General features: G+C 56.5%; 35 protein-coding genes and 1 tRNA gene (2 of these 36 running past the window's edge). 13 read left to right on the top strand and 23 right to left on the bottom strand.

Features of this window, described 5'->3' with window-relative positions:
* From Q0778_RS00725 to Q0778_RS00710, 4 genes are all read left to right on the top strand, one after another.
* A protein-coding gene (locus tag Q0778_RS00725) for a LysM peptidoglycan-binding domain-containing protein (RefSeq protein ID WP_298333308.1) crosses the window boundary here: on the top strand, window positions 1-13887 show its 3' portion. It extends 999 nt beyond the left edge of the window; only the last 13887 of its 14886 coding nucleotides appear in the window; the start codon falls outside the window, past its left edge; the stop codon is at window positions 13885-13887.
* Window position 13888: 1 nt separating this feature from the next.
* On the top strand, window positions 13889-14293 hold the full coding sequence (locus tag Q0778_RS00720) for an SMI1/KNR4 family protein (protein WP_298333306.1): 405 nt from the start codon (window positions 13889-13891) through the stop codon (window positions 14291-14293).
* 259 nt (window positions 14294-14552) lie between these two features.
* Window positions 14553-16358 (top strand): hypothetical protein, encoded by a 1806-nt coding sequence (locus Q0778_RS00715; RefSeq protein ID WP_298333304.1) that lies wholly within the window; start codon window positions 14553-14555, stop codon window positions 16356-16358.
* Between the two features lie 5 nt (window positions 16359-16363).
* Complete coding sequence (locus Q0778_RS00710) at window positions 16364-16789, top strand: Imm39 family immunity protein (protein ID WP_298302987.1); 426 nt, start codon at window positions 16364-16366, stop codon at window positions 16787-16789.
* Between the two features lie 304 nt (window positions 16790-17093).
* On the opposite strand, the gene Q0778_RS00705 is transcribed toward Q0778_RS00710, so the two are convergent.
* The 6 genes from Q0778_RS00705 to Q0778_RS00680 form a co-directional block, all read right to left on the bottom strand.
* Window positions 17094-19661 carry an EAL domain-containing protein gene (locus Q0778_RS00705; RefSeq protein WP_298333303.1) on the bottom strand — a complete coding sequence of 856 codons (2568 nt, stop codon included), beginning with the start codon at window positions 19659-19661 and terminating at the stop codon, window positions 17094-17096.
* Window positions 19662-19776: 115 nt separating this feature from the next.
* The gene (locus Q0778_RS00700; protein WP_298333301.1) at window positions 19777-22887 is read right to left on the bottom strand and encodes a S8 family serine peptidase; all 3111 of its coding nucleotides are present in this window, start codon (window positions 22885-22887) and stop codon (window positions 19777-19779) included.
* Between the two features lie 367 nt (window positions 22888-23254).
* Window positions 23255-25741: a zinc-dependent metalloprotease gene (locus Q0778_RS00695; RefSeq protein WP_298333299.1), complete on the bottom strand. Its 2487-nt coding sequence runs from the start codon at window positions 25739-25741 to the stop codon at window positions 23255-23257.
* Window positions 25742-25852: 111 nt separating this feature from the next.
* Window positions 25853-26605, bottom strand: a complete 753-nt coding sequence (locus Q0778_RS00690) for a sulfite exporter TauE/SafE family protein (protein ID WP_366519507.1) — start codon at window positions 26603-26605, stop codon at window positions 25853-25855.
* Between the two features lie 41 nt (window positions 26606-26646).
* Entirely contained in the window at window positions 26647-29418 is a 2772-nt protein-coding gene (gene secA / locus Q0778_RS00685) for a preprotein translocase subunit SecA (protein ID WP_298333297.1), read from the bottom strand.
* A 153-nt stretch (window positions 29419-29571) separates the two neighbouring features.
* Window positions 29572-29847, bottom strand: coding sequence for a hypothetical protein (locus Q0778_RS00680; protein WP_298333295.1), 276 nt, complete (start codon window positions 29845-29847; stop codon window positions 29572-29574).
* A 147-nt stretch (window positions 29848-29994) separates the two neighbouring features.
* Here Q0778_RS00680 and argJ point away from each other — a divergent pair, with 147 nt between their 5' ends.
* Both argJ and Q0778_RS00670 read left to right on the top strand, forming a co-directional pair.
* The gene (gene argJ, locus Q0778_RS00675) at window positions 29995-31221 is read left to right on the top strand and encodes a bifunctional glutamate N-acetyltransferase/amino-acid acetyltransferase ArgJ (RefSeq protein ID WP_298333293.1); all 1227 of its coding nucleotides are present in this window, start codon (window positions 29995-29997) and stop codon (window positions 31219-31221) included.
* Complete coding sequence (locus tag Q0778_RS00670; RefSeq protein WP_298302964.1) at window positions 31218-32030, top strand: inositol monophosphatase family protein; 813 nt, start codon at window positions 31218-31220, stop codon at window positions 32028-32030. The genes argJ and Q0778_RS00670 overlap by 4 nt, the downstream gene beginning before the upstream one ends.
* Window positions 32031-32126: 96 nt before the next feature.
* On the opposite strand, the gene trxA is transcribed toward Q0778_RS00670, so the two are convergent.
* From trxA to Q0778_RS00625, 9 genes are all read right to left on the bottom strand, one after another.
* The gene (trxA, locus tag Q0778_RS00665) at window positions 32127-32447 is read right to left on the bottom strand and encodes a thioredoxin (RefSeq protein ID WP_298302960.1); all 321 of its coding nucleotides are present in this window, start codon (window positions 32445-32447) and stop codon (window positions 32127-32129) included.
* A 51-nt stretch (window positions 32448-32498) separates the two neighbouring features.
* Window positions 32499-35981: a double-strand break repair helicase AddA gene (gene addA / locus Q0778_RS00660; RefSeq protein ID WP_298333291.1), complete on the bottom strand. Its 3483-nt coding sequence runs from the start codon at window positions 35979-35981 to the stop codon at window positions 32499-32501.
* The gene (locus Q0778_RS00655) at window positions 35978-39001 is read right to left on the bottom strand and encodes a PD-(D/E)XK nuclease family protein (protein WP_298333289.1); all 3024 of its coding nucleotides are present in this window, start codon (window positions 38999-39001) and stop codon (window positions 35978-35980) included. The genes addA and Q0778_RS00655 overlap by 4 nt, the downstream gene beginning before the upstream one ends.
* 7 nt (window positions 39002-39008) lie before the next feature.
* On the bottom strand, window positions 39009-39725 hold the full coding sequence (locus tag Q0778_RS00650; RefSeq protein WP_298302949.1) for a nucleotidyltransferase family protein: 717 nt from the start codon (window positions 39723-39725) through the stop codon (window positions 39009-39011).
* Window positions 39722-40708, bottom strand: coding sequence for a phosphotransferase (locus Q0778_RS00645; protein WP_298333287.1), 987 nt, complete (start codon window positions 40706-40708; stop codon window positions 39722-39724). The genes Q0778_RS00650 and Q0778_RS00645 overlap by 4 nt, the downstream gene beginning before the upstream one ends.
* Window positions 40705-41148 (bottom strand): tRNA (adenosine(37)-N6)-threonylcarbamoyltransferase complex ATPase subunit type 1 TsaE, encoded by a 444-nt coding sequence (tsaE, locus tag Q0778_RS00640; protein ID WP_298303392.1) that lies wholly within the window; start codon window positions 41146-41148, stop codon window positions 40705-40707. Before tsaE ends, Q0778_RS00645 begins: the two co-directional genes overlap by 4 nt.
* An 8-nt stretch (window positions 41149-41156) precedes the next feature.
* Window positions 41157-43502, bottom strand: a complete 2346-nt coding sequence (locus Q0778_RS00635; RefSeq protein ID WP_298333286.1) for a PAS domain-containing sensor histidine kinase — start codon at window positions 43500-43502, stop codon at window positions 41157-41159.
* A 132-nt stretch (window positions 43503-43634) separates the two neighbouring features.
* Complete coding sequence (ahcY, locus tag Q0778_RS00630) at window positions 43635-45053, bottom strand: adenosylhomocysteinase (RefSeq protein ID WP_298333284.1); 1419 nt, start codon at window positions 45051-45053, stop codon at window positions 43635-43637.
* 162 nt (window positions 45054-45215) lie between these two features.
* The gene (locus tag Q0778_RS00625; protein WP_298302937.1) at window positions 45216-45785 is read right to left on the bottom strand and encodes an S-adenosyl-L-homocysteine hydrolase; all 570 of its coding nucleotides are present in this window, start codon (window positions 45783-45785) and stop codon (window positions 45216-45218) included.
* A gap of 214 nt (window positions 45786-45999) precedes the next feature.
* Here Q0778_RS00625 and Q0778_RS00620 point away from each other — a divergent pair, with 214 nt between their 5' ends.
* Window positions 46000-46479, top strand: a complete 480-nt coding sequence (locus Q0778_RS00620) for a peroxiredoxin (protein WP_298333282.1) — start codon at window positions 46000-46002, stop codon at window positions 46477-46479.
* Window positions 46480-46524: 45 nt separating this feature from the next.
* Here the strand turns inward: Q0778_RS00620 and Q0778_RS00615 are convergent, their stop codons facing one another.
* The 4 genes from Q0778_RS00615 to Q0778_RS00600 all read right to left on the bottom strand — a co-directional run bounded on the left by Q0778_RS00615 (window position 46525) and on the right by Q0778_RS00600 (window position 48492).
* Entirely contained in the window at window positions 46525-46959 is a 435-nt protein-coding gene (locus Q0778_RS00615) for a PaaI family thioesterase (RefSeq protein WP_298302929.1), read from the bottom strand.
* Between the two features lie 33 nt (window positions 46960-46992).
* Entirely contained in the window at window positions 46993-47616 is a 624-nt protein-coding gene (gene folE / locus Q0778_RS00610; protein WP_298333280.1) for a GTP cyclohydrolase I FolE, read from the bottom strand.
* A 305-nt stretch (window positions 47617-47921) separates the two neighbouring features.
* Window positions 47922-47998: transfer RNA gene (locus tag Q0778_RS00605), tRNA-Arg, on the bottom strand.
* Window positions 47999-48066: 68 nt separating this feature from the next.
* Window positions 48067-48492: a (deoxy)nucleoside triphosphate pyrophosphohydrolase gene (locus tag Q0778_RS00600; RefSeq protein ID WP_298333278.1), complete on the bottom strand. Its 426-nt coding sequence runs from the start codon at window positions 48490-48492 to the stop codon at window positions 48067-48069.
* 97 nt (window positions 48493-48589) lie between these two features.
* Here Q0778_RS00600 and Q0778_RS00595 point away from each other — a divergent pair, with 97 nt between their 5' ends.
* The gene (locus Q0778_RS00595; protein WP_298302919.1) at window positions 48590-48778 is read left to right on the top strand and encodes a Flp family type IVb pilin; all 189 of its coding nucleotides are present in this window, start codon (window positions 48590-48592) and stop codon (window positions 48776-48778) included.
* A gap of 121 nt (window positions 48779-48899) precedes the next feature.
* Window positions 48900-49076 carry a Flp family type IVb pilin gene (locus tag Q0778_RS00590; RefSeq protein WP_298302917.1) on the top strand — a complete coding sequence of 59 codons (177 nt, stop codon included), beginning with the start codon at window positions 48900-48902 and terminating at the stop codon, window positions 49074-49076.
* A gap of 109 nt (window positions 49077-49185) precedes the next feature.
* Here the strand turns inward: Q0778_RS00590 and Q0778_RS00585 are convergent, their stop codons facing one another.
* The 4 genes from Q0778_RS00585 to Q0778_RS00570 form a co-directional block, all read right to left on the bottom strand.
* The gene (locus Q0778_RS00585; protein ID WP_298333277.1) at window positions 49186-50661 is read right to left on the bottom strand and encodes a M48 family metalloprotease; all 1476 of its coding nucleotides are present in this window, start codon (window positions 50659-50661) and stop codon (window positions 49186-49188) included.
* Window positions 50662-50753: 92 nt separating this feature from the next.
* Window positions 50754-51698, bottom strand: a complete 945-nt coding sequence (locus tag Q0778_RS00580; protein ID WP_298302911.1) for an acetyl-CoA carboxylase carboxyltransferase subunit alpha — start codon at window positions 51696-51698, stop codon at window positions 50754-50756.
* 10 nt (window positions 51699-51708) lie between these two features.
* Entirely contained in the window at window positions 51709-52596 is an 888-nt protein-coding gene (locus Q0778_RS00575; protein WP_298333275.1) for a tyrosine recombinase, read from the bottom strand.
* An 8-nt stretch (window positions 52597-52604) separates the two neighbouring features.
* Window positions 52605-54491, bottom strand: a complete 1887-nt coding sequence (locus Q0778_RS00570) for a hypothetical protein (RefSeq protein ID WP_298333273.1) — start codon at window positions 54489-54491, stop codon at window positions 52605-52607.
* Between the two features lie 298 nt (window positions 54492-54789).
* Here Q0778_RS00570 and Q0778_RS00565 point away from each other — a divergent pair, with 298 nt between their 5' ends.
* The 4 genes in view from Q0778_RS00565 to Q0778_RS00550 are tightly spaced (at most 8 nt apart) and all read left to right on the top strand, a layout consistent with a single transcriptional unit that may run on beyond the window.
* On the top strand, window positions 54790-55356 hold the full coding sequence (locus Q0778_RS00565) for a shikimate kinase (protein ID WP_298302902.1): 567 nt from the start codon (window positions 54790-54792) through the stop codon (window positions 55354-55356).
* Window positions 55347-56477 (top strand): 3-dehydroquinate synthase, encoded by a 1131-nt coding sequence (aroB, locus tag Q0778_RS00560; RefSeq protein ID WP_298333271.1) that lies wholly within the window; start codon window positions 55347-55349, stop codon window positions 56475-56477. Before Q0778_RS00565 ends, aroB begins: the two co-directional genes overlap by 10 nt.
* Window positions 56474-57244, top strand: coding sequence for a cyclase family protein (locus Q0778_RS00555; RefSeq protein ID WP_298302895.1), 771 nt, complete (start codon window positions 56474-56476; stop codon window positions 57242-57244). Before aroB ends, Q0778_RS00555 begins: the two co-directional genes overlap by 4 nt.
* 8 nt (window positions 57245-57252) lie before the next feature.
* Window positions 57253-57671: the 5' portion of an AAA family ATPase gene (locus tag Q0778_RS00550; RefSeq protein WP_298333269.1), read on the top strand. Its footprint extends 127 nt past the window's final position; the window shows 419 of its 546 coding nt (coding positions 1-419); its start codon is at window positions 57253-57255; its stop codon lies beyond the right edge, outside the window.

Raw genomic sequence — 57671 nt, 5'->3', positions numbered from 1 at the left:
AACCCTCCAGCAGACCGAGTGACCAGCCTCGCCTATCACGTTGGCTACACTGAGGTGACGGGACCTGATGGGACGAAAACCAGGCTCGACTATGATGCGGGTGGTCGCCTGCTCCAAATTACAACAACCGCTCCGCAAACGGGCGCGCTCCCGCAAATCCGCCAGTTTGAATATGACGCGGACGGGAATGTCATAAGGGTTATTGAAGGCGACGGGAATGCGCCTGATCCCACGGCGCTTGGCGGCGGGCTCGATGTGGACGCCATTGATGGCGGCGGTGGGACACCTGTTGCTGCATCACCGCCAACTTTTGCCTCGACGGGTCGCGGTGAGAATGAGGTCAGTGGGGAGCCATGGCCTGAGGACCCTAACGGTGCCGTTCCCGATGATGGAACGCTTCCTGCTGGCTGGACCGGTTGGGGGCGTCACGAGACGACCTGGGAGCAGACGACGGGTCCCTATGCTGCTGCTGACTCCAACAACACAGTCGCGCTCAATCTTAGCAATATCAGTGGGAGTGCCAATGGCGGCAATGCCTACTTGAGCGAGCGTATGACGCTTGATGCCGCAAAGTCATACGAATTCACCGCCTACTTTCAGAAGGATACTGATAACGATTTCAGGATCCGCCTTCAGCCTGGGAATGGGGACAGTCTGGGGTACGCCAGCCATGGGGGCGATAATCCCTACCCCAGGTTTGTTGATATCAACACAAGTTCGAACAATGTCTTCGAAACGGGCAAGTGGTACAAGATGGTGGGCTATGTTCTTTCTGCAGGGACAGAGCCGATCGGTTCGACCAAACTTGGCGGTGTCTATGACATAGAAACTGGTCAGAAGGTGCACAATGCCGCCGCCTTCATCTGGAGCGACAACCGGACTTCCGACCAATTGGATATCCAATTGGTCACATCCCACCATACCGGTATCGGCGAGAGCGTGCGGGCGCTGACATGGAAACCGGAGGTGCGCGAGGTTACATTAGACAGCGCAATCCTCACCGATGACGACACGCTCGATATCGCTGTCGATGCAGAGCTGCTTGGTTTTGAGACCGGCCAGGATCCTCAGCAAGGCGCCTCAGGTTCTAACTCTGATCCCGGACAGAATTCGCCAACTGGCACCATAACCGGCGCTTCAACCATCGCGTACAGCTCGGCGAGCCGGGAGGCACGGTTCACTTACGATGAGAATGGCAATGTTGTTTCGACCACCGATGCCACCGGTCGGACCATCATCAATGAGTATGATGACAACAATAATCTGATCCGTAGTTCGGAGCTATTTTCCGATCTCTTGTCGCATCCGCGCGAGTTTCTGACTCAGTGGCAAAATGGCTCGCCTGAGGATGCATCAGACCTCCTTAGCGACTGGACGCTTCAGGATGGAGTCGCCACTCAGGCAACCAACGGTTATGTTTGGGCTGGCATCAACCCCAAATCAGTGATCCGGGCGCAAGCTGGAAGTTACTACACCGTCTCGGCCGAGGTTAAGATAGAGGGGGCGACCTACGATGAAACGATCGGGTCCCCCTTCGGACTAGGCTTCATTACACTGAATGACAGCTACGGCCAGGTTGCACATTCTGCCAATTGGCCCAGTGCAGATTTCACAACCAGCAAGTTATTAGACACCGGCTGGGTACGGATTGATTATGCCTACAAGGCGACTGATGCTGACAAGTATCTACGCCCAACTTTCTATCGTGGCCCCTCGCTCAGCGGTGATGGCACGATCTCGATCCGCAATTTCAGCGTAAACTCCGGAAGCGTTGAGAGCACGATTGCAAGAGACTGGGATCGCTTTGCCGACATCACGACAAAGCCGCTCGAAACGCTTTCCCATGGCGCTGAAGGTGCACCCGATGAGGTGCCACCAGTGGGAGATTATTGGACCTTCGACAATGGGGTTGCCTCGAAAGCGACCGGAACGAACGTCTGGGGTGGGATAGGCGCGCGTGAACTGATCACAGCTGAAGCAGGCAAATCCTATACCGTCTACGCTGATGTCAAAATCGATGGCGCCGCGTATGACCCTTCCGAGGGCGCGCCCGTCGCAATCGGTTTCTTGACCCATGATGAGAACTTCGATCGGGTTTCTCACGAGGGGCTTTGGCCTTCAGCCAGCTTCACCGCCAACGAATTGCTCGACAAAGGCTGGGTGAGACTTGAATACACTTTCACCGCCACGGCGGGTCACAAATTCCTGCGCCCACATTTCTACCAGCGCGACGCGTTAGGTGGAGATGGCACGCTTTCCATTCGCAATTTTCACGTGGTGCCTTCCTATGAGGTTTCGGCTGGCCGAAGCGTCGAACAGACACGCTTCGTTTATGATAGCCACAACAGGCTGCGGTACGAAATCAGCGCAGAAGGCAATGTCGTCGAACATCGCTACAATGACCTCGGTCAGCTGCGCCACTCGATCGAGTATCCCGAGCATCTCTTCACCGGCACGGCCCCAACTCTAAGCCTCAGCGAGATGGACGCTTGGCGTGACGGCTTGAGCGATCGCTCGAGCACCAAGATTGTCCGCTACGGCTACGACGCTCGCGGAGCCATGACCTTCGCGCGTAACTATGGTGCCGCGACGGTCAGCGGCGATGTTTCCGAAAATGAAGGCATAAGCGCCTCTTACTACACATATGACCAGACTGGTCAGCTGATCGAACGACATCAGCGCCACGAGCAATCCGAGTTCTTCGTTTATGACGGGCTCGGCCGGCTAGTCGCTTCAACGGACTTGGCGGGCGAGACGACAACCATTGTCTTTGACGATGCTGAGACAACAACCGAGATCACGACCAGCTCTGGCGGCGCAACTCTGAGGACTTTCAATAAGGCGGGTGAACTCGTCGATCAGACCACATCCGGCAACTTAGACCTCACCGGGACGTCATCGTATCAATATGACAGCATGGGCCGTTTGCGAGTCTCGACCGATGAAACGGGTGTTGAGAATTACTACGTCTTCGACAAGCTGGGTCGAAAGATCGCTGATGTTAACGAAGTTGGAGACCTCGTCGAATATCGTTACGATGAGCTTGGTCGCGTGATTGCCAGTGTAAGGTACATCAACGGGGTAAATTCCACCAGTCTGGCGTCCTTAAAGGACCCTAACAACACCCTTCAGATCGCCAATATCCGGCCGGGAAGCCACGGCTTAGATGTATGGGGCTGGAATGTGTATGATGCCAAAGGCCTCATTATCCAGTCGATTGATGGCAAAGGCGGAGTCGTCAGGTTTGAGTATGACGGCTCAGACAATCTCGTAAGAACCACCAATTATTACAATACATTAACTGACGCCCAGGTCGGTTCATTCAAAGCCACTGCGCCCACTTCACTCATACTGCCAACAGAGCATGAGAATGACGTTGTGAGCCGCGCCTTCTACGACCTTTCTGGCCGCCTCGTAGGCGCGCTTGATGGCGAAGGCTATCTGACAGAAACGGTTTATGATGCGGCAGGGCAAAAGATCGAAGAGATCGCCTATGCTCAGCTGACCGATCCAGCATTGCGCAATATTGGCGAGTTCAGTGCACTGCGATCAACCGCCGCGCCGAGTTCTCCCTCCAACCGCAGTGCGCACTTTGTCTATGATGGCCAAGGTCAAATCCGCTACACTGTCGACGCCTTGGGGCAGGTCTCGAGCATGTCCTATAACGAAGCCGGTCGGCTTGTTGAGACAACAGTTCACGCCACTGCGATTTCCGATGGCGACTACACCTACGATGCCGTGAAGGCGAAAGTCGGCGCAATTGCAAACGCCAACACTGACCGCACCAGCACGACGACCTACAATGATCGCGGCCAGGTTGAGTCTACAACCGACGCCGTAGGACTGACAACGACCTTTTCCTATGATACTCAAGGGCTTGTCAAAAAGGTGGTCGCTGGTTCGGGCAGCGACGCGCGTACGACACGATATTGGCATTCGAGCCAAGGCGTACTGAAATTCTCGGTCGATGCCGAAGGCTACGTAAGACGCTACGATTACGACAATGAAAACCGGCTGACCCGCGAGATCAGTTGGTCGAACAAGGTCAATGCCACCGATTCAACAAGCAACGGCGATATCAATTCGATGGCCAGCAATGCTGGCAGCTGGACTGATGTTCGCTACAGTTATGACACGGCTGGTCGTCGAAATTCCATGTATGACGGTGAGAGTAATCGCACAGTCTGGAAGTTTCACCGAACAGGCCAAACCAACAGCGAGTTTGTAGGCTACACCAATAATGATGGAGCGGCAACAGACCGTAGCAGGACCTTCTACGGGTATGATGCCGCTGGTCGACTGGCTCATAAATCGCTAGGTTTCGAAGCTATTGAGCGAGCCGATACACATTACTATTACGACGGCATCGGCAATATCAGTTCCGTGGAAGATCCCAACGGAAACATTACAACATTCACCTATGACGAACGCGGCCGTGTCCTAACAGAAACGAACCCCGAAGGCGGCGTAACAGCCTACGAATACAACGCTTTTGGTGAAGTGGTGAAGGCAACCGATCCACGCGGAAACAGCACTTACTCATACTACGACAGCCTTGGCCGGGTCACCCATGTCGTGGATGCTGAAAACCACGTGACCGAAACCGCCTACACGACCTTTGGCGAGGTGGAGAGCGTCACCCGGTACGAAAATAGGGCTGGCGGGATGCCAACAGTCTCCCGCATGCCAAGCATCGTTTATGAGGCGAGCCAAGATGCCACGACCACCTTTGCTTATGACCAAGCGGGTCGGTTGGAGCGCACGACCGATGCTGAAGGCTTTGTAGAGACTTACAACTACAACACTTTTGGCGAGCGGATTTCCCTGACCGGCAAATCTGAGACATCGAATAACGTTGATGGTTCGGACAACATCACCACCTACATCTATGACAAGCGTGGCCTTTTGGTGGCGGAGGTCATGCCTATCGCCGCCTACAACAGCCAAGGCGTCCCGCAATCTGCAAAAATCGGGAACGCTTACAGGTTTGATGCACGTGGCAATCGCGTCGAGATGATCGAGGCGCTTAAGCTGGACGGCAGCGAGACGGCGATTGAAATTGCGCAGCTCTTTGATCTCGAAAACACTCAGGCATTCGACAATGCCGAGCTCAGTGAAACCCGCCGGACCGCTTACATCTACGATGACGCCAATCGCCTTATCGAAACTCGAGGGCAGGCGCGGAAGGTCTTTGAACAAGAAACGCACAAACAGCTAAACGCTGCTTATGTACCCAAAGAGTCTATTGCCTACGATGCCCGCGGCAACGTTAGCAGCACGATTGATGCCTCGGGTGCGAGGACACTGTTTTTCTACGATGATCTGGATCGCAAGGTTGTGGAGATAGATGCGCTAGGCACCTACACAGCTTACGAATACGACAAGAACAGCAACGTCAAACGTATTGAGATTTTCGACGCGCAGATAACTCAGAGCCAGCTTGCCGGTATTGGCGACGGTGGCGCCCAAGGCGAAGCTCCAGGCGCGCCTCAAGGTGTCTCCCGAGTGACCGAGTTCGATTACGACAAGCTCAACCGGATGTCGAAAAGTTCGGTCGTGCTTGAAACCGATTACCGCACGGGCCATTTTGTAGATGGCAGCGGTTGGTCCAATGATGAAACAGGATCGCTTGACACTTTCTATCAATATGACGCGAACGGCAATGTCGTCAAAACGACCGATCCCGAAGGCAATGAGACCTTCGCCTATTATGACACGCTCGGGCGCAAGACCGCACAGGTCGATGCAGAGGGCTATGCGACCAAATGGACGTATGACTCAGAAGGCAATGTCCTCACCGAAACGCAGGCTGCCGATGTAATAACAAATCCGATTGTCGGCACAGTGCCAAACATCGCAAGCTCTGGCGATGATCGGATCACCGAATATTCCTATGACGAGGTTGGTAATCGACTGACCGAGAAGCGACTGGGCATCGAGGTTTACGACAAGGTCGCTAACAATGGCACGAACATCACGCTCGATGGCGAGGTCGCCTACACTTACAACGGTCTGGGGCAGGTTCTGACCAAGACCGAGGCAACAGCAGATGTTGAAGGGTATCGAACGGCCGACTCGATCACCTATGCCTACGATGATGGCGGGCGGCTCGAATATGAGGAGCGCTCCTCCTTTGTCGGCCATACCGGAACGACCGTTACACCTCGCGTCGACTACGCATATGATGGCCTTGGCAACCTCGCTCAATCGGTCGCGGCCGGCGCTGCTGGCGTTGCAGAACGCGTCACACGATACGAGTACAACAAGGGCGGCCTGCTATCAAAGACGACAGACGCGCAGAACAATGTCCGCGAATATTTCTATGACAAGAGCGGGCGACAAATCGTTGAGGAGTATTCTCGCTCCGGGCAAAAAGAAGCTTCGCTTACCAAGTTTGACCTGCTGGGCCGAGTGGTCGAGCAGAAGCAGGCTCGCTGGGATGGTCCAACCAACTCATGGGATGTCAACAGCAGCTCCGGCGCGGACGATGGGCTTGCATCGCAAACCGAATACAACGCTTTTGGCGACGTCACTCGTGCGGGTGTGAATGGACTCTGGCAAACCGAAAACAAATTTGATCAGGCCGGCCGCATGTGGGCCACCAATGCGGGCGATGGGGTCTGGAAGTTCTTCGGCTACGACAAAAACGGCAACCAGACCGCGGCTATCACCACCGCAGGGGCTGACCTAACTGCTATTGCAGCAAACGATCAGTTTAACTTTTCAGATTTCTCGGGAGACCTAGCGGTCACCCACCCCGAAGTGAACGGTACATACACAGTCTATGATGCCCGCAACATGGCCGTACAAGTGCGCGAAGAGGGGCGACAACTTCGAGAGAATTGGGCTCAAAATCTCGACACCTTCCGCTCCTACAATGCCTTTGGTGAAGTGATCAGCGAAACCGATGCTCGCGGTTCAACGCTAACTTATACCTACAACACGATGGGCCGGATGATCCGCTCGGAAAGCCCGGTCGTGAGCATAACGCATGTGGACGGCTCAACTCAACTCGTCCGCCCCGCTGAAGATTTCCACTACGATCTCTCTGGCCGACTTGTTGCCCAGCAAGACGCAAATGGCGCGTATACTATCGAAGTTCGGAATGAGAATGGCGAAACTCTACATTACAGAAAGGCCAATAACGAAGGAAACCTGACCCGCCTCAAGCTGCTCGCAGGCACCGGCTACAACGGCAGTGAGGCATTGGTCACCCAAACGATTGCAGAAGATGGCGGTATCGTGAGAACCGCGTTCGACGTGCATGGCGACGCGCGAAAGATAACCGACCAAATTGGTCGTGTCATGACCAAGGCCTATGATGATTTGGGCCGAGTGACTGAGATCAGCCACGCAGGTGGTCTCGTTGAGAAGATGACCTATGACAGCCTTGGTCAGGTTCTGACACGTCAGAATAATCACTACGGACCCAACAACAAACAGACCACAGACTACGATTTGCAGGGCCGCGTGGTCAGCACCCGCGCATTTGGCGGTGACATCACCGACACCGAATACAGCTGGAATGCAGCGATCAGTGGTATCGGACTGAATACCTTTGGCGGATGGGTCCAGACCACGACCTATGAAAACACGCGAACACTCGTCCGGCATATGGATATCTACGAGAGGGAAACGCGCAAAACTGATCTCAGCGGTGAAGACACATCATACACCTATGATCTCGCAGGACGCCTAACCGGCCTGACCGCCCGAACCACAACTATCAACTACAACTATTACAACACCGGGCTGGTCAAGACTCACATCAAATCTGACAGTGTGGTTTCAACTCAGACCGTTCTTGAGACGCGCTTTGGGTACAATGAGACGGGTGATCTGGTTTCTGAAAAGCTCTCACGCACCACCAATCAAGGACCGCTGACCTACAACTACACCCACCCGACAGACCTTGCTCGCAATGGTGACCCGCTCTTGTTCAAGCTGTTCGACGATAGCGGGCTTGACCAGGATGGTGATCCAATCACTTTGGTGGGATTCCAAGTCTATAATGCTGCGGGTGAAGCCATTTCAGCGAATGCTGGATCGGTCACCGTCACGCAATCTGGTGACAATTATCTGGAGATAACACCAAACGGAAATCTTGGCCTTGTCCGGATTGAATACACACTTCGCGATGACCGCAATCAGACCGCTGTTGGTTCGATCACCCTAAGTGTGGCCAGCACTCCGCCAGTAGCGAATCCTTACGGCATAATTAGCACCGACACTGGCTCATACGTTGATGTCCATGCGACGGACCTGGCGAACGATCCTGATGGCGGACCTCAGCCGCTCAAGTTTGTGCGCTCCCAAGTGAGTTACACGCCAAATGCCGGGATCGAGATCGAATGGCTCAACAACGATCAAACGATGCGCGTTCGCGGCGTGACGCCCACCACTACGTCCCTTCCAAACGACCCATTTGACGATCCATTTGACGATCCTAACCTCGACGACTTTGTGCCTTTCCTCTCCTGGACGATAACCGATGGCGCGGCGAGTGTCTCCGGGCAAACAGTGGTTGAGGTTAGTCAGGGTGCAATTGGCCAAAATGATACGGCTAATTTGAGTTACCGCGGAACCGCCCTGGTCAATGTTTTGGCGAATGACATTGTCGCGAGCGGCCGTTCAAAGACACTGGTCTCTGTCTCCTCATCCAATTCATCGAATTTGGAAGCTCGGATTGAGAACAATCGGCTTCGCCTGACGCACAAATCCGGTGGTGCCGGCAGTTACACAGTAAACTACAGCTTCTCTGATGGCGTGGCGACCCGAAGTGCCACAGTTTCTGTCACTGTTGCAGCAAACAAAGCACCGACTGCAGGCAGTTATAACCTAGAGCTTGCTCGCCAAGGCTCCACTTCCCGGCAGGTCATTTTTGGCCAAGATGCTGACGGTCACAGTGTCTCAATTGTCAATGTAACGGTCTTGGACGGCCGAGGCGGCGAGCTCAATGCTTCGGTTAGCGGCAACAGCATCGCCATCACGCACATCTCTGACAATGGAACCTACCGGGTTCGTTACCAGTTGCGCGATCAGTATGGCGCAACCAGCGGCTATGGGTACATCACTGTCAACGTTGCCAATATTCCCCCGGCAGCGAAGAACTATGGCGTGATCCAGACAGACACTGGCGCTTACGTCGACATCAACGTCTCAGATCTCGCAAGCGACCCTGACGGTGCGCCAGAGCCGCTGAAATTCGTGCGGTCTATGGTGGGTTTCCCATCGGATGCTGGGGTCCAGATCCAATGGCTCAATGGCGATCGCACGATGCGGGTTCGCGGCGTCTTCATGACACCGAATTTGGTAAAGATCAGTGATTACCCTGAGCCGGAATGGGTTCCCTACAAGGCGTTCATTTCTTGGGGAGTAACTGACGGAAAATCGACGACTTCAGGTCAGACGCAAGTCAAGGTGAGCCAGGGCGCTATTGCCAACCCGGATTCAGCGACCCTCAATTACCGCGGGACCAAGCTGGTCAATGTATTGTCAAATGATGTGGCAGCAAGCAATCGTTCGAAGACGCTAACGGCTGTTTCGTCAAACTCCTCGAACCTTGGCGTCCAGATCCAGAATAACTCTATTCGCCTGACCCACAATTCCGGGTCCGCAGGAAACTATACGGTAACCTACAGTTTCACTGATGGAGTCTCGACACAGACTTCGACCGTGGCCGTAACGGTCAACGCCAACCGCGCGCCGACCGCGAACGATTATTCGGTTACCCTCGGACGCAATGCGTCCACCTCGCGTCAGGTGATCTATTACAACGATCCTGATGGTCACAGCGTTTCGATCAACAACATCAGCGTCCTCGACGGAAGAGGGGGAGAGTTCACTGCAAAGGTCGACAGCGATACAAGAAAGATCAGACTGACGCACGTCTCCGGTCATGGCACTTATAAAGTGCAATACCGACTCAAGGATCAATTCGGCGCTTACAGCCCGTACAAGAGAATTACAGTCACGGTCGCCGCCCCTTCCAATCGCGCTCCGATCATCAGCAACACAAACATCACGGTTAACCGAAGCAATCTTATACGCGACGGTGTCTACTCGTTCGGCCTTGCACAATACCTGACTGATCCCGACGGTGACACAGTACGCATCAAGCCTGGCTCGGTGAGCACACCCAATCCTTCTTTCTTCGGTGCCAGCGGCTCGGGAACCAGTATCAATTTCTGGGCCAGGGGCGGCTCTGGATCGGCTGTGGTATCTTACACAGTTGAAGATCAAAAAGGCGGAGAAGCAAGTGGTCAGATAACCTTCAACTTTACTGTCGCCCAAACGGGTGGAATCAACCTATCCGCTCCTACAGGCGGGTCAATTTCGTCGGCGACATCGCTCGAGCTGGGTTCCATTTCTGCTGCGTCCGCACAAAACGCCAGTCCCACAATCATCGATGTATCAACCGGCACACCGACCAATGGCGGTGGCTCTGGCACGGGTACGATTGATGTTGACTGGGGCCCAGGCGGAGTGGGCGGCATCACAGGCGGTAACTACACTCCCAACACTGGTGTCTTGCGCAATTCAACCGCGACATATGACGCGCTTGGGCGCTTGACCAATTGGAATGAAGCGGGCGGCGTGAACACCCCCGCGGCCAGCAAGCAGCTCTATTACGATGCCAACAGCAATATTCGCAGAAGCGTTTCTGACTACGCGGTGCTCAGCCCTCAGGGCGGTGAGAGCGCTACAAGACGAACGGATTACTGGTTTGCCTATGACAAGATGAACCGGGTGGTTGTCGACAAGGGGGTACAGTCCGGCAACGGTGTGGCAATCAACAATTCGCAAGGCACGCGCTTTGAATGGGACGCGGCCGGTCAACGCAAGCACACGATTTACAACCAAACCAGGACTGTCACATTTAATGGCGCGCTACTTGGCGATATCTTGGGCGGACCTCCTCCGCCTGGCGCTGATACATACACTTGGGTTCAAGAAACCAAGGAGGCGTACACCTACAACGATGCAGGTCAGGTCGAGCGGATTACACTGCGCGAAGACAATCCCGAGCCATTGTTCTACGACCCACAGTCCGGTTGGTATGTTGACCTCAATCCGAGCTCCCGCAAGCTGAGCGAAATGAACTACAACCTGCTGGGCCAACAAACCTTGCAGCAAGATTTTGCACGCAACTCTAGTACCAACGCGGTCTTCAGCCAGAGCACAGCGTACAATTCGAGCAACGGACGCGTCACCCAGACCATCACCGATACAACACGCAACGGTGATGATCAGCGAGCGGTTACCACATATTACTATGGCTCATTCGGCTCGCACGTGCTCACCGCTCGCGATGTACCTACTGGCAACGTCACCGGAACCATAACGACGACATCGGGCGATGATGTTCCGACCAAGACCTCAGAGACGATCAACAGCTACACATTCTACGACAACGCCGTCCAAAACGGCGTTCGTCACACCGACAATATCAGCAATTCGAACAAGGTCACGACGACCGGCTTTGTCCTCGATGGCGGCGGCAATACCCTGCGCGCAGTCATTTCCGATGCGCGCAACCGCACGGTCAACTTCACGCATGATATCTCTGGCCAAGTGATCGAACGGCGCGAGGCAGATAACCTGTCCGGCGGCGACCCACGCGATATCTACTATCGCTTTGGCGGCAAGGAAATGGGCCACATCACCAACAATGGTGGGGACTATCACCACAATTACGAGCAGTCGGTGACTGGTCGCACGAGCACGCCCGGAGACCCAAGCGAAGACGCATTCTACAACGGCTCTGAATTCGGCACAGCGCGCGGGGATTTCGACTATTCGATCAGCCGCTTCACCAGCTACAATCAGGATTCGCGCGCAGGCAGCTACACCGTGCGCAGCGGCGAGAGTCTCGCAAGCATTGCCCAACAGCAATATGGCGACACAAACCTTTGGTACCGGATTGCGCAAGCCAACGGCCTCTCAAGCGCGCAAGCCCCACTAACCGAAGGACAAATCCTGCGGCTTCCCGCAGGGGTCACCCGCTCGACCTACAACGCCTCAACCTTCCAACCCTATGATCCCTCCAAGGCTCTGGGTGACGTAAACCCAGGCGCCCCCACCCCGCCCAAGAACAAAGGCAAATGTGGGGTCTTTGGGCAGATCTTGCTTGTGGTGGTTGCGGTTGCCGTGACCGCAGTTCTGTCGCCTGTAGGCACCGCGACGTTCGGCCAGGCAGTGCTTGCGGCCGCCGGCGGCAGTCTGGCCAGCCAAGGCGTTGGTCTGGCCACCGGTATCCAGAAGAAGTTCAGCTTCAAGAGCCTTGCTCTCTCCGCAGTTTCAGCGGGTGTGACGAATGGCATTGGACCCGAAGGATTTCTTGGTGGAGCCAATGGTCTGTTCGGCAAAGGCCTAGAGGGCGCAATCGCCAGAGGAGCCTTGAGCAGCGCCATTACACAAGGCATCGGCGTAGCAACAGGTCTGCAAGACAAGTTCAGCTTTGCGGGCGTCGCGGCAGCGGGTGTTGCGGCAGGAGTTGGTAACTTGCTTGGCGGTAAGCTCAAACCGCTTTCGGGCGACGGAGCAGAGCGCACTCTTAAGAACATCGCAGGCCACATCGCCGTTGGCGCAGCGCGCTCCATTGCCAGCGCCGCCACGCGGTCGGCGATCGAAGGTTCAAGCTTCAGCCGCGCGCTACAAGCAGGCCTGCCAGATGTGATCGGACAAGTCGTCGGGCAGGCAATTGGGGGAGCTTTGACCGGACCTCCTTCCGACCAACTTGAAACCGACCCTGTTGCTGATTCTGTTTCTCAACAGAGAAGTCGGCTCAACCAGAATGATCCTCAGAGTCTAGCCGCGTTTGATAGATTGGTTGAAGGTGGAGCCTCTCTGCAACTTGCGTTCGATTTCGCCTCACGTGGCACTGCTGGTCTGATCCGCTTGGAGTCATTGCTTGAAGGTGGTTTTGATGTCGTTGATTTGAGTGGGCAAGGAGATCGCGATGTCATCAAGTTCAATAATGGCACAATCGAAGCTCCTAAACCGATCCGCTCTCGGTCTGCTGAAGCTCTTCTGGTGGTGAACGACGCATCGGAGGCCATCAACGAATTCATTCAAGATCATCACATCGAGGAGATCATACTGGGCATTCAGGTGCTTGCTGGTCCTTTGGCGGCAGGCAAGAATCTTGCAGTAGCGCTTGGAGGAGAAGCACTCTTCGGGGAGATTGTCGACGATGCGGTGGACTTTGGAGCAACGCGGATCGCTTCAACAACGCTGGGTTCCGGCTCAAATCCTGAGCAATTTGATGGAGTTCGTAACCGTGATCAGGCGTTCTTTGATGAAGTCATTGAGAGCGACAGAGAGCAGGCGATTGCGCTGACTGAGACCTATCAAGGCTTGCATGGCGGTGCGAAGGCCTTGCTGGGACTGTTCGGCGTCGCGCTTGGAATTGGTGGGGCAAAAATTGGGGGCGCAAGAACTGGAGGCAAATCAGATTGGTCGCCACCTCCCCACTTTCAAAGACCCGCTAAAGAGAACGGCAATTTTATCGGCATAGAAGGCAACTCAGATTTTCGACTGTCTGATGCTCTGGCTAGTAGGCTGAACCTACCAACTGGAACAGTCGTTCCATGGCGTCGCGGAGTACCTGATTTCAGTGCTTTTGCAGTGCCTGGTCCTAAAGATCATCCCAAGGCGTTTAGCGTGCAGGGAATGACAGGTGTCCGCCGCAGAGATGACCGGCAGATAATCGCACATATTTCTAGTCAGACTGGTATGTCTCGTCAAAGCGTTAAGGACTGGCGTAGCTTGAACCAGGTTGAATTTCACCATGCTGGCGGTGATCTTGTACAAATCGTGCCGTTCCATATCCACAGAGGACTACACCATTCAGGCGGTGCGGCTGATTTAAGAAACGGGAAGTGACATGTTGGAAAACTTCATAAAGAAAAGGACGCCGTTTACCGAGGAGGGATTAAAGAAGATCGAGAAAATATGTAGCTTTGACTTACCTTTAGACTACAAGGAATTTGTAAAGATCCATGGTAATGCATTTGTCGGCGGAGTTCTGGATGATCAAGATGGAGAACCCATTGACGGATTCTATAGCGCAGATCAAATATTGCGATCTCTTGAATTGGATCCAGGTTACAAAAAAAGTAAGGCAATACCAATCGCAGACACGGCACTCGGTAATTATTGGGCTTTGGCAGATGATGGCAGCGTATATTATGAAAACTACTACGAAAAGCCCTTTAGCTCTACAAAGGTTGCATCGAGTTTCTCTGAATTCACATCCCGTATCGTTGAAGAAAGTTGGGATGATGAATAGAAGTTTTGATCAAAACGCCCCTCACTAATCGATAGGATTTTAACGCTTAGAAAGCGTCGCAAATGTCTCAAACTTTTTACCCCCACTGATCGAGGGGCAGATCCTGCGGCTTCCCGCAGGGGTCACCCGCTCGACCTACAACGCCTCAACTTTCCAACCCTATGATCCCTCCAAGGCGCTGGGTGACGTAAACCCCGGAGCCCCCACCCCGCCCAAGAACAAAGGCAAATGTGGTGTCTTTGGGCAGATCTTGCTTGTGGTGGTTGCGGTTGCCGTAACCGCAGTTCTGTCGCCTGTAGGCACCGCGACGTTCGGCCAGGCAGTCCTTGCGGCCGCTGGCGGCAGTCCGGCCAGCCAAGGCGTTGGTCTGGCCACCGGTATCCAGAAGAAGTTCAGCTTCAAGAGCCTTGCTCTCTCCGCAGTTTCAGCGGGTGTGACGAATGGCATTGGACCCGAAGGATTCCTTGGCGGAGCCAATGGTCTGTTCGGCAAAGGCCTAGAGGGCGCAATCGCCAGAGGTGCGCTGAGCAGCGCCATCACGCAAGGCATCGGCGTAGCAACAGGTTTGCGAGACAAGTTCAGCTTTGCCGGCGTCGCCGCAGCGGGCGTTGCTGCGGGCGTTGGCAACTTGCTTGGCGGAAAGCTCAAACCGCTTTCGGGCGACGGAGCAGAGCGCACTCTTAAGAACATCGCAGGCCACATCGCCGTTGGCGCAGCGCGCTCCATTGCCAGCGCCGCCACGCGGTCGGCGATCGAAGGCTCAAGCTTCAGCCGCGCGCTTGCAGCAGGCCTGCCCGATGTGATCGGACAAGTCGTCGGACAGGCAATTGGGGGAGCGATTGATGGGGGCAGTTCGAGAGCTGGCAGAGTGGCGGGCTCAACGTCCTTACCACAGGCTGCTAACCGCACCTCGATCAACCAACCTCATAAGATTGCAGCTCTAGCGGATGGGTCTGTTCCAATCGAAATTCCGTTGATTGAATTAGATCCGATTAGCACACCGACGTTGAATCTTGGCAAGGTGGCGGAGCAGACGATCCGGGCCGAGCATCAAGGGCACATCATTGTGACAGGCACCCGTTTGATCGATGTGAATGGGGCGATAGATTTGCCATACTCGCTAGATGGCACCTCCCGCCCACTTTTCAAAGCGAGAGGTCTAGAAGGTGATGCGCGTCAAAGCTATTTTGCAACAGTCGCCGTTACTCAGTCTGGCCAAGATGGCGCGATTGTAGCGAATCTAGAGCGGCAAGCGGCTAACGGAGCTGCATTTGCTGACAGGATTTATAGTGAGAATCCCGCTTGGCACCCGTTCAATCGATCGATTGCTGAGTTTTTGGGCGAAGGCGCTACCTTGGTTCCGGAAGCAGCATCGTTTTACGAAGCTGCCGCAAGCCAATTGAGTTCCCGGATTGATGGCGGCAAAGAAATTGAACTCGCTGTCCTTGCGGATACAGCGCTGTCAATTGGCGAAATATGGGTCGACACCGCATCCTTGGTGTTGGCACCAATTGCCGTCCTCGATGTGGGCTATGATTACGCGCAGGGTAGGGTAAGCACCACTGATTTAGCTTTGGAGTTTCTTCCGACACGAGCGATCGGGAAGATTGGGCGTGCAATCAGCACAAAGGTCGATGATGTGCCTCCGCTAAACGCTCGTGCGTTCAATCGCGAAAGAGTTGGACCGTGGCAGAGCCCAAATGACATCAGTATCAACACAAGTCGGGTAAATGGTGCACTCGACGCGCCTGTTGTTCGACCGATCCACAAGAATTCTTTGGATTATGTAGGCGACACTCATGTATATGCAATCAGACGCGCTGATGGTAAAATTGTAAAGATAGGTGAAAGTGCTCAAGGTACGAGAGTTGGAGATGGCGCCTCGATCCGTGGTGAAGCGCAGGCACGGGCTTTATCTAGAGAAACGGGTGTTATACATGAGAGCGAGATCAGAGCGCATTTCAATGATAAAGCCTCGGCAAGAGCATATGAGACTAAATCCATTGAAACATTCAGAAGACTCTTCGGTGCCAATTCCTTGCCGCTAAACAAGACGAACAGGTAGAATAAATGGCGCTTCCTTCAAATTCGCGTGTTCAACACAATCGGAAATTGGTCATTGCTGGCTCATCCATCACAACAGCAAAGTTAAGAGGTATGAAGAGCTTAAAAGCTGGCACGAAAGTTCAAGACGAAATTGAAGCCGAAATTGTATCATCGGGATACCTAGAAGGCGCACCGTTTGATTTCGTTGGTGTTGTTATTCGCTATGGATTTAAATTTGATCAAGAGGTCAAATTTCTTGGGCTCGACAAAAAAACCCTTTGTTACGAGGGGGCGATAGAAGTTGATGTGCAGGAGATGCTGGAATCAGATTTTGACGAACTGGTGCTCCTCTTTCGCAAGGCAGTTCTCATAGCATTGATAGCGATTGGCAAGAAATTCGATTTGCAGACCGTTCATTTGGAGCACTTGCTGGGTCAGCTTGTTGAATGAGAAGCAAGCGACTCCGGCTTATAGTAGTTATGGTTCGATTTCACGCTCGACCCAGCGGCTCAAAGCCTGCAATCATCCGAATGCACAAATCTTCCGTCGTCGCAAACCATGCCCCAAGCGCTCACTCAACACTCGCACAACCAATCGCTTCAATCGATCAAAACGCCTCTCATTAATCGATGGGATCTTAACGCTTAGACAGTGTCTCAAGTGTCTCAAACTTTTTGCCACTTTCGAAAAATGGATCCCCCTGCTACCCAGCTGACACCGAGACAAAACGCGCGCGCCCTCGCCCCGCCCCCTACTAAGCGGCGATTGAGTTTTCGCCCCTGTCGTCCTTGACGTGCACCTCGGTCACCTCTTCAGGCACTTCGTGCCTTTGCGGTCGGCCAAAGTGGAAACCCTGGAAGCACGAGCAGCCCAATTCGATCATCGCTTTGGCTTGCTCTTCGTTCTCAATGCCTTCCGCCGTCACTTCAATATCAAGCGACTGCGCAAGCGCCACGATAGCCGCCACGACCGCCTGACTGCGTGCGGAACCAGCGGCGGCAGACTGGACGAATTCGCGATCGATCTTGATCATCGAAAAGTCCATCTTGTCGATATAATTCAATGACGAATACCCGCTACCAAAATCATCGAGCGCAAACGTTACACCGAGCGCCGAGAGGCTGGTCAGCAATTGCTCAACCTGATCATCCATTTCAAGAACCAGGCTTTCTGTCAGTTCAAGAACCAGACGGTTGGGCTCCAATCCGCTGGACGCTAAAGACTGCGCCACAATGTTGAGGAATGCAGGATCGTTCATCTGCAGCGTCGAAACGTTGACCGTGAGCTTTGCGTTCTCCGTCCAACTGGCCGCGTCACTGCAAGCACTGCGCAACATCCAAGCACCAAGCCGCTCTATCAACCGTCCCTCTTCAGCGACAGGAATAAACACGCTGGGTGGAACGATGCCGCGCTCTGGGTGGGTCCAGCGCATGAGCGCTTCGTAGCAAATGACCGAGCGATCTTCGCCTTTGACGATGGGTTGATAACAGACTGATAATTGTCCGTTTTCAAGCGCCTCTTCGAGATCAGCTTCCAAGCTTGAACGATCTTCGAGCGTCTCGCGCATCTTCGGCTCGTAAACGACGCAATTGCCGCGGCCGCGATCTTTTGCCGCATAGAGCGCGAGATCGGCATTGGTCATGTGGACGCTGACATTTGCACCATCATTGATCTGCGCAAGGCCGATGGAGGCACCGATCTGGATTTCAAATCCGCCGATAACAAATGGTTCACTGACATCAGAAATGACGCAGTTTGCGAGCTTTATTGCCTCATCGATGTCCATGTCTGATGGCATGATCATCGAAAACTCATCGCCGCCCAGGCGCCCAATGATCGCTTCCTCACCAGTGGTATCGCGGAAACGCTGAGCGACTTGTGTGAGGAGGATATCTCCGGTCGCATGGCCAAAGACGTCGTTGACCTGCTTAAAGCGATCAAGGTCGATGAATGCGAGGATGGGAGCCTTTGCATGCCCCTTTCGGTCCTCAATCCTACTTTCGAGCAACGTCCGGAAGTGATCGCGGGCATAAAGCTCTGTCAAATCATCGTGTTGGATCACATGGGTGAGCTTCTCGTTCGCTTCCTTGATGCCCCGGCGGCTGCGGTTCACAGTACGGAGCGTCAGCAAAGCAGCGACGAATGCAAGGATAATCAAGATCACCAAGGCGGTGAGCATGATGACCTGGTTTTGGGCGCTGCTCAGACGTGCCTCATTCGCAGCCTTTTCAAGCGAGAGAGTCGATATCTGCAACTCGCGGTTCGCGGCATCAAACCTTGCCGCCAACAGCGCGCTGTTGGCAGTCGAGGAGAGGTTCTGCGCCTGCCCGTCAATTCGGTGAAATGCTTCGAGGTGTTGCGCTGCAACCTTGTAGTTTCCGGCCTCTGAATATACTGCATAGGCGGTCTCGTGAAAATCACGGAAGAAGGGAGAGGTCGCTTCCAGATTCTCATTTTCAAACGTTCGGCCAAGATACATTCTTGCACTGCCCATCTCACCGCGCGCAACGGCAATTTGGGCTCTCACACCATAGAGAAATGGCATCCATTGGGGTGCGCTTGCGTAAGCAATACGCAGCCCGCGCTTTACGGTTCTCTCTGCCGCATCAAGATCGCCAGCCAGATATTGCGTTGACGCGATGTTAGTCATGATCCGAGCTTCGAGCAGCGGACTGTCCATTTGCGAAGCCACATCAAGGGCGGCACGGAACTCCGCCTCGGCGGCAACCAATCGATCGAGCGCTTTGAGCGCATTCCCTGTGTTGTTGTGAGCCGATAGGGCAAGCGCTTTGTCCTCGGGAAAGACCTCATTGGCTTGCTTGTAATAGCTCAGGACTCGCTCATAGTCGCGGGCATCAGAATAGAGCGATCCGATATTCTGAAGCACAATGGCGCGGCTCCGTGCCTCGCCCAGAGCTTCATAAAGCTCGTGTGCTTGTAGGAACGAATTGAGAGCTTCGCCATATTCGCCCTGGCTGACTCGCAGTCCGGCTTCCGAGCGCAAAAGATCGGCGTGCAACTTTGAACCGTTGAAATCGAGCGTGGCTGCGTCAATCGCGCTTTCGATGATCTCAGCAGCTTCATCAGCGCGGTTCAATCGCATCAGCGCTTCGGCTTCCAGCCATTGCGCCGTCAAGCGAGCTTGCTGAGCGTCTTCGCTGTCACCTGGGTAAAGCGAAGCCGCCTCGCGGGCGTGCTTCAGAGCCGCTGCCGAATCCGCCATCATCGATGATTTGGCCTGGCCAATGGCCGCTTCGAAGGCGGCATGGTCTTCATGCTCTGCTGCCGCTGGTGATGCAGCGAGAACGACGAGCGCTGGCATGAGAAGCAGCTTCAGCTGCCTTTGTCTTCGCTTCAACATTCTCAATCCCCTACCGAGCCAGCGACCTAGGCTCCCCTTTTTCGATATTTGCACCAAGACTGCTGGCTTGGTCGGTTTAGAAGCGCAGGCTGAAATTTCCTCCAACCACGACGCCGCCTTCATCGACCGTGTCACCGGCACTTACGTAGCGACTAAAGACACCGAACTCAGAAGATCTCGTTAATGGCATTGCGTAAACTACCTCAGTCGTGATCCGGCGCTTGGTCTCGATGCCGATGGTCTGGGTCACAGGGCCCGTTTCACCGGTAAGGCGATCAATGACTTGCTCGCTGGTGAATTCCAGCGCACCTTGCTCAACCTGAAGCGGCTGAGCGACCGAGAGGCGCAACGTGTCATTGTCGGAGAACAATCCGTGCTTGGTAGCCGAGAATTGACCAGCGGTAGCCCAGACAGTGCCCGAGTTAGTAAACAGCTGCTCTCTCGAAGTCTGCGTGCGGGCACCTGTTGCCGATACGTCGATGTTGAAGCCGCTGCCAAGGTCAAACGACGCCGACACGGTAATCGCTTCAGTGCGCGAACCATTGCCGAGGAAAGCCTCGGAGCCGGTTTGCACGCCAAGCAGCGCGTTGTCTTCTTCGAGCATGGTGATTTGCGCGCCGACCGAAACGGCATCGCTGACCTTCTGCTCGATATCGAGCGTCATGGCGTTTGCCGGACGATCGCCAAGGTTCTGACGAGACAGAAGCTCCAGCGTGTTGTTCGGCGCAACATCCTGGATGTCTTCGCGGTTCTGAGAGTAGCCAACGCGTACGGTGGTGTTCTCGGCAAGCTTGTAACCGACCTGTGCGAAGGTTTCGCCCGAGGCAAGACCCAGAACTGGGTTCACACCGCCGGTGACAGGGTCATGGTCACTCATGATGCCGAAGCGATAACCAGACAGGGCCATCGCGCCTTGGCCGTGGCCGAAGGTGAACGATGCCTTGCCCGAAGGCTCGGTCAGCGTTGCTGCACCATGGACCATGCGCACTTCGCCATTAGGAGCGAACTGCGGTGCCATGGCGTCATATCGAAGCGTCCACTGCCCGCGAATTTCACCCGCATTTGAACGCAGTTCGGTGAAGCCCGGGAGGCCATCGCCGTTGGAGTCGCTACCGCCGCTGTTGATCCAGGTGCTGAAACGCTGGTTGATGTAATCTTGCAGACGCTCAAACCCGCGACCAAGCGCATTGGTGCGTTTGCCAAAGGTGAAAGTCGACACTGGGATGCTGAAGTCACGGTAGGTGTCACCGATGTTTTCATAGCCAGTGAAGAACGCGTTGTTGGTTTCCCAGTAATCCGGAATTCCTGCCGCGAGGACCTGTGACGCGTTCAAATTGGTGCCGGTCCAGTATGTACCGGCTTGCTGATACATCTTGAAGGTCATCGTATTGAAATCGAGCGGCGACTGCGATGCAGCGACATCGAGCAGACCCCAGCCATAGACTTCATCCGGGCCAGGTGCGCCAAGATCCCGAGCCGAGCGGAAGATGATCTCGCTCGATTCTTCTGGGTTGGCGGCAAGCCACGGCCAGCGATCGTGCAGCAACGCAAGAGCACCCGAGACCAGCGGCGCGGCAAATGACGTGCCCGAATGACGGGTCACGCCGCCTTGGCCATCGGAAACCAGCAGCAACTCGCCCGGTGCCACAACCGTACGCAAGTACAGCTGGTTACCAGCGTGGCACACGCCGTTGTCGAGCAGACAGCTGTCGCCCGGACGGTTGGAAAAGGAGGAAATCTCGCCGAGCGGGTTCACCGATCCAACGAAGATCGTCGACGCGCCGTTGGTGAAGTTCCATTCGATATCAGTGTTTTGTGTAACACCTTCGTTGCCACCGGCGATCACATAGACTGTATCGCTATTGATCTTCGCAATGTCCGAGCGCGCAAATAGGTCCGCGAGACCCTGTGAAGCGACCCAACCCGCCTCGCCAAGCGAGAGGTTGATGATGCTGGTGCGGCCATATTGGTTTGCGTCCAGCAAACCGCTCAGCTGCATCGCGATGATACCGTTGGCGACATGGTCCCAGCTGGTCTGCCCCTCAGCATTGAAGGGATTGTACGTCGCAATGCTGACATCAGGGGCGATGCCCATTACGCCCTCGCCATCATGTGCACCAGCGATAAGGCTGGCAACACCGGCACCGTGACCGCCTACTGGGTTATCATACCCGCCAGCCCAGACGATGTTGTTCGCAAGATCGACATCCTTGGAAAAGCTGCCATCGATAATGCCGATGATCGTATCGCGGCCATTGCCCTGAATCTGAGTGATCGCCGGGGTCCAATTGACCGCAGTCATCCAGTGATCTATTTGATCGATTCCCGAGTACTGGTTCAGCGTGTCGTGCCAATCAAGGTAGAAAGCGGCGCGTTGTTGAGGTGTCCAGCGCTCAATCACAAACTTGTCAGTCGCGCTCTTTGCTCCATGGCGGGCAAACACTGCGTTCGCGAGGACATCGAATGATTGACCCGTCTCAGCCGTGTAGGCGGCGCCAAACTGGTTTTCACCTTGGGCCACCAAATTGACCAGCGCGTTGATCATCACATCGGGTCGACCATCACGCAGAACTACACCGTTAGTAATGGTGATCGCATCGAATTGCTCTTCAATGAGGCTGATCTGCTTGGAATGGTTGCTCCAGAAATCACCGAATTGTTTCAGATGGTCAGCATCGAAAGCTACGATATCGCCATAGAAGGCATCGATATCCCCCCAGAAAGCACCGATGTCTCCGTAGAATGGGCTGATATCGCCCCAGAATGCGCCAATGTCGCCATAGAACGCACCTATATCGCCATAGAACGGATTGATGTCGCCCCAAAAGGCACCGATGTCGCCATAGAATGGGCTGATGTCACCGTAGAACGGGTTGATGTCACCGTACCGCGGTTCGATCGAGCGCAGGGTAACGGCGCCGCCTTGATCGTTTCCATGCGCAGCCGGCAGTTGCGTTGAGAGAGTCAATCCATTGCCTTCGGCTGCAGCAAATGCCTCAAGCAGGTCGCCTGGAACTGCGACCTCATCGAAGCCGCCAATGCTGCCAATCGCATTAGCACCGGTTGCCGCCTGAGCGACTTCCCCACTTACAGGCGCATTAACGCTTTCATTGCTCGCGTGGGCCGTGCCCATAAGCGATGCGATAAGCGCGATGCCTGCCGTGCTGTTTGCAAAAACCGTCTTCATAACTCTTACCCTTAGTCCCCAGATGGGGTGCAGTTGGTCGACCTCTGCACTCGTAATACGAAGGGGGAATGGGGCTTCGGTTCATGGAGATGGTTAAATTTTTAAGACGATTTCAGGCGCTTACGCGCAGCGATCTGAAGCGAGATTATGGCGGAATTTGCTCAAACTGGCGGGTCTCAAAGGTTAAACCCGAGTAAACACGATAGGGCCGATCCGGTCTGCAGCAATTCGAATCTCTAGAAAGTTAATCAGAATCCGGCGATTTTGAAAGTTCAGTTAGGACTTCCAACGGCTCAATACGAATCAGCCCCATTGACGAGTATGACGTCAAATAAGCACCGATGGCACAGTCCCTTAAGCTGCGGAATCAATTCGCCCCATCGACATTCAACAACGTCGACAGATCCATCCAGTTATCCTCGCCAATGGGAGAGCCCGGCGGGACGCGAACGCTGCGCGGCTGGCTTTTGGCCAATTGCACCCGCTGTTCAGGATCGAGAAGTTGGCGCGAGAGACTCTGCGCCCACGCCCGCTCAGCTCCGCTCACACGGCGCTTGGCTAAGGTTTCACCGACTTCGATAAGCTTCTGATCAAGCGCTGCGGCGACCTCAGGGCTCGCATCGGGCCGCGTCGCAGTCTGCACCATGCTGAGGAGCGTGCGATAGGCGATACGGCGGCCCAATGCGTCATCAGTTGATGCCAACACCCCTTCGACGAGCACATTGAGCGTCTCCTCTAGCCCCAACGCAGCCGGATTGACCTCATGCTGGATCACAAGCCGAGCAAGACGGTGAGGGAATAACAAGCTCTGGACACTCGCTTGCGTCGTCACATCCGCCGCCACCAGCGGGTCGAACACCGGCCCGCCAGCAGTCGCAAAGATTTCAACATCATACTGCCGGTCGCGATTGCCATTCTGAGCCGCCGAAAGGAGTGGCAGCAGCCGATCAGGCACGCGCATGGCGTCCGGAGTAATCGTCATCAGGATCGCATCCAAAGCCGCGCGTTGGCGCTCTGGCGACACCGGCTGAGCTTCCTCGCGCCCTCCCCCGTTGAGTGCGTATTCAAACTCAAGACCGCCCACCTGCTTGGCAGCAGCCACCAGTTGGTAGCGGTGGAGGAGCCAAATCGGCACGAACCTGCGGCGCAGATTGGAAACAGGCTCCCCGGCGGAGAGTGCATTCAGACCAAATCCCTCGATTGCTGCCTTGCGCACTTCCATAAGTCGGTTGAGTTCATCGACCGGGTCCGTGCCATCATCCCACAGTCCACCCCATGGATAGGCCGTATCGCTCGCGCGTGCGTTATCGTCTTTGACATATCGATACCGCCGCACAGTTTGTGCGATTTCGTCTGTATCGGCATCACCGTAGAGCCAGCGCACGGTCGCAATGTCCCATGCGCCAATACCCTTGGCATAAGCGTCGGAGAGGTCCGGACGACCGTCCACCAACCCGATTCGGGGCGGAGGATAATCCATCACCGACGCGCGCTCCTGCGTGCTCGCGGCGAAATTGTGGCTGAAGCCAAGCGTGTGACCAACTTCGTGCGCGCCGAGCTGACGCAGGCGATCAAGCGCGACTTCAACCGGATCGTTCGGACTGCCAGAACCCAGTTGACTTGCGCCTACAAGGCCTTGAAAAATCTGAATGTCCTGTCTCGCTCGCAGCGAGCCGAGGACCACCATGCCTTTGATAATCTCGCCAGTTCGCGGGTCGACGATCTGTTGACCATAGGCCCAACCCCGCGTCGCCCGATCAACCCAATTGATCATATTGTAGCGTACATCCAACGGGTCTGCGCCTTCCGGCAGCATCTCCACCCGATAAGCATCGATAAAGCCGGCTGCATCAAACGCATCGCTCCACCAGCCAGCCCCTTCAAGGACGGCTGAGCGAATGGGCTCAGGCGTATTGCGATCGAGATAGAAGACAATGGGCTTCTTGACCCGCGAACGCTCAGCATCGGGATCCACCTTCTCCAACCGAAAGCGATTGGCCAGATCGTAGACCACGGGCTCTGCCAGCGATGCGGAATAGTCGACGATCTGTGTCGAAATACCACCCATTCTCGGGTCGAAGGGCAGAGGCACAAATCCCGGCTCGGGCATGCGAATAAAGCTGTGATGGACGCGGAATGTCACGGTGTTGGGGTCTGGAACGATGTTCGACACCTCAGCGCCCGGAGTTTTCGAAACGAAGGTCTGGATCGCATCAATTTCCAGATTGTCTGGAAAGATGCGCACCGATGATGGGTCCGCCAAACTCAATTTTTCATCGAGTTTGAAATCCTTACCTGCGATAGCTGTTTCTGCCTCTAGGCCAAAAGAGGCCTGACTCTGATTAAGCGAACCGGCGATCCCCAAGGCATCACGCACCAGAAATGGAGCGATGTCGATTACAACCCGACCATCTTCGAGCGTTTCAGCAATATCAGTGAGCCAGACTAGCGAAGTGCCAAAATCACTAGCCACTGCCCTTTGCTGCGCGGTGTCACCTCGGCTCGCCCGGAATCTTGGGTTTTCGAATTCAACCGCAATCTTCCCGCCAATCTGTCGGAATGCGATGGCTTGGGTGCTGCCTGTGCGGCCTCGATCGAGCGTCAATGGCGCAGACCCCAGACCAGTCCGCAAAGCCGTGCTGTAAAGAAGTCTAAGCGCAACCCCGTCCGCGTCAGGACGCGGCAGAGTGAGCATAATCTTGCCCTCTGTTGGATCGGTACTCACGGGGAATAGCCCCACTTCCCTCTGGGATGCTGGCACTTGCTGAAGGCCATCTTGCGCGCTTACCGGCAAAGCCGGAGAGGCGAACACTAGGCACAGCGCCACAAGGCGCAACATAGGCGATTTGATCATAAGCCCCCTTAAGAATGCAGCACGAACACCGGCGTGTTTCGCAGCAGCTACAATCTCGACCAAGCGTGCTAAAACCTCAAGCGGGAAAATTCTGCCATGTTTGTAGGTGCACTAAACACCGCTCAACAATCGCACTCCGACCACAAAGACCAAAGCAGCGGTTAGCCCACGTATCCACTTCACTGGAAGCACACGCACGGCCATTAGGCTGCCGAATTGGCCGCCCACGACCACCGCCAAAAGCAACGGCAAAGCCTCGACCATTGCGCCGCTGAACATGGCTGGGCCGTTCTTGGCAAGCTGTCCAGCAAGGCCAAAGCCCGAGTTCACGAGGATGAAGAGGCTTGCCGTTGCCGCGATTTCGCGCGCGCCCTTCCACCGAGTCAGGTGGAGAAGCGGTGCCAGAAATATGCCTCCCCCAATCCCCACCAGCCCCGCGAGAAAGCCGATAGGAGCCGCCGCAATGGGCATCGTTTTAGCCCATTTGGATTGGGCGTCCTGCCCTGCTTCTTCGCGCACCGGGATCAGCATGGTTAGCGCGGTAAGCACAAGGCTTGCGCCCAAAAGCGTCAAAAACGCTTCCCGCTCAATTGGGATCAATCCGCCAAAGAACGCCGCAGGAGCGGCAAGTACGGTCAGTAGCAGCGCGTCCTTCCACGGTGTGATCGCCGCTCTTGCGAACCTAACGCTCGCGGCTGCCACCACCACAATATTGCACGCCAAGGCGATCAGCGGCAGCACGCGGTGATCGGTCCCCGCTAATGCAAGGAGCGCCGCATAGGTCGAGCCGCCACCAAAGCCCACGCTTGCATAAAGCAGCGCAGTTAGAAAAAACCCGCCCGTCAGAAGCAGGATCAGCGGCACGCGCTAGCGGCCCTTATACAGCGCCCCTTATACAGCGGCACTTATACAGGGGCCGCTACCGGAGGAACGCCCGCCGCGCCGTGACAATGCTTGTATTTCTTGCCTGATCCGCACGGGCACAGTGCATTGCGGCTAAGGTTGAGATGCGCATAGGGGTTTTCGGTAACAGCACCGCCCGTGCCCGCTTCAGCACGGGTCGATGGTGCGAGTGAGCCGATCAGGTCGGGCCGGTCCGCCGAGCCATCGCCATCGTTCGAATTGTCGAGCCCGGTGAGCGGGTCGATATGGCTGGTTAGGAAATCAGGAAGGTCCGGGAGCGCCTGCGGCTCTGGTTCGGCAATCCGCAGCTCGGATTTGAGCAGCAGCTTTGTCACGTCTTCGCGCAGCGTGTCGAGCATGCTTTCAAACAGACCGAACGCCTCTTGCTTGTATTCATTGATCGGCTGCTTTTGTGCAACGCCGCGCATCCAGATCACTTGGCGCAGCGCGTCGAGCGTCGCGAGGTGCTCTTTCCAGTGGAAGTCGAGACGCTCGAGCAGGATCTGCTTTTCCACCATACGCCAGATCATCGGATCGTTCTTGGCAATCTTGGTGTCCATCATCTCATCGGTTTGTGCACGCAGGCGCTCCTCGATGATCTCCTGCTCAACTTCGTCCTCTTCGAGCCATTCATCGATCGGCGGCGTGATACCGAAGACATCCTCAAGCTTCTCCTTAAGGCCAGCGACATCCCACTGCTCTGGATAGGAACCAAGAGGACAGGCCGAGTAGATAATCGCACTCAGCGTGTCGTGGCGCATATCGACAACCACATCGTCAACTGTCTCTGACTCCATGATCTCACCGCGCTGCTCGTAAATGACCTTACGTTGGTCATTCATAACATCGTCGTATTGGACCACTTGCTTACGGGTATCGTAATTGCGGCCCTCAACCTTTTTCTGAGCGGTTTCAATGGCTTTGGAGAGCCACTTCGAGCCAATTGCCTCGCCATCTTCCAGGTTGGAGTTCATCATCTTGGCGAAGAGCGTGTCCGGGCCAAAGATGCGCAAAAGGTCATCTTCCAGGCACAGATAAAAGCGCGAAAGGCCCGGGTCACCCTGACGGCCCGAACGGCCGCGCAGCTGGTTGTCGATCCGGCGGCTTTCGTGGCGCTCCGTACCCAGCACGAAGAGACCGCCAGCTTCAAGCACCTTGGCCTTTTCCGCCGCAACCTCTTCCTTGATCTTGTCGATGGCCGCATCCTTAGCGGGGCCTGCTTCCATATCGCCGAGCTCATCATCGATCCGGAAATCGAGATTGCCGCCCAGTTGGATATCGGTGCCGCGACCTGCCATGTTGGTGGCGATCGTCACCGCGCCGATACGGCCTGCTTGCGCCACAATATGCGCCTCGCGCTCGTGCTGGCGCGCGTTCAGGACGGCGTGTTCAACACCCTCTTTATCGAGGAATTGGGAGAGAAGTTCGGACTTCTCAATCGAAACCGTACCTACAAGTATTGGCTGACCGATCTCGTTCTTCTCACGGATCGCCTTCGCAATCGCCTGGAACTTGTCCATCGTATTCTTGTAGAACTCGTCGTCTTCATCAATCCGCGCGACAGGAAGATTGGTTGGGATTTCAACAACATTGACCTTGTAGATGTCCCAGAATTCCGCCGCTTCGGTCGCAGCCGTACCGGTCATCCCGGCAAGTTTTGGATACATGCGAAAATAGTTCTGGAAGGTAATCGAGGCCATGGTCTGGTTTTCAGGCTCAATCTTGACGCCCTCCTTGGCCTCAACCGCCTGATGCAGACCATTTGACCAGCGCCGCCCGTCCATCATCCGGCCAGTGAACTCATCAATAATAACAACCTTATCGTCCTTCACGATGTAATGGTCATCGCGTTTGAACATGTGGACGGCTTTCAGAGCCTGGTCGAGGTGGTGCACAACCTGCGTATTCTCAACGTCGTAGAGGTTGTCGGTCTCGAGCAAGTCCTTTTCCATCAGGAGCTTTTCAACCTCATCAAGACCATCTTCATTCAGCTGAATGTTCTTGGTCTTTTCGTCCTTCTCATACCATTCTTCGGGAATCTCTTTCGCGACCTCATCGAGCTTCACATAGAGGTCGGACTTGTCCTCGGTCGGACCTGAGATAATCAAAGGCGTACGCGCCTCATCAATCAGGATCGAATCCACTTCATCGACAATTGCGTAGTTGAAAGGGCGCTGCACCATTTGGCTGCGCTCGTGCTTCATGTTGTCGCGCAAATAGTCGAAGCCGAATTCGTTATTTGTACCGTACGTGATGTCGGCATTGTACGCGTCACGCTTGTCAGCTTCCATCATATTGGGGACGATTACCCCGACGGTTAGACCAAGCCACGTGTAGAGCTGCCCCATCCACTCTGCATCGCGGCGGGCGAGGTAGTCGTTAACGGTGACAACGTGGACACCCTTGCCGTCAAGCGCGTTCAAATACACCGCAAGCGTCGCCATCAGGGTCTTGCCCTCACCCGTGCGCATCTCGGCGATCTCACCGCGCTGGAGCACGATGCCGCCGATCATCTGCACATCAAAGTGACGCATTCCAAATACGCGCTTTGATGCTTCCCGCACCGTGGCAAAAGCTTCGGGAAGGATATCGTCGAGTGCGGTGCCGCTGTCGAGCTGATCGCGGAATTTGGCGGTCTGCGCTTTCAAAGCCTCATCAGAGAGACCTTCGATTATGGCTTCCAACGCGTTGATCTTGTCAACCACCTTGCTGATTTTCTTGACATAGCGGTCATTGGAAGAGCCAAAGACAGATTTTACGATTGTATTGAACATTGGAAGACCTGAGCCTTTTGAATGATTTGCCTGATGCGTTTGGGCCTAGAAACCTGGCCCTTTCCGCGCATGAAAACATGAATTTTGGAGAACTCGCATCCGGACTTTGACCATCGATGCGAGAGAGAGAGAGAGGTAAAAGCTGGCCGAACGCTATTCGAGCGCGCGGTCGCTACCGATCACAACGGAAGCCGTCGTCGTATCGCTTAAACGGAGTTCGAAATCTGCCGACACCCGCACCGAGCCTTGCGATGTGCGCTGGCTCGATTGCACCGCAGCAGCGCTTTCCTGCGCTGTTACGCTATCATGCGCTCGAACCGTGATGCGTGCGTCCTGCACCATCGACTGGGGCACAGAAGCTTGGGCCGGCGCTTGCAGCGCAGCAATGCCGCTCAACAGGGCAAACAGGGCGATCAGATGATGACGCATAATTCGGTTCAAGGCAGATAGTGCTTTCAGGGCAATCCGTCCACCGTCTGAGTGATGTTACAGTGGTTAGAGAAAAACCTCCGTTGTGAGGTCTGGTGATCAACATGTGATTGCAACCCTCATCGCAGCTAATTACGGGATGCGCCCATGGAACTTGAGACCTCTCCCCTCGCCCAGCCGTTTCCTGACATGCCCGCGATTAACGGGGTGACCCTGCGCGTTGCTAAAGCACGTTACAAGGAATGGGACCGCTGTGATCTGACGTTTGTTGCGCTTGGTGAAGGCACCAGCGTTGCAGGCGTGTTCACTCAAAGCGCCTGCGCGTCGACAGAGGTTGAGCTGGGGCGTGTACAAGTAAAGTCGGGTTCGGCGCGAGCGCTGATCGTCAATGCTGGCAATTCGAACGCATTCACCGGCTATCGCGGGCGTGAAGCGGTGGAAGCAATTCAGGCGCAAGTCGCCGAAGAGCTTGGCTGCGAGGCGAACGATGTGTTCGTCTCATCAACGGGCGTCATCGGTGTGCCGCTCCCTAAGGATAAGGCCCGTGAGGGAGTGACCAGTGCGCTTACCGCGGAACCATGCGGTTGGGAGGATGCAGCCAGCGCCATCAACACCACCGACACCTTTAACAAGGGCGCGCACTCGTCAGCCATTGTTGGGGAAACTCGGGTTGAGTTATCCGGGATCATCAAAGGCTCAGGCATGATCGCACCCGATATGGCGACCATGCTGGGGTACATCTTCACCGACGCCAATGTGGAGCCAGCGTTCTTGCAAGAGCTCTTGAGCGCTGCCAACCTTCAAACCTTCTCTTGCATCACTGTCGATGGCGATACCTCGACCAGCGACACAGTGTTGGTGTTCGCAACGGGCAAAGCGGAGAATGCACAGATAACTGGTTGGGAAAGCCCCGGCGCAGATGCATTTGCGGCGGCGCTTAACGATGTGTGCCGCCAACTGGCTCAGCTTGTCGTGCGCGACGGCGAAGGGGCATCCAAGTTCATTACCGTTCGCGTATCGGGTGCGGTAAGCGATGACAGCGCACGCCGAGTGGGCCTCGCCATTGCCAATTCTCCGCTCGTCAAAACGGCTGTAGCGGGCGAAGATGCGAACTGGGGCCGTGTGGTGATGGCAGTTGGCAAAGCGGGGGAACCAGCGGATCGCGACAAGCTCTCAATCGCCTTCGGAGGCGTATGGGCCGCACGCGATGGATTGCCGGTTGAAGACTATGACGAAGCGCCTGTGACGCAGCACCTTAAAGGCCAAGAGATTGATTTGGCGGTTGAACTTGGAATGGGCACTGGATCGGCCAAGGTTTGGACCTGCGATCTCACCCACGGCTATATCTCGATCAACGCGGACTATAGGTCGTGACCAAATTCTCTCCTCTTGACGCTGAAATCCGCGATCTCCTGCGCTTTGCCGCCGAGCGCAGCATGTTGCCGCGTTTCCGCGCGCTCTCCGATGATGAGATCGAGATGAAGGGTGAGGACGACCCCGTCACCGTAGTCGATCGCGAGGTCGAAACCTTCTTGAGCGAGGCCCTTAACCGCCTTGCTCCCGATGTGTCGGTTGTGGGCGAGGAAGCGGTCGCGGGCGATGCAAGCGTTTTGGACAAGCTCTCCGACGCCTGCTGGATCATCGATCCGCTCGATGGGACGGCAAATTTCACCGAAGGCAAAGAGCCATTCGGGATCATTATTGCACTTGCGGACGCAGGAATGGCTGTTGCGGGGTGGCTCTACGACCCCAAAAAGGACCGCCTATGCCATGCGCGAAAGGGCGAAGGCGCATTTATCAATGGTGAAAAGGTGAGAGCCAGGACTACTGGACAAGCGCCGCCCATTGCGGCCATTGCGCGCGGTTTCCTGACTGAGAACGAACGCGCCGAGATGGATGCCAAGATCGCACCGCATTATGCCCTCGTGGACATACCGCGCTGCGCCGCCGAACAGTATCCGCGACTGGCGCTCGGCGAGAACGACATTTCGACCTTCCAACGCACTTTGCCTTGGGATCACGCAGCCGGAGCACTTTGGCTCAATGAGGCAGGTGGGAAAGTGGCTCGCTATGACGGCAGCGAATACCGGGTGGATGAGCCGAACCGCAAAGGCCTGTTGGGTGCATCCAGTCCAAATTTATGGGAAGCTTTTGCCAGGCGGATGAGTAACAGCTTAGGTTAGAGGCCCATCCCCAGCCCATCCCGCATGCGGGACGGGAGCGAGGCCTGGCAAGCCAAAGGCCGGCCTAGTCGCAGTGGGGTGGGTGTAGGTTGAAGCCTAAATCTCGCCTTCAATCCATTCTTTAAGTTGGCTTTTGGGAGCCGCACCCACTTTGCGGGCAATGGGCTCACCATTCTTGAAGAGCACCATCAAAGGTATGGACTGCACACCCATGTCCGCAGGCACGCCCGTGTTCTCCATGATGTCCATCTTGGCGATTGTAACGCTTTCGCCCAGCTCTTCGCTGATTTCCTCAAGCGCAGGCGCGATCATCTTACACGGACCACACCAATCGGCCCAAAAGTCGACAAGAACGGGCTTATCGCTATCGAGAACATCGCTCTGGAAGCTGGCATCGGTGACATTGACGGTGGCCATAATCTGGGCTCCTTATTTCTGGTTGTCCTTGAGGTAGGACGCATCGGCGCATCACTCAATATCCAGCGGCGCAAACTTATCCTGTGTGTGCCCCAAACTTCTTTTGTGTTCCTCCAGCATCACCTGAGGAATCTCAAATAGTGTCGGCGCATGGGTGTAGAGAATGGCGGCCCGGATTGTCTTATCTGGATAGATTGCCTGCAGAGCCGCAGCGTAGGCGGTCATTTGCTTGAGCGTCCCCTTTGGCACCGCATCAATGCTTATCGGAGGTCGCCGGGTTGTCTTGAAATCGACCACGGTCACTGCATCTGATGTCACCAACAAACGGTCAGCTGTACCGGCAATCACTAGGCCATTGACCTCAGCTGTCAGCGGCACTTCCGCAAGCGCTCCAGGTGAGAACAACTCCGAAAACTCTGGTGTTTCCAGCACACGTAGAGCGCTTGCGAGCATTTCGTCGCGCAACGATTGGGCGATGTCACCCGCGCGCCGTGCTAGCCAACTCTTCGCGGCATCTCGCCTTTTGTATGGTGAGACATCTGGCAGCCGTTCAAGCAGCGCATGGATCAAAGTGCCGCGCCGGGCAGCATCTTTCGCAAGCTCTGGTGCAAGCGGTGGGTCAGCCCCCTGCTCTTCACCGGCAGAACTGGGAGCCAGCGGACGTGGCGGCTTGGGCTCTGCGCCGATTGGCCTGTTCAACCAAGCCGGTGGAGAGGCCGATTCCTCACCGCTCTGCGCTTCATCAACAGAAGTGAGCGGATCCGCACGAACGCCCCACTCGCGCCGCGCGCCCCAGATGCCATCCGAATCTGTTGGCCCGTCAAAAAGGGGCTCAAGCCGCGCGTACCAGCTGTCTTCGTGCGCCCCCTTCTCCGCGCGTCTTGGTCCCAACGAGCCGCCGATAAACAGCGCTTCCTCCGCCCGGGTCATTGCCACATAAAGAAGCCGCCAGTGCTCCTGCATCGCGGCGCTTTCGGATTGCTCTTGCGCTTCTTCGACGGGGCCAACCCGTTCGTCTTTCGCCAGAGCAGGTAGTGGGACTTCTCGCGCAAGCTCGCCCCCTGAACCAAGCGGATCATCAGCCAGCGCAAGGTCACCACTCGTACCGGGGTCTCCGGTCGCATCGGCCAGGATAACAATCGGTGCTTGCAAACCCTTTGAACCGTGGACGGTCATCACCCGAACCTGACCCCATGCATCATCGGCATCGCGCTTAAGATCCGTGGTCCCCGCATCGAACCATTCGATAAAGCCAGCAAGGCTCGGCGTATGCGCACTTTGATAGGCGAAGGCGGCGTTGAGCAGTTCATCGATTGGATCGTTGGCTTCGCGGCCCAGCCTTGCGACGAGCTTCCTTCGACCGCCCCATGACCCGGTCAGCAGCCATGCGATCAATGCCTGAGGTGTCTCAAAATCAGCGCGGGCAAGCAGTGTCCTAAGCCTGTCGGCAGTCTCCACCACACCAGGAGCATCATGCTTGCGCAGGTGATCCCACAAACGCTTGCCCGGCGCGCGCGGGACATATTCGAGCAACTCTTCTTGCGTCCACCCGATAAGAGGCGAGACCAGCAGGTTGGCGAGAGAGAGATCATCGAGCGGCTGCGAAGCAAAGCGTAAGGCAGCCATCAAATCCTTGACCGCCAGGGGTTCGCCAAGCCTCAATCGGTCAACACCTGCGACCGCAACGCCTTTGGAATGAAGCTTGGCGACTATCTGCCGAGCCAGGTCTTTGCGCTTCCGCACCAGAACCATGACATCACCCGCGCGCGCATGGCGGCGTTCGCCTTTTTCGAGCACAAATGACTCTTCATCGGTGACCCAGCGTCGGACCTGTTCGGCGATTTTCTCCGCCATCTGCGTGTCGTGCGCGGGAAGCCAATCCTGCTCGCGTTCTTCGTCATCAGCGGCTTCCTCGGTGCCCGTAACTGGGTTCCATAAGGTCACCAATCCTGCACGGTCATCCCCAACATGCGGCTCGGATGGTTTTGCAAGGCCGAATTCGCCGTGCCCAATCGCATCCATCGTCCGATTGACAAAATCGAGGATCGGCAGAGCTGTCCTGAAGGATCGTCCAAGGTCGAGATCATTCCACGTAGGCAAAAACCGCTCGTCGCGCATCTCATGGGCATTGGCGCGGGCAGCATCAATGCGGGCCTTAACCTTGGCCTTGGCGCGTTCGAAATTCTCCGGGCTTGTGCCCTGGAATCCGAAGATCGCCTGCTTGTAGTCGCCCACGGTAAAGATCGTACGGACCTTGTCGCCCCGTGCCCCTTCGCCCGAAAAGAAGTCATCGATCAGCGCGAAGACAATATCCCACTGGGACGCATTGGTATCCTGTGCCTCATCGATCAGGATATGGTCAAAACTGCGATCAAGCTTGTAGCGGATCCAGGCCGATGCATCCGAATTGCCTAGCAATGCGGCTGCGCGCCGGATCAGATCGTCGAAATCAAGATAGCCCTCACGTGCCTTTGCCTCTTCCCAGTGCAACGCGAAATTACGCCCCATTTCCAGCGCGCTGGTCAGGAAGCTTGCCAGGTTGAGAAGCGCAAGGCGTTCCTGATAAAGATCAACCGCCGCCGCGATTTCCTCAAGCCTCTGCGGCAATTGCGGATCGCTCTTGGCAGGCTTCGCCATCTGGCGCGGCGTGCCCTTCTTGGTGAGGGCCGTCTCGTTAAAGCGATGGACCTGCGTCCCCCGCTCATCCGGACTCAGTGCCAGCCATATCGGGTAGAACTCTGCGCAGGCATCGCCCCCCTTTGTGCCCCATTGCTGCATCAAGGGCAGCATTGCGGACAACTGGTGATCGGGGAAGGTATCAGGGTGCAGCACACCATTCGCCCAACTCTCGTCCGCATCACTGGGAATGCCCAATAGGGTTTTGACACGGGATCCCATTGGGCTCTGCCACGCAGTTGCCCCCTGCCACATGTCCGACGCAGAGGCGCAGCGCATCAGCCATCGTCGAAGACCATCTGGTTCTTTGGTCTTGGCAAATTCAGCGACGGCCTGATTGAATGCGGGATCGCCTTCGCCCAGCAATTCGGCGAGGACCTCACGCGCCAAGAGTTCGCGCTCGCGATCTTCCATTGGGCGAGCCCCGGGTGGAAGATCAGCCTCTTCGGGAAAGTTTGCGAGCAACCATTGTGAAAAAGCGTGGATCGTATCGATCCTCAGGCCTCCACCCGGACAATCGAGCACGCTTGCGAAAAGGGTCCGTGCATGGGTCTGGGTCGCCGGATCAAACTTTGCACCCAAAAACTTGAGTTCCTTGCCCAAGGTCCCTGCATCCAGCCTCACCCAGCGCGCGAGCACAGAGTTGATCCTTGTCGCCATCTCAGCCGCACCCGCTTTGGTGAAGGTCAGGCAGAGGATCTGCGAGGGGTCGACACCGGGCGTAAGCAGTAAGCGAAGCACCCGCGCAGACAGCACTTGTGTCTTGCCCGTGCCTGCCGAAGCCGAGAGCCAGACATTGTCGCGCGGATTGGCTGCGTCGAGCTGATTGTCCTGAAGAGGGTAAACCGCGCCGCTCACTCCGTGCCCTCCCCACCTGGCTCGCTTAGGCGCACGATCCACTCTTCCAGACGCATCAGCTGGTCAAAGTCAGAATAGCCGGGATAGTCCGGGTTTTCCTTGGCGGTGAAGGGGTGGTTGCCAAGGATGTATTTGCTGATTGCCTCATGCAAATAGCGCTCATGTTCGGGCAGGAAATCGTCAAACCCCAAACCCTTATGCCGACTGCTGGTGTTATAAGGGGTGTCTACAAAGCCAAACTCACCAGCTTTCTTGCTTAAAGACCAGTATTCAAACTTGCTCGTATCTCCTGATAGTTGCCCATCCGCAAACGCCCCATCGCGCGCAATCAGCCCGAGCAATCCCATTTGCAGGGCATAGCCGGATTTGACCTGCTCGCGTGTGGATGGCCTTCCTGTCTTGTAGTCGACAATCGCAAAGCTGCCATCGGTTAACCGGTCGACCCGATCGGCTCTTCCGCGCACTTTCACGCCTTTGAACATCATCGCGCCATTGGCTTCGGTTGCGACCACTTCGCGGCCCTCTGCAGCGGCCTCGTCAACCCAAGCCTCGAAGCGCTCCATCGCGGCGATAAGGCGCGGCTGCCACAACCCCTTAAACAGCGGATGGACTTGTGCTTCGGTGAATTTTGCCTCGGCAAACTCTCCGATTTTGGTAGTCGGATTGGTCACGCGGGCACGGTGCCAGCTGTCAAGGATATCGTGCACCAAAGTCCCACGCAGCGCCGGATCACTGAAAGGATCAGCCGCCAAGGGTTCAAGCTTGCGAAGCCCCAAAATCTCAGCGGCATAGAATTGATACGGATCACCCAACAGACGATCGAGCGCGGTCACTTTGATGTCGACACGGCGTTGTTTGGCGCTTGGGCATGGCATCGGGCGTGGATATTCGGCCGCAGGGGGCGGCGCGCGTTCGAGCTGCGCCAGAAGCGCTGGCATCCTCATCTCGCGCGCTTCTTCTGCGAGTTCGCCCAAAAGCGCCTCTACCCGCAACAGGAAGCGTGAGGGCAAGGTGGGCCCCTCTGCATCGCGTTGAGAACGGCTGAGCACCACTTCGGGGGCGCCAAGCGCTCCAGCCAAATCATGAGCGGCAAGGCCAATTCGGAACTCGGCCCCAGGCACACCCATGGCTCGCAATACGCCCGGTGCGAGTAAAGCATCGGAACCCGGCGTCTGAGGCCAACTGCCTTCATTCAAGCCGCCGCAAATCACCAAGTCCGCGCGGGCAAGCCGCGACTCCAGCAGTCCGTAGATCGCTACACGCGGATGCCCACCATAGGGTGGACGCACGGCGATCTCGTCCATCGCATCACGCAAAACACCCGCCAAATCGGACGGTGCGACATTAGTGCCGAGCGCGCGGGCATGAAGCCGCACATCTTCCACCATGGACGAAAGCGTTCGGCCATCTTCACGCGACCAAAGCGCCTCACCGGCCAGTGCTTCCCCGGTCAAAGCCAACCGATCAAGCGCATCCGCGAGGGTCAGCTCCTCTGGCAAATCCAAAAGAGGGGCGAGCTTCTCTTCCACCTCTTCCCACCATTCGCCAACTTCCGCCTTGCGCGCGATCTGGCGCAGGGGTTCGAGACCTGGGGCTGGCGATGGGCCACGCAATTGGCGATCAAACCGGCGTAAGCTTTGGAGCCATTCGCGCCGCGCGTCGGTATCATCGCGCAGCACCAGAGGATGAGCAAGCGCAGCCACCAATTGCGCAGGGCCCAGTCCATGGGTGACGAGATCGGCAAGCAGACCCATCATACGCCCCGCTGGTGTGAGCGAAAGCGCCCGGCCTGCTGAATCATCTGCCTCAATATTCCAGCGCTGCAGATTTTGCGCAATTCGTCGCGCAAGCGAACGATCCGCGCTCACCACGGCAACGCGTTTTTCAGGTGTCTCAAGCGCCTCTCGCACCAGCAATGCAATGCTCTGTGCTTCGTCTTCAGCAGTGGCGTTGGTCATCAGGCGCACATCTTTGAGGCGACGCTTGTCTGGCCCAAGGTTCACCCAAGACTGGCTTGCCTTGGGAGGCAGGAATAGCGAACTGATCGCATGGGTTCGCGCTGGCTCGCTCGCTCCCATACCCGACCGATGCCATGGACGCACCTCAACGCGCGCAACACCCATCCGCTCAAGCAGCAGCTTCAAATGGTATTGCGGGTGCGTGAGCATATCATTGGAGGCGAATACCTCGCCACCCGGCTCCGACGCCGCCCCAGCCCGGCCCAGTTCTCCCCAAGCCTCCTCAGAAAGCGAGAGATCAAGATCGGGCAGAATCACCGCGCCATTGGGAAGGTCAGCCACCGCCCGCAGCATCCGTGCCAAGGCGGGCGATGCACTGGTGACGCCAGCAGCCACAATCGGCGTTGCCGGAGGCTCGGCCTTCCACCGCTGGGTGGCTCGGTCGAACAACTGATTGCGCCGTGTCGCGGCATCGACCTCGCCGGCTTCCTTGAGCCGGACCCGCCAACGTTCCTGAACCCGCGCGAAGAGCCGAAGCGAGCGCTTCCAGTGCTCGGAAAGGTCGCCCAGCATATCGAGAATCGGTTCGCTCAGCAGGTCTTCAGGCGACTTCTCTTCGACCAGCAATCGGTCCATCGTGCGCGCTAACTCGCGCGCCATCCTCAACCGCGCGGCACCCGGAATCGGTGGATCGCCCTGCTCTGCCCGCTCAATTTCAATCAGGTCGGCCAGCTCCAGCCAACGCCGTGTCGGCTCTGTCGCAGGCAGGATAGCGCTCGCACCCAAGGGATCGAGCAGCGGGCCCAAAGCTTCATCGAGATCGAGATCACCGATAGCCACCATGCGCGGCATTAGGAGGCCCGCCTGCCCGGACTCACCTGCATGGCGCACGAACGCTTCAGAAATCGTCCGCGCAGTCCTTGAGCTGGGCACCAATAGGGTCAGGCGGGCAAGTCCGAGCCCCTCTTCGGAGTAGCGCGGGGCGAGCCCGGCGACGAGTGCATCGGCAAAGCCACGGTGCGCAGCGATGGAGTAGATGTGTGGGCCGCCCGCCTGAGCCACGCTCGCGCTAACCTCGCCTCAGCGCGTCTTCGGTGGGTGCAATCGCGTCCGGCGTCCCAACTTCGTACCACATCCCGGTGAAGGACAGACCGTACAGCCGCCCTTCCTCCATCGCACGGTTCCACAGGATATTGGTTGAGAATCTACCTTCCGGAGCATCGCGCAGGAGGCGTTTGGAAACCAATTGAATGCCAGTGTAGATAAAGGGAGCGATCCGGCCTGAGGAGCGGCGCTTAAGACGGCCAAGCGGGTCCATATGGAAGTCGCCTTTTCCAGAAAAATTTTCGGCGCGGGCATGGCTCACTAGCAGCAGCAGCGCGTCCATCTCATCCGGGTTCCAGCGCGCGGAAAGATCGTGAAAAGCGCTACGCGGGCCATCGAGCCAGATGTTGTCTGCGTTAAGGCAAAAGAACGGGTCCGGCAGAGAGTGTTGCGCCTTGATCAGGCCCCCGCCGGTTTCCAACAGAGCATCGCGCTCATCCGAGATGACGACGCTCGGAGTCTTTCGCTCCAGAACATGTGCTTCGAGTGCATCGGCGAGATAATGGACATTGACAACAGCTCGCTGGACACCGCCGTCGGCGAGACGATCCAACGCGTGGTCGATCAAGGGTTTCCCAGCAACCCTGACCATTGGTTTTGGCATCGCAGCGGTTAGCGGGCGCATGCGTTTGCCCATCCCAGCCGCCATTACCATGGCGGTGTCGCTGGCAATCTTGCTCACGAAATCGTGCCCCCGCCTGATCGGCGCAGGTCATCCGGAATGTTTGCGGCGAACCAATCGGCAACCGGCTTTAAGCCAGAATGCGCCAGATCGCGCTCCATTGCCGCCCAGACTCGCGGGATCATTGCAAGGTATCTGGTTTTCCCATCGCGCCTGAAAAGGCGGGTAAAGATGCCGACGATCTTGGCGTTTCGCTGTGCCCCGAGGCGAGCGTAGTCTGCGCGGAATTCTTCATCCGCAGCGGTTGCATCAATGTATCGAGCGAGCATTGCCTCTTCGAGTTCGAGCGACACATCGCGGCGCGCATCTTGAAGGAGCGAAACAAGATCGTAAGCCGGGTGGCCCACCAGCGCATCCTGGAAGTCGATCAGGCCCTGAGGCGCACTCGGCCTGCTCCCCAGAAGCATAATGTTCTCAGCGTGATAATCACGAAGGACCGTAACGGGCTGTGATTGTCGCTCGACCAATGGCGAGAGCGCCTTTTGCCAAGCCACTTCATAGCCCGCCACATCGACATCCAGTGATTGCGCCGGGCAATACCACTCGGTGAACAAAGCCACTTCGCGCAGATATGCCTGCATATCGTATGGTGAAAACGGGCCAGCTGGACACTGATGCAGCGCAACAAGCGCATCGATCGCCGCTTCATAAGCGGTCAACTCATCCTGCGGATTGTCATCGAGCCACTCGCGCATCCGGTCATTGCCGAAATCCTCGATCAGCACCCATCCTGCAGGCTGGTCGGTCGCAAGGATTTTGGGCGCACGCATACTCTGCTCGCAAAGCCATGCGCCGACGCGCAAGAACTCACTTGGGTCTTCCTCAGGCGGCGGAGCATGCATCAGCATCGCGGTGCTGCCATCCGCCCGCCTCAACCGGAAATACCGCCGAAAAGAAGCATCGCCCGGTATCGGTTCAATCGCTGCCTCGCCCCAGCCAGCGCTTTCGATAAATGCGTGAAGTCCCTGCGGAAGATCGCTCATGGAGTACGCCCTACCCAATCCGCGCCCGGTTTTACAGTCGCAAGGCGGCCTTCTTCTGCGGTTTCCAACACAATCGTGAGACATCCCGCTTCATGCGCAAAGCCGCCGGCGTGATCCGGCCATTCAGCGATCAGCACAGCGCCCTCGCGGTAGTCATCAAGACCCAATTCGATCACTTCTGATGATTCTTCCAAGCGATAGAAATCCGCATGCGCGACTGGGACACGAAGCGGCGGCGCATTGTATGTTTCGATAATAGTGAAAGTGGGCGATGGCACCTCGCCCTCGTGCCCCAAGGCACCAAGGATGGCACGCGCCAAAGTGGTCTTGCCAGCTCCCAAGCCGCCTTCGAGCGCGATCACGTCGCCGGGTTGCACAAACTCTGCAATTGTTGCGCCCCACGCCGCCATGGCCTCCAGATCGGGCAGCTTGCGTTTCAAATTCTCGCTCACGGAAGCGTGATCACCGCGATTGTGCCAACACCCTCATGGCTATCAAGCTCAAGCGTGCCGCCATGGGCCGCGACCAATTGATGGGCAAGCCTGATGCCAAGACCCGTCCCCTCGCCCGGCTCATCGCTCTCCGGCAAAGCGCCCATCAACCGCTCCAACTGCTCACGCGGCATCCCGCGCCCATCATCGCGTATGATGATCCGACCGCGCCAATCGTCATCGCGTGCCGGTTTCGGAAGCTCAATGGTGATCTTGCCACCGTTAGGCGTGCCCGCAATCGCATTGTCGATAAGGTTGCCAACCGCGCGACCCAGCTGACGCGGATCAGCCTCGACCACGCGCCCTCGCCTGCCTTTTAGGTCCAGGCCCAACCTCGCTTTGACTATTGCGGTTTCACGCTCTCGCACCAGCGATGTCAGGAATGGCAACAGGTCGACATCCTCCTTAGTGATCGGCATCAGACCCGCTTCGGTTTGGGAAAGGTCGAGCACGTTTTCGACCTGCTCGGTCAGACGCGCGACCGATTTAATGATGGCATCGACATACTCACCGGCCTGCTCACCCATGTCGCCTGCGGCTCCACTGGCGAGAAGTTCGGCAAAACCACCGATGGTGGTGAGTGGCGTACGGAATTCGTAGGACATATTGGCAAGGAAGCGCGCTTTCACCGCATCAGCCTCCTCCAAAGCGATCGCCCGTTCGCGCAGAGCCTGTTCTGCCTTTTGTGAGTCGGTGATGTCGAGCACAGTCAGGAGGCCGTTTCCATCAGGCAAAGGCACACCGGCAAAGCGCAGGGTTCGACCGTCAGCGAGCGCCAATTGGCCCTCTTTCTCGCGCCGATCAAGCGTCGCTGCTCGTACCACAGCGCCGATTGCTTCGCTCTCGGACGGGGTCTCAAGATTGGTCCCGATAGCCGCCAAAAGCTCTTCAGCACTGGGGTGGGTATCAAGGAAATTACCTGAAAGCCCCCAGGTCCCTGCAAAGCTGCGGTTCCACAATTGGACAGAACCATCGGGCGCAAATATGGCAAGCGCTTCAAACAGGCTGTCGAGTGTGGCGGTGCGTGTTCGCAAAAGCGTGTCGCGCGTTGCCGACAGAGCAAGCTGTTCAGTGCGGTCCTCTGCGATCATGACCAGCCCACCATCAGGCATAGGCTGTGCGACGATCCGCAAATGCATGCCCCCTGGCAACGGCCAATATTCCTCTAGAGTTTCAGCCGCATCGAACCATGCACGATGCTCTTCGCGCCACTCGGGGAAGTCGCGCACTTCCGGTGTCTGCCCCCGTTCACGCGCGTCGGCGAGAAGGCGATCAAATGCAAGCTTGCCTTCGAGCACGTCGTTTGAAAGTCCGAACAGCCGCCGGAAAGGTCGGTTGGCGAAACTCAGAGCCTCGTCAGCGCCAAACTGAGCGACGCCGACGGAGAGCTGATCAAGCATTGCACGCTGCGCATCGCGGAAAGCGCGGAAGTTGCGCGCCAGCTGCTGTCGCTCTTCAACATCGATGGCATATCCTGCAACGCCGTCCTCGCCCAAGGGTAGATCCGTGACCCGCATAGAGCGTCGCTCACCGTCGATGGTGACACCGTCCACTCGGTCAATCTGCTCTTTACCCTCAAAGACGCCACGCGCAATCTGTGCCGGCGATTGGCCATCACGCGCTTCGAGCAATTCGATCTGGCCCTCGATCACGGCCTCAAGGCTGTCCGCACCCACTGCTTCGACGTAGGCCTTATTAGCCAGCCTCAACTTCATCTCAGGATCGCGGATCCACATCGGAATGGGTGCCGAGGCGATAAGCCCACTCAAGGCGGCAAAGTCGGACTTTGCGATGCTCGCTTCGGTGCGAAGACGGGCCAGCTCGCTTTCGCTGGTGGTGAAATCGAATACCCAGACAATAGCAGCGCCTCCAGGTGAGACCTGCGGATCGGCAAGCGATCCTTCCAAGGAAAGGCTTCGCTGAGAACCAGACGGTGTAATGGTCACGGAAAAGGGCGACGCGCTCTTCTGGGTGGCGCGCACCTTGTGCCACAACTCCTCAACCTGCGGTTTCGACAGCCCCTCGCCCGAAGCGCCTTCGAGCTCAGAAAGATAGGCAGGAATCTTCTCAAGCCCCAACCAGCGCGCCAAGCGCTCGGGCGCTTCGATCCGGCCATCCGTGCGCACCAACAAGGGAACCGCTGGGGCAACGTCGACCAGATGCTGCATCCGCTTGAGCGAGGTTTGCAGAGCCTTGGTACGCTGAGTCTTGGCGGAAGCACGCAGCATCAGCACCGCTGCAGCCACTGTCCACGCAGCAAGCAAGAGTGCAATCACTATCAATGCTGTCAACGAGACTTCCATAGGTCTCAGCTATGCGGGTGCGACGCGGGTTGCAACGGGCAAGGCATGCAAAAGCCCCCGGAAACACACAAGCTAGCGCATGTGAGCGTCCGAGGGCTCTGAATTTCGGGCATAATGCCCTGTTGAATCGCTCTAATAGCGGTAGTGATCCGGCTTGAATGGACCTTCTTTCGGCACACCGATGTAATCAGCTTGTGTCTGGCTCAGCTGAGACAGTTGCACGCCGAGCTTTTCGAGGTGAAGCGCCGCCACTTTCTCATCCAAATGCTTGGGCAGCACGTAAACGTCGTTCTCATACTCGTCCGACTTGGTGAACAGCTCGATCTGAGCCAGCGTCTGGTTGGTGAAGCTTGCACTCATCACAAAGCTTGGGTGGCCGGTTGCACAGCCCAGGTTCACCAGACGACCTTTGGCAAGGATCAGAAGGCTGTTGCCGTCAGGCATGGTCACCATGTCGGTGCCCTCTTTGATTTCTTTCCAATCGTAATTGTCGAGCGCAGAGATTTGAATCTCGCTATCGAAGTGACCGATGTTGCACACAATCGCCATGTTTTTCATGTTCTTCATGTGCTCGCCGGTGATCACGTCTTCATTGCCGGTAGCCGTTACGAAGATGTCAGCGCGCTTGGTGGCTTCTTCCATGGACACAACTTCGTAGCCGTCCATTGCCGCCTGAAGAGCGCAGATCGGATCGATTTCGGTGACCATTACGCGAGCGCCGCCGTCGCGAAGCGATGCGGCAGAACCCTTGCCCACATCACCATAGCCAGCAACACAAGCGACTTTACCAGCAAGCATCACGTCGGTTGCGCGGCGGATTGCGTCAACGAGGCTTTCCTTACAACCATAGAGGTTGTCGAACTTCGACTTAGTGACGCTGTCGTTGACGTTGATCGCTGGGAACGGAAGCTTGCCCTGCTTGGCGATCTGATAAAGGCGCATAACACCGGTGGTTGTCTCTTCAGAAACGCCCTTGATGTTCTGAACGCTCTTGGTGAGGTAACCAGGCTTTGCTTTGACGTATGCTTTCAGCGCACGCTGGAATTCAATCTCTTCAGCATTGGCCGGAGCAGGCAGTTCTTCGCCCGCTTCGATTCGTGCTCCCCAAAGAGCAAACATGGTGGCATCGCCGCCATCATCAAGGATGATATTGGCAGTGAGATCGGGATCGGTGTCAGTCGACCAATCGAAGATACGGCCAACGTAGTCCCAATAATCGGCGAGCGTCTCACCCTTGATCGCGAACACAGGGATGCCTTGGTCAGCGATAGCAGCCGCCGCGTGGTCTTGGGTCGAGAAGATGTTGCAGGTTGCCCAACGTACTTCGGCACCAAGAGCCACGAGTGTCTCAATGAGAACTGCGGTCTGGATCGTCATGTGGAGCGATCCAGTGATACGCGCGCCTTTCAGCGGCTGAGCTGCGCCATACTCCTCGCGCAGAGCCATAAGGCCCGGCATTTCGGTTTCGGCAATTGCGATCTCATCACGGCCAAATTCGGCAAGTGCAATGTCCTTGATCACATATTCATGAGTGAGAGCTGCTGTGGCCATGGGCCATCTCCTGTTGTTGGTTGGAGGGCCCTGTTTGAAAATTGCATTGGCCCGGTTTCTGGGCGCGCTCATAGCCGCCCATTACCGTTGGGGCAATCACTATATAAAGTTTTCTTTATATCTTGATATGCCTCTGTCGCATGCTCTCACTATTCCCACCGATTACGGGCGTTGTTCCCATTCCGCCGTCATATTGTAGCTGATTTGCAGGTCGTCGTTTTGTGCCACCTGTGGTGTCGGCTCTGTTTGGGGCCGTGACGCGCTGAGCAGGTAACGCGCATTTACTGCAAGGTCTGCCGCATCGGGGCTCTGCGAAAGATCGCGTGTCACCTGTTGCAGCTCCGCGCAGGTAAGCCATGGGTGTCCATCACCATAGGAATTGGCAATCTTGACCCCCATCCGATCGAGCGCCCGCGCCGGGTTTTTCTCACCATAGCTTGCTGCAAAAGTGCGCTTCAGAGTCCGACTGGCCGCATTCAAATCGTTCAAATGCTTGGCCGAAAAGCGGTGGTAGTCGCCCTGGAAATCGTGCGGTCCCTTGCGGCAACGCAACGCAGTCACCATCAGCATGATGTCCAGACTACGAAGAGAATGTGCGTTCTCAAATCCGCTGTCCGCTTGTGCAGGAACAGCGGCAAAAGCCGTCCCAAGAGCCACTGCAATAACGGTGCTCGTTGATTTTATCGCGTTCCAGAGTCCCCGATCCAGCGCGGTTTCATTGTCGATTTTCATGCGTGTCCCCAAAAGCCAAAGTGTTCCACCACGCCCTTAAGCTTCGCTCAGCGAGTTTACGCGAACTTCAACATCTTGAGTTAAGGGATTTAAACCAAGCATCCCTCTGATAAAATCGGACATTGTGACCAAGCCTTAAGACCCTATATCGGTCGAGAAACCGCTGCATCAGGCGCAGCTAGGTACGAGTCCACATGTCCCTGAGGAGATTACGATGACGATTTCGGTTGGCGATAAAGTGCCAGACGTGAACATGGTGAAAGCCACCGCTAAAGGCCCGCAGCCTGTCAAAGCTTCCGAGTATTTTGCTGGCAAGAAAGTGGCATTATTCTCTGTACCCGGCGCATTCACCCCGACTTGCTCGGCCAAGCACCTCCCTGGCTTTGTTGAGAAGGCCGAAGACCTCAAAGCCAAAGGCGTTGACGAGATTGTCGGCACTGCGGTCAACGATGCCTTCGTGATGGGCGCATGGAACGATGCCGCTGGCTCAGGCGATATCACCATGCTCGCAGACGGCAATGGCGAGTTTGTAGAAGCCGTTGGCCTAACCATGGACGGTTCAGGCTTTGGCTTGGGTAAGCGCGGCCAACGTTTCTCGATGGTGATCGAAGACGGCACGGTGACCCAGCTTAATGTCGAAGCACCAGGCGACTTCAAAGTCTCCAGCGCAGAGCATATGCTCGGCCAAATGTGATATAATTTGGGCGCGTGGCGGGCAGGCGTTACTCCCCGTCGCGCGCTATTCTGCCGGCAACGCGTAAGTCACAGTTGACTGCGCCGCGATTTTCGCGGTGTCGTCCTGCCAAAGTCGCACATCAACCGTGGCCAATCGACGGCCAAGCTTGATCAATTGCGCATCGGCATAGAAGTCGCGTGCTTCGACAGCGCGAAGAAAGCTCATATTGAGATTGCTGGTGACCGCCATCGGGACGATCCCGATATGGGCGAGGATCACCGCATAGGCTGCGCGGTCAACCACCCCCATTTGCGTTGGACCCGACACTATGCCCCCGGGACGCAACATGTTCTCTTCAACGGACTGTCGCAGTCGGACAAAGCCGGGCTCAATAGTCTCAATCTCATGAGTCGAAGGATCGAGGCTTGGGAAGGCCCGAGCGAAAAACTCAGCCAATTCTGCAGTCGAAAGGACAGGGGTAAGCGATGAAGCAGTCATGGCCCGCCCCCCTAGCGACAAATTACCGCAAGCTCAAAAGCCCATCAGGCTGAGGACTTCCTTCCGGCTCGCCGGGTCTTCTAGAAAGCATCCCATCATACGGCTGGTAAGCATTTCCACCTCATGCACCTTCACACCGCGACCGGTCATGCAGCCATGCTCTGCCTCAATCACAACCGCCACACCGCGTGGATCAAGATTGTTCCAAATGCACTCTGCAACCTCAGCGGTCAGGCGCTCTTGAACCTGCAGGCGGTTGGCATATCCGTGAAGCACGCGGGCAAGCTTAGAGATGCCGACGATCTTTTTGTGAGGAAGATAGGCAATATGCGCCTTGCCCGTGATCGGAGCCATGTGATGTTCGCAGTGCGATTGGAACGGAATGTCCTTAAGAAGAACGATCTCGTCATAACCGCCCACCTCTTCAAAGATGCGGGCCAAATGGATCGAAGGATCTTCCTGATTGCCGCGGCAATATTCAAGCCATGCACGACCGACCCGCTTGGGTGTGTCGAGCAGGCCTTCGCGGTCCGGATCATCACCGGCCCAGCGCAGGAGTGTGCGGATCGCGTCCTGCACATCTTCTGGTACATCAGGTTTGTTCAACGGATTCTCCGGGTCAAATTCGCCGTGACTGTGGCTGTGCATTCTATTCATAGCATTACCTCTCTGTTGCCGCATCGCGACATATTCCTGGCAAGCAAAAAGGCCCGGTGATGGCCCGTTAACTTTCCTTCCGTGATCCCAAGGGTAAAAATCGCTTCATGCTCAAATAGTTCCGTGCAAAATTTGCACCTATTGAGGCGATGGTTTGATCGCAGACCTGATAGTCTGCCCCTGGCGAGCAATATAGGAGAGAATTCTGAGATTGCACGCAATTCGGGGCAAGCCATGCAATTCAGCGCTAACGGGATCGACCCAAACCAAAAAAGCCCACCCTTGTTTGAAAGGGTGGGCTTTTTTGGCGCGCCAGGAAGGATTCGAACCTCCGGCCGCCTGATTCGTAGTCAGGTACTCTATCCAGCTGAGCTACTGGCGCGCGGTAGGAGGCGGCACATAAGGGGGCATGGCGCGCTTGGCAATCCCCTGCAGCCGCAATTTTCCGCTCTAGTCCTTTTTTTCGGACATTTGGCCAAACAATCGTGACGCTAGGTGCTCATCAAGCGGTGGTTTTCGAAGTTCAGCGATCTCTTGCATGCTGAACCAGCCCACTTCTTCGCCCTCCAATGCCTCTGGTGAACCCATCCAATTGGCGATTGTGTAAAGCAATATGACAATCGGACGCGCACCCGGACTGCGTTTTTCTTCGGCGAAACCAACGGGCGTGCAATGTGCTGGATCAACGACAATGCCGAGCTCCTCATGAAGCTCACGCACCAAAGATTCCGCTGGAAGTTCAGGTGCTTCAACCTTACCACCCGGAAACTCCCAGAGGCCGCCATGCGCCTTTTCTAGAGGCCGCTGATGCATAAGCCATTTGCCATCTGAACCCGCCAAAGCGCCGGCCACAACCCAGATCGGTCCATCACTCATGTCGGATTTTTTTCCACCTTTGACCGCTGCATTAGGCATTTCTTAATGGGTTAGGTCGATCTTCAGCAATGTCAGAAGCGTATTAACGGGTGACATCATGAAATTGACGAAATTCCTCAAGCACATTGGAAACGACAATTCTGGCGCCACAGCCGTCGAATACGGGCTGATCGTGAGCCTGATCGTAATTGCCATGATCGGTGCGTTGCAAAGCGTTGCAACTGTCACCGATGAATCATGGGATCTCGTTCAGGAACGCTCAGTGGAAGCAATGGAGGGCAGTTAACCAGTTCGAAAGGTTCCGAGTTAGGAATTTTTCAATTGCTCGCCTTGTATTCCACGAATCGTCTGAATGGCACTGACCATGAAGGCAACGGGTACCGAAGACCAAAACCAGGAGACTAAAAATGACTTTCATCAACAAACTCGCTCGTGACGAAGCTGGTGCAACTGCAATTGAGTACGGCCTTATCGCTGCTCTGATCGCTGTTGCTGCTATCACTGCTATGGGTGCTCTGGGCGGTACGCTCACCAACACCTTCACTGAAGTTCAGACTGAAATGCAAGCTGGCATCGACGGCTAAGCTTCCAAAGTCTTAGACTTTCGAAAAAGAGAGCGGCGGGGTTTTCCCCGCCGCTTTTCTTTTGTGTGATCGAGAATTAGCCGCAAGGTGCCCGGGGCAATAGCCTCTGTCAGCGCGCGCGAACCACTAGCTTTACACGCTGACCAGCACGCAGAGTATCGCTCCGACCAAGTCCATTGAGCACGCGGAAGCGTTCTTCCTGTGCATTCTCATATGCCATCCTCCGGGCTAGTCCCGAAATCGTGTCACCTCTCTGAACCGTGACGACGTCCAAACGGCGCGGAATCACCTGAGCAGCCTCGTTGGCGCTGATTCTCCGCATTGATTGGAACATCGATCCGAACGGATTCGCACGGCCGGCGGGTGTTATCGTTGCGAAGTGATAGGCGCGATCGCGCGCAAACTCATAGGCAAAGACGGTCACATCAACCTGCGAATTGCCATTGTTAACTCGCACCTGACCATAGACCGCCGACAAGCCATTGACTGTGGTGCGGTCAAGCGTCTGCGGCTCAAGCCTGTTATCCTCTCCGCCGAGGCTTGCGAATTGTTGTCTTACATAGCTCGCCAAATCGCCCGAATAGCTCGCGAGAGTAAGCTGCCCCTGCCCGCCCTGGCCATTGATGCTGACTGCACGCGTGGAGTTGACCATGTAATACCCCTGCGGCGCGGTAAAGCTTAGACGCAGCTCAGGATGAATGAATCGGCTTCCTTCAATCACTCCTTGAGAAGGGTCATCCCCGTATATCAATCCATCGATCCGCGCGAGGAAGGTGTCGCGATTCGTGACAGTTCCCGGTAGATCTTTCGACGCAGTGAGAGCGCGTTGAACTCGACTCGCAGGCTCCGGGTGCGTCGATGCCCAGGCGGGTACGCTTGCATTACGCCCTTGAAGCCGAGCATCGAGCGAGTTTTGAGCTGCGAGACTCGCCAGCACGGTGCCCATCGCGTCGGGATCATAGCCAGCACTCGTCAGATACTGGATACCCAAATCATCAGCCTGTGTCTCTTGAGAGCGCGAAAACCTGAGGGTGAGAAGCTGCGAACCTTGCAAGAACCCGCGCGATACGGTGTTGCCAATCGAGCTGTCACCAAGCAGCACCCCAGAAAGCACCGCGCCGAGCATTCCGCCGATCTGGTTGCGCTGTGCCCGTTGCTGGCGCCTTTGAGAGTGCCGCGCGGCGACATGGCCAACTTCATGCCCCAGAACAGCAGCAAGCTCTGCCTCATTATTCATGAGAGTGACCAGCTGCCGTGTGGTGTAGATATAACCGCCAGGTACGGCAAAAGCGTTGTTCACGGGCGAATTGAGTAGGCTCACGGTAAAGCTCTCGCGTGCATTTCCGAGGCCCGACTGCACCGCGATATTCTTACCGATCTGCTCGACATATTGCGCTTGGCTGCCGCTCATCGCGCCGCCGAATTGATTGAGCAATTGCGGGTGGAATTCAGCGCCCTGCTGCGCCTCACTTGTGGTGATCGGGGTGGAGGCCGATGGGATTTCGCCGCCTCCCATGCATCCTGTCAGAGCAAGCGCAAGCGTCGCCGTGCCTGCCAATCCGATTTTGCGCCAAGTGTTGGCCATCGTGTCTCTCCCGCCTTCGAACAACCCCTTGGAATGAACGATAGAGGGAAAGCAGCGTCACGAGCAAGCCCTGCTCAGATGAATTGAAGTGTTCAGCCGCCAAGTTCAAGGAATCGCTTTTCACGCAATTCCAGGATCGCCGCACTATCCATTTTACCAAGCTTATCAAGCTCTTCACCAATAGCCTTGCCAAGCGTGATCGCCATGCCTTGCGGATCACGATGCGCGCCGCCGATAGGTTCTTTTACAATTCTGTCGATCACACCGAGCCGCTTTAAATGCTGAGCAGTGATCTTCATCGCCTGCGCAGCATCGGCCGCCTTGTCTGACGTGCGCCAAAGAATCGATGCGCAACCCTCGGGCGAGATTACCGAATAGACAGCATGCTCCAGCATGAGCACGCGCTCAGCGCTGGCCAAGGCGACCGCTCCGCCTGAGCCGCCTTCGCCCACGATGACCGACACCATCGGTGTGGGAAGCCCAAGGCACGCTTCGGTTGAGCGAGCGATCGCTTCTGCCTGACCACGTTCTTCGGCTTCAATGCCTGGAAACGCGCCAGATGTGTCAACAAGTGTGACAACTGGCAGACCAAAACGGCCCGCGAGTTCCATAAGGCGGATTGCCTTGCGATAGCCCTCTGGTTTTCCCATGCCGAAATTGTGCTTGATGCGGGACTGGGTGTCGTGGCCTTTTTCATGGCCGACGACCATCACGCGCCGGTCCCCCAGCTTGGCGAACCCGCCCAAGATCGCCTCATCATCGGCGAAGTTACGGTCCCCGCCCAGCGGTATGAAATCGGTGAAAGCATGTTCAATGTAGTCGCGAAAATGCGGGCGCTGCGGATGGCGTGCCACTTGCGTTTTCTGCCACGGCGTCAACGAGGCATAGGTCGAGGCGAGAAGCTCGCCGCTTTTGACCTCAAGCCGCTCAATCTCAGATGCCACATCGACACCTTCATCACTCTCCAGCGCGCGCATCTCCTTGATCCGCAGCTCGAGGCTTGCAACCGGCTTTTCAAATTCGAGGTAAGAAATCATGGCTCCCGCGCTAGTCCTTAGCGTCGCGCCGGGCAAGAGGGTGGCGCGAGTTTACCAACTCTACCAACCGGGCGGCATCGACATGAGTGTATATCTGCGTAGTCGCGATATCGGCATGACCAAGAAGCGTCTGAAGAACTCGCAAGTCTGCCCCGCCCTCCAGAAGATGGGTGGCAAAAGCATGTCGCAAGACATGCGGAGAAATGCCAGTAGGATCGAGATCAGCCCTTGCCGCAAGTTCTTTCAGAAGCTGAAAAAGCCGGATACGTGACAGATGCTTGCCGCCTCTTGAAGGGAAGAGAAAACGCGATTTTGAATCGCCAGGCCTTATCTCCAACCAGACTGTAATCGCCTCTTTGGCCCGTTCGCTAACCGGCACCATGCGCGCCTGCCCCCCTTTACCCATCACTGTCAGAAGCGGCGCGTCGCGGGGAACTGCGCTCAACGGCAGGCTCACCAGCTCAGTCGCACGGAGGCCTGATCCATAAAGCAATTCGAGCAGCGCCAATTGCCTGACGGCAGCTGGCCTGCCGCTGCCTGCCTCCAATTCAGCACGGGCGAACAGAGCATCGACCGCCTCGTGGCTTAAGACCTTGGGAAGCGGACGACGGGCGCGTGGCGCTGGTAAAGCGCCCGAAGGATCATCTTCGCGCCAGCCTTCCTCAAGCGCAAATCCGAAGAATTGGCGCAGCGCAGAAGTCTTGCGAGCAATCGTTGAAGGGGCCAGATCGCTCCATGCCCCCGCCAGCTTGGCAACAGAGGCACGCGGCGCTTTCGCAAGATCTCCCAGAAGCTCTTCGGCGCCATCAAGGTCACGAGTGTATGCCGCAAGAGTATTGGTCGAAGCCCCTCGCTCGGCTGCGAGCATATCGAGAAAGTCCCTTGTCGCATCGGACATGGGCTATCTCACCCGCGCGCGACCGCCTCTGCGGCGATCATCCGGGCTTCGGCCTCAAGCCCAACTTCATTGAGCGCTGAGACTAGGTGATAAAGATGCAGCGGGGTCATCTGGCTCCAGCTTTCGCCCTGCATGCCAAGCCCAGCAAGCAGTGCGACCAAGGCAGTATTCTCCACCTCTGCGGCACGAGTGATCATTCGAGTCCATCGAGTCTGGCGGGAGAAATCCACGCCCACCTGCGCGCCATAGCCCGTCATATCACCACTTGGCAGACGGCCAAGCCCGCCCAAACCTGCAATCAGGAAGCCAGATTTTCGTGCCTCGTCGCTGTCATCATTGCTCAGAAATCCGTCCATGCCGGTGATACTAACGGTGTCGCCATCGGGATCTGCGAGAGCCAAGAGGCCCCAAGCCAGTGAACCTTCTTCAACCACGGGGTTCCACGCTAGGGCATCGCGGTCGAGGCCAGCGGTCAGCATCGAGCCGATCAGCGTCGGCGCGTCTGACAATGCTTGAGTCGAAGGCGGAATACGCGCCGCAGCATAGGCGGTGAGGACCTGTCCCCCAAAACTGCTACCCTCTTCGCCCCAGAGGTCGCGCATCGCGCTGATCCGAGCTGCTGGATCAGGCACAACATAGGCGTCTCTCAGTCGAGTGGCGCGCTGTGCCGCCTCTCCGCGCAGCCCCTCATTATTGTAAAGCTCGCTGTAGAGCCCAATCAATGCACTAGACGAGAAGACCCCCCGCGATGCGGCGTATTCGGCATAGTCGATACGTTGCGCCAATGGTACTGAGGCCGATGTGGCCCCTGCCAAACGATAGTAGGATCCTGAGCGGCCATCCAAGGCGGTGGACAGAATAGTGTCCGGGATCGCTTCGCCCACGGCATTTGCCAGTGAGAAGCGCCAAGGCGTGATTGCATCAACCCCGTCCCACTCGACGGTGGTTCCACCGCGCCCTCGGCCCGCTGCCCCGGCAAAACGCTGTGCCAGCAAGAGGTCGATCTCAGGCGCGATCTCCTCGTTCTGGGCCGAATTAAGCTGGCGCGAGGCAAGCGCTCCCTCCCCAGCATAGGCATTGCAGATCGCAGAGAGCATCACCCATTGCGGATCGTCAGGTTTCGATTCTTGGAACCTGACCGCTGGACATGCCCCCACAATATCACTCGCGCCGATGTAGGCGATCAGCGCTTCCTGTGTGATCGCTGCATTCCAATTGCCCGTGTCGATATCCTGCACAATCGCGCGAGCGAGAGCAAACTCGCCGATCGAATTGAGCACGCCTGCTCTTAAGGCAGCAAACTCGACCGGGTTCATTCCCTCTGGTGCTGCATAGCGACTAACAAGAGCGCGGCGGACCATGATGTGCCCCCAGCGCGAAACCAGCGGCCCTTTGGTGCCAGTAAGGATGGCGCGGACAAGGTTTTGCGGCTGTCTGGCAAGCGAATTGGTCGGCAAACCGCCTTCGGACGGCGCCAGCACACCCACCTGCGCCAAGGAACGGCGCGCAGCTGGCGGAATATCATATTGCGGCTTTAGCCCGAGCAAATCGTCGAGTTCGTCAGTTGAGAGCTCTTCCAATTCTTCGATGCTCGGCAGTCCTGAAAGCTCCTCTGCAGAAAGCTGAGGCACGTCTGGCAGTGGACCAGATTGTGGGACGCTGCCCGGCAGCACTGGTGCAGCTGGCGCAACGCCAGGCGCCACCGGGGCTATAGGCGCAACGGCCGGATCAGCCGTGGGCTGAGGAGCCGTAGCGGGCGCCGGTGTCGGATCGTCAAAGCCAGGCGGCAGCAGTGATTCCGGAGCATCTTGCGCGCTGGCAAAACCGGCCAGCGACACGCCAGCGATTGCGCCTGCGACAGCGAGAGCTGCTACGCCTGCGGACAAGCGCTTCATGGCTGTGACTCCGTCTGAGAAGGAAGCGAAACTGTTTGAACTATCGGGTGCAGCGGTTCTTCACCACCATCAACATAGGCTAGCGTGAGCACCACAAGGAGCGCTCCCATAGCATAAAACGCATACCGCCGTATTGCCGAACCCACAGGCGCAGAGAGGGAGGAGCTAGACATTTGTGATCGCGGATCGGTGTACACAGGAACCTTGATTGCTTTGTCAGACATATTGCGCGCGCTCTACCCCAAGTCTAGGCCCAGAAGGAATAGGGAAGTTGAAACACGAAGATTCTGGGTCTGGGATGAGCGAGCACAAAGGGATGGACACGGGCCTGGCCGCCCGATTGGCTGAACGCATTACCCAGCCTATCGTCTTGGTTGGTCTGATGGGCGTGGGCAAATCCACCGTCGGCCGCAGGCTAGCTGAGATGCTGGGCCGCGACTTTGTTGATGCTGATGAGGCAATCGAGGAAGCAGCACAACGTTCAATCTCAGAGATATTCGAAGAGCATGGCGAGGCCTATTTTCGCGACGGTGAACGCCGCGTGATTGGCCGGTTGATGGAGGAAAGCGCGGGCGTGATTGCCACCGGTGGTGGTGCCTTTGTCGATCCCGAAACACGCAAGCTTATCCTGGAAAAGGCCATTGCAGTGTGGATCCACTCCGACATTGACACGCTGGTTGAACGCACGTCCCGGCGCAACACACGCCCTCTGTTAAAGGACGGCAATCACAGAGAAATTCTGACTCGTCTGTTTAATGAACGTGAGCCTTTCTACAGTCAGGCACAGATCAAAGTGACTAGCAAAGACGCCCCGCATGCTGAAACGGCTTGCGCGATTATTGAGGCAATTGACCAATGGCTGTGAATTCTGTCGAAACCATCCCCGTTGAATTGGGTGGCCGATCTTACGACGTAGTGGTGGGCGAAGGGTTGTTAGACGAAATCGCGTCTCTCGCGGCGCCTTTCCTCAAAACCTACAACAATCGACCGGTCCCCATCGTGGCTGATACCAATGCCAAGAGGCATCATGGTGCCCGGATTGAAGCATCTCTTTCGTCTGCCGGGTTTGAAGCGACCTGGTATGATGTTACCCCCGGAGAGGCCTCGAAGAGTTGGGAGAGCCTTGAGCAGCTTACCGATTGGCTGCTCAATCTTGGCATCACGCGCTCGGACCACATTTTTGCGCTCGGTGGCGGAGTTGTCGGTGATCTTGTGGGTTTTGCCTCAGCCATTCTCAAACGCGGATGCGGCTTTGTGCAATTGCCGACCACTTTGCTTTCGCAGGTCGACAGTTCAGTGGGCGGCAAGACCGCGATCAACACAAGCGCTGGCAAGAATATGATCGGAGCATTCCATCAGCCATCGCTGGTACTGGCCGACACAACATCGCTGGGCTCCCTGCCCGACCGTGAAATGCGTGCGGGCTATGCCGAAGTCATCAAATATGGGCTTTTGGGCGATGCCGAGTTTTTCGCCTGGCTCGAAGACAACGGCGCGGATGTTCTAGCCAGAGAAGCAGAGCAGCTCGAATACGCCATCGCCACCAGCATTCGCGCCAAAGCGCGAATCGTTGCCGAGGACGAGCGCGAGACTTCAGGTGTTCGCGCACTCCTGAATCTGGGTCACACTTTCGGTCATGCCTTGGAGGCGGAGACAGGCTTTTCGGATCGACTATTGCACGGTGAAGCGGTGGCGCTCGGCATGGTGCTGGCAGCGCGGTATTCGGCTAGGCGAGGAGAAATGTTGGGCCAAGATGCGAACCGTGCCGCCATTGCAATCGGCGCATCGGGCTTGCCCGCCGAAATCTCCGATCTCGCCCTCGCTTGCGATGGTCAGACCCTGGTCGATCATATGCGCCACGACAAGAAAATGGAGGGTTCAGGCACTCTCCCCTTCCTCCTTTTGAAAGGCCTTGGCGAGGCGTATCTCGCCCGCGATGTCGAGCTTAATGATGTGGCCAAGTTCTTGGATGAGGAGCTGGCATGACCCGCTTTATCGATCTGTCGATCCCCATCACAAATGATGTCATCTCTGACCCCGAGGTCATGCGTCCCAAAGTCACTTACATGACCCATGAGGACACGTGGCAGCAAATCGCCATGTTCTTCCCCGGGCTCGAAAAGGACGATCTGCCCGATGGTGAAGGCTGGGCGGTCGAGATGCTCGAGCTTTCCACCCACAACGGCACCCATATGGACGCGCCTTGGCATTATCACTCGACCACAGACGCTGGCGCAGCTCCTGCCCCAAGCATCGACGAAGCCCCTCTCGACCGGTTTTTGAGGCCCGGTGTAAAGCTCGACTTCTCCCATTTGCCCAACGGTCATGTGGTGGGCGCGGCTGAGCTGGAAGAGGCTTTCGCCAAGATCGACTACGATCTCCAACCGCTTGATATCGTTCTCATTCAATCAGGCGCCGTCTACGGCACTGATAACTTCACCGACCAAGGTGTCGGCCTTGGTGCTGAAGCGACGCTCTGGCTAACCCAACGTGGCGTCGAGGTCGTTGGCACCGATGCCTGGAGCTGGGATGCACCTTTCAGCCATACGGCAAAACGCTGGGCGGAAAATCGAGATCCGCAAATCATCTGGGAGGGCCACAAGGCGGGTCGCATTCGGCCTTATTACCAGATCGAAAAGCTCACCAATCTTGAAAGTCTGCCTGCGCATGGCTTTACCTTCAGCTGCTTCCCGGTGAAGATCGAACGCGCCAGCGCCGGATGGATCCGAGCTGTCGCAATGATTGAAGAGTAAAACGAGCGATGAACGGTCAAGTGATCATCCTCAACGGCGTGAGCAGCTCTGGCAAAACCACGCTTGCCAAGGCCATCCAGAAATACGGGCAGGACATCTGGCTGCACGTTGCGATGGACACATTCATGGCGATGCTGCCCGACGGCAAAGAGTTTGAACGCGAGTGGTTCCCCATGACTGAGGTCGAGCGCGTTGGAGAAAAGCTTCCGCAGATCGGCAATGGTCCGAGCGGCGAAAACCTTCTGACCCAGATGCGCCAGTTGGTTGAACGCATGGCAGAGGCCGGGTTCAATGTCATCGTTGACGAAGTCGCTGATGGACTTGCCATCGCCGATTACCGGCGTCGGCTTGGCACTTCATGCCTTGTCGTCAAAGTCGACGCCCCGCTCTCCGAACTCGAGCGCAGAGAGCGCGAACGAGGCGATCG

It is taken from the genome of uncultured Erythrobacter sp. (assembly GCF_947502395.1).
Classification (GTDB): Bacteria; Pseudomonadota; Alphaproteobacteria; order Sphingomonadales; family Sphingomonadaceae; genus Erythrobacter.
The sequence above is the reverse complement of the archived record's forward strand: the minus strand, read 5'-3'. Positions and strand labels throughout refer to the sequence as shown.

Bases quoted from the DNA above. Each gene is read 5' to 3' on its own strand.
- Q0778_RS00570 (WP_298333273.1), bottom strand. From the start codon at position 54,491: ATGAAGCGCTTGTCCGCAGGCGTAGCAGCTCTCGCTGTCGCAGGCGCA.
- Q0778_RS00565 (WP_298302902.1), top strand. From the start codon at position 54,790: ATGAGCGAGCACAAAGGGATGGACACGGGCCTGGCCGCCCGATTGGCT.
- Q0778_RS00555 (WP_298302895.1), top strand. From the start codon at position 56,474: ATGACCCGCTTTATCGATCTGTCGATCCCCATCACAAATGATGTCATC.
- Q0778_RS00590 (WP_298302917.1), top strand. From the start codon at position 48,900: ATGACTTTCATCAACAAACTCGCTCGTGACGAAGCTGGTGCAACTGCA.
- Q0778_RS00720 (WP_298333306.1), top strand. From the start codon at position 13,889: ATGTTGGAAAACTTCATAAAGAAAAGGACGCCGTTTACCGAGGAGGGA.
- secA (WP_298333297.1), bottom strand. From the start codon at position 29,418: ATGTTCAATACAATCGTAAAATCTGTCTTTGGCTCTTCCAATGACCGC.
- Q0778_RS00585 (WP_298333277.1), bottom strand. From the start codon at position 50,661: ATGGCCAACACTTGGCGCAAAATCGGATTGGCAGGCACGGCGACGCTT.
- Q0778_RS00710 (WP_298302987.1), top strand. From the start codon at position 16,364: ATGGCGCTTCCTTCAAATTCGCGTGTTCAACACAATCGGAAATTGGTC.
- Q0778_RS00695 (WP_298333299.1), bottom strand. From the start codon at position 25,741: ATGATCAAATCGCCTATGTTGCGCCTTGTGGCGCTGTGCCTAGTGTTC.
- Q0778_RS00580 (WP_298302911.1), bottom strand. From the start codon at position 51,698: ATGATTTCTTACCTCGAATTTGAAAAGCCGGTTGCAAGCCTCGAGCTG.
- Q0778_RS00680 (WP_298333295.1), bottom strand. From the start codon at position 29,847: ATGCGTCATCATCTGATCGCCCTGTTTGCCCTGTTGAGCGGCATTGCT.
- Q0778_RS00615 (WP_298302929.1), bottom strand. From the start codon at position 46,959: ATGACTGCTTCATCGCTTACCCCTGTCCTTTCGACTGCAGAATTGGCT.
- Q0778_RS00600 (WP_298333278.1), bottom strand. From the start codon at position 48,492: ATGAGTGATGGACCGATCTGGGTTGTGGCCGGCGCTTTGGCGGGTTCA.
- Q0778_RS00635 (WP_298333286.1), bottom strand. From the start codon at position 43,502: ATGGAAGTCTCGTTGACAGCATTGATAGTGATTGCACTCTTGCTTGCT.
- trxA (WP_298302960.1), bottom strand. From the start codon at position 32,447: ATGGCCACCGTCAATGTCACCGATGCCAGCTTCCAGAGCGATGTTCTC.
- Q0778_RS00705 (WP_298333303.1), bottom strand. From the start codon at position 19,661: ATGCCAGCGCTCGTCGTTCTCGCTGCATCACCAGCGGCAGCAGAGCAT.
- Q0778_RS00700 (WP_298333301.1), bottom strand. From the start codon at position 22,887: ATGAAGACGGTTTTTGCAAACAGCACGGCAGGCATCGCGCTTATCGCA.
- Q0778_RS00645 (WP_298333287.1), bottom strand. From the start codon at position 40,708: ATGAGCGATCTTCCGCAGGGACTTCACGCATTTATCGAAAGCGCTGGC.
- Q0778_RS00595 (WP_298302919.1), top strand. From the start codon at position 48,590: ATGAAATTGACGAAATTCCTCAAGCACATTGGAAACGACAATTCTGGC.
- ahcY (WP_298333284.1), bottom strand. From the start codon at position 45,053: ATGGCCACAGCAGCTCTCACTCATGAATATGTGATCAAGGACATTGCA.
- argJ (WP_298333293.1), top strand. From the start codon at position 29,995: ATGGAACTTGAGACCTCTCCCCTCGCCCAGCCGTTTCCTGACATGCCC.
- Q0778_RS00620 (WP_298333282.1), top strand. From the start codon at position 46,000: ATGACGATTTCGGTTGGCGATAAAGTGCCAGACGTGAACATGGTGAAA.
- Q0778_RS00625 (WP_298302937.1), bottom strand. From the start codon at position 45,785: ATGAAAATCGACAATGAAACCGCGCTGGATCGGGGACTCTGGAACGCG.
- folE (WP_298333280.1), bottom strand. From the start codon at position 47,616: ATGAATAGAATGCACAGCCACAGTCACGGCGAATTTGACCCGGAGAAT.
- aroB (WP_298333271.1), top strand. From the start codon at position 55,347: ATGGCTGTGAATTCTGTCGAAACCATCCCCGTTGAATTGGGTGGCCGA.
- Q0778_RS00575 (WP_298333275.1), bottom strand. From the start codon at position 52,596: ATGTCCGATGCGACAAGGGACTTTCTCGATATGCTCGCAGCCGAGCGA.